General features: G+C 42.3%; 60 protein-coding genes and 1 riboswitch (2 of these 61 only partly in view). Of the genes, 17 read left to right on the forward strand and 43 right to left on the reverse strand.

From position 1 onward, the window contains the following. Nucleotides 1-651, reverse strand: the 5' portion of a protein-coding gene (locus tag ACQYAC_RS11675) for a PRD domain-containing protein (protein ID WP_429943335.1). 183 nt of this gene lie to the left of the window's left edge; the window shows 651 of its 834 coding nt (coding positions 1-651); it begins with the start codon at nt 649-651; its stop codon lies beyond the left edge, outside the window. A 52-nt stretch (nt 652-703) separates the two neighbouring features. Continuing rightward, nucleotides 704-982 carry a hypothetical protein gene (locus tag ACQYAC_RS11680; RefSeq protein ID WP_429943336.1) on the reverse strand — a complete coding sequence of 93 codons (279 nt, stop codon included), beginning with the start codon at nt 980-982 and terminating at the stop codon, nt 704-706. Between the two features lie 500 nt (nt 983-1482). Between ACQYAC_RS11680 and ACQYAC_RS11685 the strand changes: the two genes are divergently transcribed. Then, nucleotides 1483-3909, forward strand: coding sequence for a S8 family peptidase (locus ACQYAC_RS11685; RefSeq protein WP_429943337.1), 2427 nt, complete (start codon nt 1483-1485; stop codon nt 3907-3909). An 81-nt stretch (nt 3910-3990) separates the two neighbouring features. After that, complete coding sequence (locus ACQYAC_RS11690; RefSeq protein ID WP_429943338.1) at nt 3991-4218, forward strand: hypothetical protein; 228 nt, start codon at nt 3991-3993, stop codon at nt 4216-4218. Nucleotides 4219-4233: 15 nt separating this feature from the next. Here ACQYAC_RS11690 and ACQYAC_RS11695 read toward each other — a convergent pair whose 3' ends face one another. The 3 genes from ACQYAC_RS11695 to ACQYAC_RS11705 all read right to left on the reverse strand — a co-directional run bounded on the left by ACQYAC_RS11695 (nt 4234) and on the right by ACQYAC_RS11705 (nt 7363). Next, on the reverse strand, nt 4234-5235 hold the full coding sequence (locus ACQYAC_RS11695) for an LLM class flavin-dependent oxidoreductase (RefSeq protein ID WP_061409953.1): 1002 nt from the start codon (nt 5233-5235) through the stop codon (nt 4234-4236). Between the two features lie 56 nt (nt 5236-5291). Next, a complete protein-coding gene (gene nfsA / locus ACQYAC_RS11700) occupies nt 5292-6041 on the reverse strand; it encodes an oxygen-insensitive NADPH nitroreductase (protein WP_180309880.1) in 750 nt (249 codons plus the stop codon). 110 nt (nt 6042-6151) lie between these two features. Then, complete coding sequence (locus ACQYAC_RS11705) at nt 6152-7363, reverse strand: FtsW/RodA/SpoVE family cell cycle protein (RefSeq protein WP_058013388.1); 1212 nt, start codon at nt 7361-7363, stop codon at nt 6152-6154. 476 nt (nt 7364-7839) lie between these two features. Here ACQYAC_RS11705 and ACQYAC_RS11710 point away from each other — a divergent pair, with 476 nt between their 5' ends. Next, nucleotides 7840-8106, forward strand: coding sequence for a spore morphogenesis/germination protein YwcE (locus ACQYAC_RS11710; protein ID WP_058013387.1), 267 nt, complete (start codon nt 7840-7842; stop codon nt 8104-8106). Nucleotides 8107-8184: 78 nt separating this feature from the next. On the opposite strand, the gene qoxD is transcribed toward ACQYAC_RS11710, so the two are convergent. From qoxD to ACQYAC_RS11750, 8 genes are all read right to left on the reverse strand, one after another. Further along, nucleotides 8185-8565, reverse strand: a complete 381-nt coding sequence (gene qoxD, locus ACQYAC_RS11715; protein WP_007497818.1) for a cytochrome aa3 quinol oxidase subunit IV — start codon at nt 8563-8565, stop codon at nt 8185-8187. 1 nt (nt 8566) lies between these two features. Beyond that, nucleotides 8567-9184: a cytochrome aa3 quinol oxidase subunit III gene (gene qoxC / locus ACQYAC_RS11720; protein WP_007497820.1), complete on the reverse strand. Its 618-nt coding sequence runs from the start codon at nt 9182-9184 to the stop codon at nt 8567-8569. Beyond that, on the reverse strand, nt 9184-11142 hold the full coding sequence (qoxB, locus tag ACQYAC_RS11725; RefSeq protein ID WP_003215069.1) for a cytochrome aa3 quinol oxidase subunit I: 1959 nt from the start codon (nt 11140-11142) through the stop codon (nt 9184-9186). The genes qoxC and qoxB overlap by 1 nt, the downstream gene beginning before the upstream one ends. A 27-nt stretch (nt 11143-11169) precedes the next feature. Then, the gene (gene qoxA, locus ACQYAC_RS11730; protein WP_144461925.1) at nt 11170-12126 is read right to left on the reverse strand and encodes a cytochrome aa3 quinol oxidase subunit II; all 957 of its coding nucleotides are present in this window, start codon (nt 12124-12126) and stop codon (nt 11170-11172) included. Between the two features lie 516 nt (nt 12127-12642). After that, on the reverse strand, nt 12643-13725 hold the full coding sequence (locus ACQYAC_RS11735) for a M24 family metallopeptidase (RefSeq protein WP_429943339.1): 1083 nt from the start codon (nt 13723-13725) through the stop codon (nt 12643-12645). A gap of 4 nt (nt 13726-13729) precedes the next feature. After that, nucleotides 13730-15250: a UDP-glucose--hexose-1-phosphate uridylyltransferase gene (galT, locus tag ACQYAC_RS11740; protein WP_429943340.1), complete on the reverse strand. Its 1521-nt coding sequence runs from the start codon at nt 15248-15250 to the stop codon at nt 13730-13732. A gap of 34 nt (nt 15251-15284) precedes the next feature. After that, a complete protein-coding gene (gene galE / locus ACQYAC_RS11745; RefSeq protein ID WP_429943341.1) occupies nt 15285-16277 on the reverse strand; it encodes a UDP-glucose 4-epimerase GalE in 993 nt (330 codons plus the stop codon). Next, nucleotides 16277-17455, reverse strand: coding sequence for a galactokinase (locus ACQYAC_RS11750; RefSeq protein WP_429943342.1), 1179 nt, complete (start codon nt 17453-17455; stop codon nt 16277-16279). The genes galE and ACQYAC_RS11750 overlap by 1 nt, the downstream gene beginning before the upstream one ends. Nucleotides 17456-17636: 181 nt before the next feature. Between ACQYAC_RS11750 and ACQYAC_RS11755 the strand changes: the two genes are divergently transcribed. Next, nucleotides 17637-18482 (forward strand): AraC family transcriptional regulator, encoded by an 846-nt coding sequence (locus ACQYAC_RS11755; RefSeq protein WP_003214606.1) that lies wholly within the window; start codon nt 17637-17639, stop codon nt 18480-18482. 35 nt (nt 18483-18517) lie between these two features. Here ACQYAC_RS11755 and ACQYAC_RS11760 read toward each other — a convergent pair whose 3' ends face one another. Beyond that, a complete protein-coding gene (locus ACQYAC_RS11760; RefSeq protein ID WP_003215318.1) occupies nt 18518-18775 on the reverse strand; it encodes a hypothetical protein in 258 nt (85 codons plus the stop codon). A 27-nt stretch (nt 18776-18802) separates the two neighbouring features. Continuing rightward, nucleotides 18803-19186 carry a GtrA family protein gene (locus tag ACQYAC_RS11765; RefSeq protein ID WP_012011676.1) on the reverse strand — a complete coding sequence of 128 codons (384 nt, stop codon included), beginning with the start codon at nt 19184-19186 and terminating at the stop codon, nt 18803-18805. A gap of 456 nt (nt 19187-19642) precedes the next feature. Between ACQYAC_RS11765 and ACQYAC_RS11770 the strand changes: the two genes are divergently transcribed. The 6 genes from ACQYAC_RS11770 to ACQYAC_RS11795 all read left to right on the forward strand — a co-directional run bounded on the left by ACQYAC_RS11770 (nt 19643) and on the right by ACQYAC_RS11795 (nt 24238). Further along, nucleotides 19643-19783 (forward strand): anti-repressor SinI family protein, encoded by a 141-nt coding sequence (locus ACQYAC_RS11770; RefSeq protein ID WP_058013382.1) that lies wholly within the window; start codon nt 19643-19645, stop codon nt 19781-19783. A 298-nt stretch (nt 19784-20081) separates the two neighbouring features. After that, the gene (locus ACQYAC_RS11775) at nt 20082-20771 is read left to right on the forward strand and encodes a class I SAM-dependent methyltransferase (protein ID WP_058013381.1); all 690 of its coding nucleotides are present in this window, start codon (nt 20082-20084) and stop codon (nt 20769-20771) included. Continuing rightward, on the forward strand, nt 20764-21432 hold the full coding sequence (locus ACQYAC_RS11780) for a glycosyltransferase family protein (RefSeq protein WP_429943343.1): 669 nt from the start codon (nt 20764-20766) through the stop codon (nt 21430-21432). The genes ACQYAC_RS11775 and ACQYAC_RS11780 overlap by 8 nt, the downstream gene beginning before the upstream one ends. Nucleotides 21433-21539: 107 nt before the next feature. After that, nucleotides 21540-21854 (forward strand): DUF485 domain-containing protein, encoded by a 315-nt coding sequence (locus ACQYAC_RS11785; RefSeq protein WP_144461530.1) that lies wholly within the window; start codon nt 21540-21542, stop codon nt 21852-21854. Continuing rightward, nucleotides 21851-23392: a solute symporter family protein gene (locus ACQYAC_RS11790; RefSeq protein ID WP_058013379.1), complete on the forward strand. Its 1542-nt coding sequence runs from the start codon at nt 21851-21853 to the stop codon at nt 23390-23392. Before ACQYAC_RS11785 ends, ACQYAC_RS11790 begins: the two co-directional genes overlap by 4 nt. A gap of 507 nt (nt 23393-23899) precedes the next feature. Next, complete coding sequence (locus ACQYAC_RS11795; protein WP_058013378.1) at nt 23900-24238, forward strand: DUF4288 domain-containing protein; 339 nt, start codon at nt 23900-23902, stop codon at nt 24236-24238. A 26-nt stretch (nt 24239-24264) separates the two neighbouring features. Here ACQYAC_RS11795 and ACQYAC_RS11800 read toward each other — a convergent pair whose 3' ends face one another. From ACQYAC_RS11800 to cidR, 4 genes are all read right to left on the reverse strand, one after another. Further along, nucleotides 24265-24639, reverse strand: a complete 375-nt coding sequence (locus tag ACQYAC_RS11800) for a nuclear transport factor 2 family protein (protein ID WP_060597556.1) — start codon at nt 24637-24639, stop codon at nt 24265-24267. 134 nt (nt 24640-24773) lie between these two features. Next, nucleotides 24774-25442: a thiamine phosphate synthase gene (gene thiE / locus ACQYAC_RS11805; RefSeq protein WP_268497400.1), complete on the reverse strand. Its 669-nt coding sequence runs from the start codon at nt 25440-25442 to the stop codon at nt 24774-24776. Next, nucleotides 25429-26253: a hydroxyethylthiazole kinase gene (thiM, locus tag ACQYAC_RS11810; protein ID WP_429943344.1), complete on the reverse strand. Its 825-nt coding sequence runs from the start codon at nt 26251-26253 to the stop codon at nt 25429-25431. The genes thiE and thiM overlap by 14 nt, the downstream gene beginning before the upstream one ends. A 17-nt stretch (nt 26254-26270) precedes the next feature. Further along, nucleotides 26271-27158 (reverse strand): cidABC operon transcriptional activator CidR, encoded by an 888-nt coding sequence (cidR, locus tag ACQYAC_RS11815; protein WP_003214744.1) that lies wholly within the window; start codon nt 27156-27158, stop codon nt 26271-26273. Between the two features lie 165 nt (nt 27159-27323). Here cidR and ACQYAC_RS11820 point away from each other — a divergent pair, with 165 nt between their 5' ends. Both ACQYAC_RS11820 and ACQYAC_RS11825 read left to right on the forward strand, forming a co-directional pair. Continuing rightward, nucleotides 27324-27707, forward strand: coding sequence for a CidA/LrgA family holin-like protein (locus ACQYAC_RS11820; RefSeq protein ID WP_012011691.1), 384 nt, complete (start codon nt 27324-27326; stop codon nt 27705-27707). Beyond that, nucleotides 27701-28381 (forward strand): CidB/LrgB family autolysis modulator, encoded by a 681-nt coding sequence (locus ACQYAC_RS11825; RefSeq protein WP_169055951.1) that lies wholly within the window; start codon nt 27701-27703, stop codon nt 28379-28381. The genes ACQYAC_RS11820 and ACQYAC_RS11825 overlap by 7 nt, the downstream gene beginning before the upstream one ends. Before the next feature lie 37 nt (nt 28382-28418). Here the strand turns inward: ACQYAC_RS11825 and ACQYAC_RS11830 are convergent, their stop codons facing one another. After that, on the reverse strand, nt 28419-29600 hold the full coding sequence (locus tag ACQYAC_RS11830; protein WP_429943345.1) for a class I SAM-dependent rRNA methyltransferase: 1182 nt from the start codon (nt 29598-29600) through the stop codon (nt 28419-28421). Nucleotides 29601-29718: 118 nt separating this feature from the next. On the opposite strand from ACQYAC_RS11830, the gene ACQYAC_RS11835 reads away from it, so the two are divergent. Beyond that, the gene (locus ACQYAC_RS11835) at nt 29719-30102 is read left to right on the forward strand and encodes a VOC family protein (protein ID WP_012011694.1); all 384 of its coding nucleotides are present in this window, start codon (nt 29719-29721) and stop codon (nt 30100-30102) included. A 77-nt stretch (nt 30103-30179) separates the two neighbouring features. Here ACQYAC_RS11835 and ACQYAC_RS11840 read toward each other — a convergent pair whose 3' ends face one another. The 3 genes from ACQYAC_RS11840 to ACQYAC_RS11850 form a co-directional block, all read right to left on the reverse strand. Beyond that, entirely contained in the window at nt 30180-30908 is a 729-nt protein-coding gene (locus ACQYAC_RS11840) for an amino acid ABC transporter ATP-binding protein (protein ID WP_003215369.1), read from the reverse strand. Then, nucleotides 30905-31549, reverse strand: coding sequence for an amino acid ABC transporter permease (locus ACQYAC_RS11845; RefSeq protein ID WP_003215015.1), 645 nt, complete (start codon nt 31547-31549; stop codon nt 30905-30907). Before ACQYAC_RS11845 ends, ACQYAC_RS11840 begins: the two co-directional genes overlap by 4 nt. Nucleotides 31550-31618: 69 nt before the next feature. Continuing rightward, complete coding sequence (locus ACQYAC_RS11850; RefSeq protein WP_429943346.1) at nt 31619-32383, reverse strand: transporter substrate-binding domain-containing protein; 765 nt, start codon at nt 32381-32383, stop codon at nt 31619-31621. A 526-nt stretch (nt 32384-32909) separates the two neighbouring features. Here ACQYAC_RS11850 and ACQYAC_RS11855 point away from each other — a divergent pair. Both ACQYAC_RS11855 and ACQYAC_RS11860 read left to right on the forward strand, forming a co-directional pair. Further along, nucleotides 32910-34001 (forward strand): Rap family tetratricopeptide repeat protein, encoded by a 1092-nt coding sequence (locus ACQYAC_RS11855; protein ID WP_429943347.1) that lies wholly within the window; start codon nt 32910-32912, stop codon nt 33999-34001. Between the two features lie 6 nt (nt 34002-34007). Beyond that, nucleotides 34008-34148: a hypothetical protein gene (locus tag ACQYAC_RS11860; protein ID WP_429943348.1), complete on the forward strand. Its 141-nt coding sequence runs from the start codon at nt 34008-34010 to the stop codon at nt 34146-34148. A 48-nt stretch (nt 34149-34196) separates the two neighbouring features. On the opposite strand, the gene ACQYAC_RS11865 is transcribed toward ACQYAC_RS11860, so the two are convergent. From ACQYAC_RS11865 to ACQYAC_RS11885, 5 genes are all read right to left on the reverse strand, one after another. After that, the gene (locus ACQYAC_RS11865) at nt 34197-34829 is read right to left on the reverse strand and encodes a GTP pyrophosphokinase (protein ID WP_003215004.1); all 633 of its coding nucleotides are present in this window, start codon (nt 34827-34829) and stop codon (nt 34197-34199) included. Nucleotides 34830-34923: 94 nt separating this feature from the next. Next, entirely contained in the window at nt 34924-35937 is a 1014-nt protein-coding gene (locus ACQYAC_RS11870) for an ABC transporter permease (RefSeq protein ID WP_058013369.1), read from the reverse strand. Continuing rightward, nucleotides 35934-37430 carry a sugar ABC transporter ATP-binding protein gene (locus tag ACQYAC_RS11875; protein WP_429943349.1) on the reverse strand — a complete coding sequence of 499 codons (1497 nt, stop codon included), beginning with the start codon at nt 37428-37430 and terminating at the stop codon, nt 35934-35936. Before ACQYAC_RS11875 ends, ACQYAC_RS11870 begins: the two co-directional genes overlap by 4 nt. Before the next feature lie 69 nt (nt 37431-37499). Beyond that, nucleotides 37500-38615, reverse strand: a complete 1116-nt coding sequence (locus ACQYAC_RS11880; RefSeq protein ID WP_429943350.1) for a sugar ABC transporter substrate-binding protein — start codon at nt 38613-38615, stop codon at nt 37500-37502. Nucleotides 38616-38785: 170 nt separating this feature from the next. Beyond that, nucleotides 38786-38895, reverse strand: a riboswitch (SAM riboswitch). Nucleotides 38896-39011: 116 nt separating this feature from the next. Then, on the reverse strand, nt 39012-40439 hold the full coding sequence (locus ACQYAC_RS11885; RefSeq protein ID WP_429943351.1) for a DUF1565 domain-containing protein: 1428 nt from the start codon (nt 40437-40439) through the stop codon (nt 39012-39014). Nucleotides 40440-40806: 367 nt separating this feature from the next. On the opposite strand from ACQYAC_RS11885, the gene ACQYAC_RS11890 reads away from it, so the two are divergent. After that, nucleotides 40807-41898 (forward strand): branched-chain amino acid aminotransferase, encoded by a 1092-nt coding sequence (locus ACQYAC_RS11890; RefSeq protein ID WP_003215056.1) that lies wholly within the window; start codon nt 40807-40809, stop codon nt 41896-41898. Between the two features lie 314 nt (nt 41899-42212). Here the strand turns inward: ACQYAC_RS11890 and ACQYAC_RS11895 are convergent, their stop codons facing one another. The 13 genes from ACQYAC_RS11895 to sigY form a co-directional block, all read right to left on the reverse strand. After that, nucleotides 42213-42611: a hypothetical protein gene (locus tag ACQYAC_RS11895; protein WP_058013365.1), complete on the reverse strand. Its 399-nt coding sequence runs from the start codon at nt 42609-42611 to the stop codon at nt 42213-42215. Nucleotides 42612-42729: 118 nt separating this feature from the next. Next, nucleotides 42730-44058 (reverse strand): 6-phospho-beta-glucosidase, encoded by a 1329-nt coding sequence (locus ACQYAC_RS11900; protein WP_429943352.1) that lies wholly within the window; start codon nt 44056-44058, stop codon nt 42730-42732. After that, the gene (locus ACQYAC_RS11905) at nt 44055-44381 is read right to left on the reverse strand and encodes a PTS lactose/cellobiose transporter subunit IIA (RefSeq protein ID WP_058013363.1); all 327 of its coding nucleotides are present in this window, start codon (nt 44379-44381) and stop codon (nt 44055-44057) included. Before ACQYAC_RS11905 ends, ACQYAC_RS11900 begins: the two co-directional genes overlap by 4 nt. A 26-nt stretch (nt 44382-44407) precedes the next feature. Next, nucleotides 44408-45757 carry a PTS cellobiose transporter subunit IIC gene (celB, locus tag ACQYAC_RS11910; protein ID WP_169055962.1) on the reverse strand — a complete coding sequence of 450 codons (1350 nt, stop codon included), beginning with the start codon at nt 45755-45757 and terminating at the stop codon, nt 44408-44410. Nucleotides 45758-45771: 14 nt separating this feature from the next. Continuing rightward, complete coding sequence (locus tag ACQYAC_RS11915) at nt 45772-46077, reverse strand: PTS sugar transporter subunit IIB (protein WP_003214824.1); 306 nt, start codon at nt 46075-46077, stop codon at nt 45772-45774. A gap of 122 nt (nt 46078-46199) precedes the next feature. Further along, on the reverse strand, nt 46200-48143 hold the full coding sequence (locus ACQYAC_RS11920) for a BglG family transcription antiterminator (RefSeq protein ID WP_429943353.1): 1944 nt from the start codon (nt 48141-48143) through the stop codon (nt 46200-46202). Between the two features lie 237 nt (nt 48144-48380). Beyond that, entirely contained in the window at nt 48381-48995 is a 615-nt protein-coding gene (locus ACQYAC_RS11925) for a sortase domain-containing protein (RefSeq protein ID WP_429943354.1), read from the reverse strand. A gap of 68 nt (nt 48996-49063) precedes the next feature. Next, nucleotides 49064-50446: a copper amine oxidase gene (locus ACQYAC_RS11930; protein WP_429943355.1), complete on the reverse strand. Its 1383-nt coding sequence runs from the start codon at nt 50444-50446 to the stop codon at nt 49064-49066. 125 nt (nt 50447-50571) lie between these two features. Beyond that, on the reverse strand, nt 50572-50685 hold the full coding sequence (locus ACQYAC_RS11935) for a hypothetical protein (RefSeq protein ID WP_003214702.1): 114 nt from the start codon (nt 50683-50685) through the stop codon (nt 50572-50574). Between the two features lie 83 nt (nt 50686-50768). Next, nucleotides 50769-52139 (reverse strand): NADP-specific glutamate dehydrogenase, encoded by a 1371-nt coding sequence (gene gdhA / locus ACQYAC_RS11940; protein ID WP_169055966.1) that lies wholly within the window; start codon nt 52137-52139, stop codon nt 50769-50771. A gap of 314 nt (nt 52140-52453) precedes the next feature. Beyond that, nucleotides 52454-52666, reverse strand: coding sequence for a hypothetical protein (locus tag ACQYAC_RS11945; protein WP_058013357.1), 213 nt, complete (start codon nt 52664-52666; stop codon nt 52454-52456). Beyond that, complete coding sequence (locus ACQYAC_RS11950) at nt 52663-52974, reverse strand: YxlC family protein (protein ID WP_169055968.1); 312 nt, start codon at nt 52972-52974, stop codon at nt 52663-52665. Before ACQYAC_RS11950 ends, ACQYAC_RS11945 begins: the two co-directional genes overlap by 4 nt. Further along, nucleotides 52971-53504 (reverse strand): RNA polymerase sigma factor SigY, encoded by a 534-nt coding sequence (gene sigY / locus ACQYAC_RS11955; protein ID WP_429943356.1) that lies wholly within the window; start codon nt 53502-53504, stop codon nt 52971-52973. The genes ACQYAC_RS11950 and sigY overlap by 4 nt, the downstream gene beginning before the upstream one ends. Nucleotides 53505-53956: 452 nt before the next feature. Between sigY and ACQYAC_RS11960 the strand changes: the two genes are divergently transcribed. Next, the gene (locus ACQYAC_RS11960; protein WP_061410279.1) at nt 53957-54994 is read left to right on the forward strand and encodes a pectate lyase family protein; all 1038 of its coding nucleotides are present in this window, start codon (nt 53957-53959) and stop codon (nt 54992-54994) included. A gap of 57 nt (nt 54995-55051) precedes the next feature. Here ACQYAC_RS11960 and cydC read toward each other — a convergent pair whose 3' ends face one another. Together cydC and cydD are read right to left on the reverse strand one after the other, a co-directional pair. Further along, the gene (gene cydC, locus ACQYAC_RS11965) at nt 55052-56785 is read right to left on the reverse strand and encodes a thiol reductant ABC exporter subunit CydC (RefSeq protein WP_429943357.1); all 1734 of its coding nucleotides are present in this window, start codon (nt 56783-56785) and stop codon (nt 55052-55054) included. After that, nucleotides 56775-57671, reverse strand: partial view of a thiol reductant ABC exporter subunit CydD gene (gene cydD, locus ACQYAC_RS11970; RefSeq protein WP_429943358.1) — the 3' portion only. Its footprint extends 840 nt past the window's final position; the window shows 897 of its 1737 coding nt (coding positions 841-1737); its start codon lies beyond the right edge, outside the window; the stop codon is at nt 56775-56777. The genes cydC and cydD overlap by 11 nt, the downstream gene beginning before the upstream one ends.

Consider the following 57671-nt stretch of genomic DNA (forward strand, 5'->3'; position numbering starts at 1 on the left):
CTCATTTGATTCCAACCTGCTTAATGCATACCTCAAATGTGTCACAAGCCGCTGATAGGAAATACTATCCTCATCAATTGAATGCTGAAAATAGCTTTCTATATGCTCGATCATTTCTTTGATCATCGTTGTATATTTCACGGTCTTTTTCATAGACTCCGTATTCATTTTGGCCGTATGAATATGGAGTGCCACATACCCTGCCTCATCGTCCGGCAGTTCAACCCCAAGCCGATCCTTTACATAACGAATGGCATACTTTCCAATATCATATTCCTGCTTATATAAGACTTTGATCTCACCAAGCAATTTATTATATAGCACAATGCCCTTTTGAATGCGCTCTATAGCAAAGGATAAATGGTCAGTCAGTGATATATGGATATGATCACTAAGCGGCATCATCAGTTCACCCTCTGCATAACTGATGATATGCTCTGCCACCTCAATATGCGCTTCGGGCAATGTCGCAAGAATTTGTTTGAATTTCTCATTTTCTTCACGCACAACAAAGATTTTCTCTATTTTTTGAACGGGAACGACGTCATTTTTCCCCTTCTGAAAAGCAATTCCGGGCCCCATCACAATTTTCTCCTGATCACCTTCCTTTACAACCACTGCATTGTTATTCAATATTTTATATATCTTCAAGGGGTATCCTCTCCCACCAGATAACGTTTCTTATGTGGGATTTTACCCTGTTTCATCTCCCATGTAAAGGTAAGAGCGGACCAGCACGCGCCTCTCTCGTCGTCTTCTCATCAAGCATCATCAAACTTTGCTTAAACGGTTTCTCTGACCTGCGCTTCTTGTTCTTTTCTTCTGCCAGCTTCTCTAGCTCTCTCTCGTTCACAACTTGAAAGAAACGATCATCCACCGCAGCCGCCTGAAAACGTTGCTGCTTCATCATCACACTAGGATTCACAAGCACATTCATCATGAAACCAAACCATACACTCAACCAGTTTTTGAATTTCTTCACTGAACATCCCTCCGCTTTTCTTAGAATCTAGCAGTTCTAGCAAAACAACTGCTCCTATCATATCCCGAGAAAAAAGAGAGGTTTGTCACAATCTGGGTGAAAAAACAAACTAGTTTTCAGAAGTTTTGTTGAAAAGTGGAGAAGATGATCATGTATGAGGGTATTTGAATAAAAATTTTATACACACTATATCCAAAAGATAAGCACACCTTATCAACAGGGTTTATCCACATATCAACACCCTGCTACTAGATTTTGTGTATGGGATTTTTTTATTTTCCATATATATATCTAAATAATTGAGTTATCAACAGAAGTTTGTGCATAAGTGAGACTTTATAAACAAAATAGTCCTTTATGACTATGTAAAATAAGACCATTTTAGTAAAGGAATTGTTTTCATCGTATTGAATACTTAATAACGGGCAGTGAATCTTTCCTATTTATCCACAAAAAGAAAGGCTATCTCCCTAAAAACACAGCTAGAAAGGGGAAAATTAATGAAAAAGGTTATCTCTCGTTCTTCTATTCTATTGTTCTCCACTATTTTTATTTTATCCACATTCTTTACAGGTCAACAGGCTAGTGCCGCTCCATCGAACAAACAGGTGGAACTGGAAAAAGCAGAAATCTTCGGTGAAATCAATGTCAAATCTAGAAAACATACCACTGTCATTGTTGAATTAAAGGAAAAATCCTTAGTTGAAGCAAAGCAAGAAGGCAAAGCTCAAACAAAGGCCTCCCTCAAAAAATCTCGAACAAAAATAAAAAATGCAGCACTCAAAGAAGTTGATAAAGCGAGTGTGCGTCATGAATATGAAAAAGTCTTCTCTGGTTTCTCTATGAAACTTCCTGCAAACGAAATTCCGAAGCTACTCGCAGTTGACGGAGTAAAAGCCGTTTATCCGGATGTTACATATCAAACAGATGAAGTGAAAAAAGAAAGCATTCAGCTTCCAAATGAAGATGTCTCCCCTCTTATGGATAAAAGCGCTCCATTTATCGGTGCACCAAAAGCTTGGGATGCCGGCTACTCTGGAAAAGGGGTAAAAGTCGCTGTCATTGATACTGGAGTAGACTATACCCACCCTGATTTAAAAGGAAACTTTAGTTTATACAAAGGCTATGATTTTGTTGATAACGATTATTCTCCGCAAGAGACACCTAAAGGAGACCCTAGAGGTGAATCGACAGACCATGGCACACACGTCGCAGGAACAATCGCTGCCAATGGACAAATTAAAGGTGTCGCAAAGGATGCCACACTTCTTGCGTACCGTGTACTTGGACCAGGCGGTTCTGGGACAACTGAAAACGTCCTTGCAGGCATCGACCGTGCTGTTACTGATGGAGCAGATGTCATGAACCTCTCTCTCGGAAACAGTGTGAATAACCCTGATTATGCCACAAGTATCGCACTCGATTGGGCCATGTCTGAAGGCGTTGTCGCTGTCACATCGAATGGAAACAGCGGTCCAAACAGCTGGACAGTCGGATCTCCCGGCACGTCAAGAGATGCCATTTCAGTCGGAGCAACTCAGCTTCCGTATAGCCTTTACAATGTGAAATTCCCGAACTATTCTACTGCAAAAGTGATGGGCTACTACCAAGAGAGTGATTTAAAAGCACTTGACCAAAAACAAGTCACACTCGTCCATGCAGGTATCGGTGACGAAAAAGCATTTGAAGACATCGATGTGAAAGGAAAGGTTGCCGTGATCGAACGAGGAGCCATTGCCTTTGTTGATAAAGTCGACAATGCAAAAGCTGCTGGTGCAATCGGCGTTGTGATGTACAACAACACCGATGGAGAAATTCCAGTCGATGTACCAGGTCTCGCTCTTCCAACGATTAAGCTATCAAAAGCTGAAGGAACGGCGCTTGTCAAAGCCATTGAGGCTGGAAACAATACAACGACTTTCTCCATTCAATTTGTCAAAGAGCTTAGTGAGCAAGTCGCTGACTTCTCCTCTCGCGGACCAGTTGTGGATACGTGGATGATTAAGCCTGATTTATCAGCGCCAGGTGTCAGCATTGTAAGCACCATCCCAACGCATGATCCTTCTCAGCCTTACGGATATGGCTCAAAGCAAGGGACAAGCATGGCTTCACCGCATGTGGCTGGAGTTGCAGCGATCATGAAGCAAGCAAAACCATCTTACTCAACAGAACAAATTAAAGCATTGCTGATGAATACAGCAGAAAAACTATTCGACGCAAACGGCAGCCCATTCCCTCACAACACACAAGGGACAGGCAGTGTTCGAATCATCGAATCACTCCAAGCGTCATCTATCGTTTCTGATGCGAGTTATTCTTACGGCACTTTCTTGAAAGAAAAAGGCGTTCAAATCAAAACAAAGAAATTCAAGGTAGAAAACCTATCAAAAGCACCGAAAACGTATACCATTGATTACAAATTTGATGGCAGCGGCATCAGCACAAACGGAACGAAGAAAATCACTGTCAAAGGGAATTCCACGGGGTCCTTTACTTCCGCGGTACAAGTGAACTACGGTAAAACCAAAAAAGGAACGTACCAAGGCAGCATTACCCTTCGCGAAAATGGCAGAAAGGTCACAGAGATTCCGACTTTATTGATAGTAAAAGAACCTGATTATCCGCGTGTCACTTCGGTTTCTGTAGAGCCAGATAACCGTGCTGGAAGCTATGTCATTAGCAGCTATCTGCCTGGCGGAGCTGAAAACCTTGCATTCCTCGTCTACTCGACAGATGGAGAGTATTTAGGTGAAGCAGGTGTTTATCAACACGTTGATAAAGGAGAACACCGCGTAAAATGGAATGGCACAATCAATCAAGGGCAAAAACTCGAACCTGGTGAGTATACAATGCTTGCGTATGCAAGTCTGAAAGGAAAATCCGACACTGTTCAAACGAAGGAACCTTTCGATATTTACCCTGAATAAATGTGAATCACAAGAAAAGCCTTGTATGAGCGGATCAACTCATCAAGGCTTTTCGATCATATATGGAGGAAAGAGAGACTGATGTTGATATTGCTATGGATCGTTTCTTGTTTTACTGCTTTTTTTCTAACGATCACCTTGGTGTATTTTTTCACCCTTTTATGTGCGAAACATCCTCGTCCTTTTCATCAAGCATGCGAGCTGACGGTCTATGTGTCCTTCATTTACCCGCTTAGTTTGCTTGTGACAGCCTCGTTTATTTTCATCATGATGCTCCTCTTCCCTCTCTACTGGCTGCGTGGACGTTAAACAGACATACATACGTTATGCATCAAAGGCTTCTTTTAATAAACGATAAGATGTGAGCCGGTCTTGCATGCGGTGAGTGATGGTCACGGCGATCACTTCATTTGTACGATAAGCCTTCGTTAGTGCCGTCAGCTGCTTTTTCACAGAAGATGGCGTCCCCACCACCATCCTTTGACGATTGGCAGCCACTCGTTTTTGTTCATATGGACTATAGGAATAAGCTTGTGCACTTTCATATGAAGGAAAGCCTCCGAGGTTTTGCCCCTGTTCATTGGCGAGTAAAGATAAATCTAAGCTGACTGCCAGTTTTTCTGCCTGCTCCTCTGTTTCAGCACATAAAACGAAGACCGCGAGACTGACGCGCGGCTCATCACCGAATGCTGAAGGTTCGAACCGGTTGATATATTGCTCCACAGAATCTTCTCCGCCTTCACCATTGATAAATAGTGCAAACGTATAGCCTGCACCTGCTTTTGCCGCAAGTCTTGCACTTCCTCCAGAGGAACCAAGCATCCATACCTCTGGTGCAGTCTCTACTTTCGGAGAAGCGGTTAAATGGGGGAGCGGATAAAATTCATCCGCTAGGTCGTGTAAATAGACCTTCAACTCTTCTACCTGCTCAGGATATTGATCACCTAGACGTTTTCGTTCACCATGATGAAGAGCTATGGAGGAAATGGGCATACCACCAGGAGCACGTCCAATCCCAAGATCGATTCTGCCAGGAGCGAGGGCTTCGAGAACCCTGAAGTTCTCTGCTACTTTATAGGCGCTATAGTGAGGCAGCATCACACCGCCTGACCCAATACGTATATGTGACGTAACGGCTGATAAATGACCGAGGAGCACCTCTGGGCTCGATCCTGCAAGCCGGTTTGAAAAATGATGCTCTGATACCCAAAAACGGTGATAGCCCCACTTTTCTGCCTGCTTTGCCAATTCAACCGTTTGCTTCAAGGCTTCAGCAGGTGTTGCATCTCCAATCAAAGGAGATTGATCCAGTATACTTAATTTCATCTTACTGCACCTCTTACAGAAATCCCCCTCTCTCCATCGAAAGGGGGATGTCTTATTTATTTTCGATTAAAGCCCTTCTCTTTCACAAATTCTCCAAGGAAGGCACGCTTTGGCTGACTAAAGCCGCGAAGCATCTGCTTAGACCAAGTATCGGTTCTCTCTCCGTTTGTCCGTTCTTCATAATATGATGAAATACGGTCATCGTATTCTTTTAAATAACGATCCACATGCGTTTCATCTTGCTGATATGAATTTTCATGATAAATGAGTTCAACTGGCAGCCGTTCCTTTTGTGACGATTGACTCGCTGGATGTCCGACAACCAGACCAAATAACGGCAGCACATATGATGGTGTTTCAAGCAAATCAGAGACTTCTCTCAGTTGATTGCGCAGACCGCCAATATAGCAGATCCCAAGTCCCATTGATTCTGCGGCTATACTCATATTTTGCGCAGCGAGCGCCGTATCAATGACGCTAATGAGAAAGGCTTCTGTATTCTCAAGCGCCTCCTGATGATTCTTCCCTGCTTTTTTTGCAATATCATCATGGCGTTTCAAGTCTGCACAGAAGACAAAAAAATGCCCATTCTTCTCAACGTATGGCTGATTCCCAGCCAGTTCAGCAAGCTTGGCCTTCTTCTCTTGATCTGTCACACCAATAATACTGTACGCCTGTACATAGCTTGATGTCGAAGCAGCCTGTGCGCTTTTAATGAGTGTCAGCACCTCTTCTTCGGACAAACGCTCGTCTGTAAACGAACGGATGGACCGATGATTTAATATCGTTTCTATCGTTTTGTTCAATTCGAAGACCTCCTTCACTTCTACTATCATAAGACAAAGACATATGGCTTTTCAAAAATTAAAACTCGAATGAAAAAAGACAGTCTATGCTTAGACTGCCCTTACCCGTTTTATTTAAATAAATAACTTTGGTATTTCGTTAATTGAACACTTGCATTATAAGCAATCCCAAATCCAATGAGAACAGATAAGACAGAGCTTCCTCCGAAGCTGATAAATAGAAGCGGAATTCCTGTTACAGGCATCACACCTATGTTCATCCCAATGTTCTGGAACGTATGGATCACAATAAGTGCTGTATATCCTACACAGAAGAATGACGCAAATCGGCTATAAGGATGAATACGGTCAATCAGTACGACAAGCCGGTAGATCAAGAAGAAGAACATGATCACAACAAACGCACAGCCAATAAAGCCAAACGCTTCACCTATAATGGAGAAAATCATATCTGTTTGTGCTTCTGGGACATAGACTTTTAAGTTTTTAACTCCATTCCCAAAAATCTGTCCAGCACCAATAGCCATAATGGCCTGGTCTACTTGATATTTATCAGACCCAGACGCATCCTGAGTCTGCGCCTGATTGGCTGACGTAGAGCTATCAGGCAGCCAAGCGGTAATCCGGTTGATCTGATACTGCTGAATGCCAATTGTTTTTGCAACATCAGGGAAGAGAATGATCACGGCTAACACAGCGGCAACTAAAAGCACAACCACAGAACCGATGAGAGAAATCAGCTTCCAATTGACCCCTGATAAAAACACCATCACAACGACAATAAACATACAGACAGCTGCCGTACCTGCATCCTGTAAGAAAATCAGTCCAACTGGAACAGCCGCTACACCGGCAATTTTTAATAGTAGGAAGATATCGTCTTCTAATGTCCGTTTTCCTCTAGGGCTTGACTTGCCGATGACAGATGCAAGCATCATAATCAAACCAATTTTCATGAACTCTGAGGGCTGAAGTGTCCCAATCCCCGGTATCACAAACCAGCTTTTTGCACCGTTTTTAATTGGGGCAAAATCATGACCTCCGATTTGTGCAGGAGCGACTTTCAGAAATAGTAACAACAGGATGCCGCCTATAAAAATATAAAGACTTAGCTTCTCTAATTGCTCCAAATCAAAGTAATTTATGGCTACAATACATATAACGCCGACCATGTAGTAAATGATCTGCCTCGTCCATGCATTAGATCCATACTGCCCAAATTGACCCGCAGCATAAATTGCAATGACACTAATGGCAAAGAAGGCTAAAAATATAAAAATTAAATCCCCTTGATAGTACGGAGATGTATTCTGCTTGTTCATGAACTAACCACCCTTATTACAAAACATAAAAGCCCTTATTTATATTAGATTGAAATTTTCACAAAAGCAACTCACCTTAAATATGACGGAAGATACATCCGAAAGGTTCCAAGCATTTTTCAAAAAATGAAATACTTTTCATCCTAACAATAGGAAAAAATTCCTCTATACTCTTTCCATTCAACCGATCATGAGTCCTTTAAAAAGATTATTTTACAGATATTAAGGTTAAAATTCAATGACCTATGTGGTGATATAACAAGCTATGATCATGCCAGCATAAGCTGTACGGAGAGAAAAGGAAAAAGCCGCTCTCTACGGAATAAGGCCTATTTTCCAATAATTGCGTTTACTTCAAAGTCAATTGTGGTATAATACTTGTAACAAAATGTTCACAATATCTCCTAAAAACAGACACAATTGCATCCTGACCTCTCATTTGAATTGAACATCAACTTACAAAGGAGTTGGATACGATGGATATGTTCTTTGCGTACCTATGTATTGCAACGGCTACACCCCTGTTTTTATGGCTTGAAAACAGAAAAATTGCACTAGCTTCTATTCCACCTATTATGATTATGTGGATTTTCTTCGGTCTTTACATGACAAGCAGTTTATCTCCAGCAGGACATACCTTCATGATCGCATTCTTTGCCATTAACGTCATTTTGGCACACGTTGCAGCGTTCCTCATTTATGGACTTCCATTCATTCGCAAAAGATTCAGCAGCACCAGATAAACAACGCACCACTTATTGGAGGCGTTATCAACATCATGATAAAAACCACTCACCTTTAAGAGATGAGTGGTTTTTTTATTATTTCTCTGAATGCTCAGATTGCTTTGGCGCAGAAGGTGAATAACCGTCTTTGCTGTTCTCTCCGTGGCTGTAGTGAGCCGCAAAGATCCAAACAGATCCGATAACGAAAATAATCGCACAAAACAGACCAAACAATGTATTTCCGACTTGAACAGTTCCGTTCTCGCTTTCTGTCATATGCATAAACATGAATAGCTGCAAGAACGCTTGAATGAAAGCAAAACCAAAGATAATCCATAGTTTTGCAGAACTGCCAATTTCAGCTCCAATGGCAATCCAGAATGCTAAGATAGTTAGCACGATAGAAAGAATGAAGCCAACTACGTGTTTCCAAGGGAAGTGTTCGTGCTCTGCTGAGGAATGTGTTTTTCCAGCCATATCACAAAAGCCCCCCTAATCCGATCAAGTAAACAGCTGTGAAGATGAAAATCCAGACAACATCAAGGAAATGCCAGTATAGACTTGAGATAAAAATCTTCGCTGCTGTTTGTGGAGTTAATCCACGTTTTTTAATTTGGAACAAGACCCCGGTAATCCAGAAGATACCGATGGATACGTGTAGTCCGTGAGTTCCTAAGAGTACAAAGAATGCAGACCAATACGCACTTGTATGGATGCTCGCACCCTCATGTACATAATGGAAGAACTCGAAAATCTCAAAGCCAACAAAGCCTGCACCTAGAAGCAGTGTGAGAATCGTCCAAATGACAACCCCTTTTGTACTTCCACGGCGCATTTCATGGACAGCAATCCCGCATGTAAATGAACTAACCAATAGCAGGAATGTCATGATCAATACAAGCTTCATATCAAACAGCTCAGCTGGTAAAACGCCGCCAGCTGTTCTGCCATGAAGAACAAAGTAGGTCGCAAAAAGTGTTGAGAATAACACGATTTCCGCGCCAAGGAATATCCAGAAACCAAGGATGTTTAAACGTCCCGTTTCAGACTGATATTCAAGCGGTGCATTTGCATAGCTGCTATCATTATGTCCCATTACTTCTGCGCCTCCTTATTCTTTTTCTCTGTTTCAATCACTTCTTCAACAGGAATATAGTAGCCATCGTCATATTCAAATGAACGTAAAATCATTGTTGCGAATACACCGATTAAGCCAATAACGCCAATCCAGTACCATTCAAATACAAGACCGAATGCTCCAAGTCCGAAGAATGCAGACATGATAAGCGGTCTGCCTGAATTGTGCGGCATGTGAATTTTTTTGAATTCTTTCTCAGGATGAACGTCTACATTGTTTTGCTTCCAATGATGGAATGCATCTGGTGTTGTCACTTCTGGAAGTGCTGCAAAGTTATAATGCGGCGGAATTGCAGAAGATGTTGCCCAGTCAAGAGTACGTCCTTCTCCCCAGCTGTCTCCAGACACTTCACGCTTCGCGTGTCTCCAGCTGTAGTAAATGTTGTAGCAAAGGATGATGAATCCGACACCCATCATAAATGCACCAATTGTTGAAATAAAGTTTAGTGCAGTCCAGCCATCTTCTGGTCCATACGTATAAATACGTCTTGGCATTCCTTGCAGTCCTAAGAAGTACTGCGGGAAGAAACAGATGTTAAATCCGATCATGAATACCCAGAAGAACCATTTGCCGATTCTTTCGTTTAACTTGTAGCCAAACATTTTTGGATACCAGAAAACAAGACCAGCAAAACAAGCAAAGACAGTACCTGCGATTAATACATAGTGGAAGTGGGATACAAGGAAGTACGTATTATGGTACTGGTAATCCGCAGCTGCCATCGCAAGCATAACCCCAGTGACACCACCGATAACGAAGTTCGGGATGAAACCAAGTGCCCAAAGCATTGGTGAAGTAAAGCTGATACGGCCTCGATACATTGTAAAGAGCCAGTTAAAGATTTTCACACCTGTTGGTACAGAAATCGCCATTGTTGTAATCGAGAAGAATGAGTTAACCGCTGCACTGTTCCCCATTGTAAAGAAGTGGTGAACCCACACAAGGAAACTAAGAACAGAGATTGCCACAATCGATACAACCATCGCTTTGTAACCAAACAACTGTTTTCTTGAGAACGTCGCAAAGATTTCTGAGAAAATACCGAAAGCCGGTAGGATAACGATATATACCTCAGGATGTCCCCAAATCCAGAAAAGGTTCGCCCAAAGCATTGGCATACCGCCTGCTTCGAGTGTAAAGAATGCAGAACCGAATAAACGATCAAATGTCATAAGTGCTAAAGCAACTGTTAGTACAGGGAATGCGAATACGATGATGACAGACGTGATCAATGTTGTCCATGTAAACATTGGCATACGCATAAGCGTCATACCTTTTGTACGCATTTTTAAAATGGTCACCATGAAGTTAATACCAGTCATAAGTGTACCAATACCTGCAATTTGGAGCCCGAGCAAGTAATAGTTCTGTCCAGGTCCTGGTGAGAAATCATTTCCGGCGAGCGGCATGTAACTCGTCCAGCCTGCACTTGGTGATCCTCCAATTACGAAGGAAATGTTGAACAGCATCGCTCCGACCATAAATGTCCAGAAGCTCAGGTTGTTCAAATAAGGGAATGCAACGTCACGTGCACCAATTTGAAGAGGAACAACGACGTTGATTAAACCAATTAAAAATGGCATCGCCATGAATAGAATCATGATCGTACCATGCGTTGTGAATATTTCATTATAGTGGTTGGAATCTAAAAACGTATTATTAGGAAGCGCCAGCTGTGCGCGCATCATCAGTCCGTCTACCCCACCGCGGAAGAACATAATCACAGCAGCAAGGATATACATGATCCCAAGCTTTTTATGATCAACTGATGTTAGCCATTCTTTCCAGAGCCATTTCCACTTTTTAAAGTAGGTTAAAACAAACACGATAGCAATGGAAGTAAGAGCGATAGAAATTTGCGCACCAAGAATTAATGGGTCTCCAGTTACAAAAAACTCATCCCATTTCAAATGCATAACGGCCTCCTCCTTTCCTTAGTCAGTTTATTCATTATCTAGTTTTCTTTTATAGTTCTTCACATTCTCGAAAGGATCTGTTTTGGAATGCGGAGAAACTGATTGGTAACCTAAACGTTTGCGTGCTTGAAGTGCGTATTCAGAATCCTCTCCATGCTTCGCAAAGGATAAATGTGTTGATGAGAATGTCTGCACATCTGCAGCATCAGGAAGCATCAAGTAGTCATACGTTTTCTTCGTTAACTTCGGTGCTTCTTTTTTCGATTTGCTTACCCATTTATCATAGTCAGACTGCGTCATCGCATTGACTTTGAATTTTTGCTGAGCAAAGCCTTCGCCTGTGAAGTTGGCGTTTCTTCCTTCATATGTGCCAACTTGATCAGCTTGAAGATATTGTTCCATCTCCATTCCAGCCATCGCATACTTCTCCCCGCCTAGCTGAGGAATCCATAGTGATGCCATTGTATCAGCAGAAGTGATTTTGAATAAAACCGGCTGATCTTTTGGAATGTTTAAGTAGTTCACTGTCTCAATATTTTCCTCTGGATAGCTGAAGATCCATTTCCAATCAACAGCTGTAGCATAAACGACAAGAGGATCTTTATGGCTTGTTGCTTGAGGTGCCTCTTCCAAAGAGTAAATTGTTTTTACAGTTGGAACTGAAAGGGCAGCAACGATTAATATTGGGATCACTGTCCAGACAACTTCTAGAAGCGTATTCCCGTGTAGTTCTGGGTTATAAGAGGCGTTTCCAACGTCCTTACGCTCACGGTATTTAACCAAAATGATGGTAAACAGTACAAATACCGCACCAACGATAAAGAGCATGAATCCGATGGATAAAAGGATTAAGTCTTTTTGTTGTGCTGCGACAGGTCCTTTAGGATCTAAAACAGCGATATTGCTGCAACCTCCTAATAAAAAAACACTCACGAGCATCGCTAATAAAAGCATAGGTTTAATGGCTCTGAACAAGAAGATCACCATCCTTCCTTAGATAATGTATAAATTGCTGAATAATTGTGAAAAGCCATCTGCCTTCGAAAACTTTTCTTCCCTTTGTAATGCTATCAAAATCTGTTAGAGTTAGCTTCCCTTTTTTCAAAAGTTCATTTATTTTTCAACAGATTTCTATTAAAATGTCATAAATTCGACATAAATTTATATTATTGCACACACAATAAATTTCTAGGATTTTGAAAAGTCGAGAGTTGAAGGCAAAGGACAAACAATCAAGAACTTTGTCAAATTTAGGTTTACCACAATAAAAAAGTTTGGTCAAATTTCAATTTAACTTAATGAAATTTTATCTAGGTAAACAATTTCGAAATAGGCATCCCCACATTTAACAAAAACCTTACTCATTTTAACGCAAGTTCACAAGAAAAGAAAGTATCGATCCTCTGTGTATACGCTGTAAGAATTGGTAATGATGCTGAATTAGTGGAATCTCGCTAAAGACTTCCAGCAAAAAACCGGCTTAGCGCCGGCACTCTGCATTTATTCATCTCTCACTAATATGTCAGGTCGTCTATAGATCTTCCCTTCATGTTCAATGTCCATGTACGTCCACTTGCCTGTATACGTTAAAAAGCGATTGCCCTCTTTTTCTACAATAATCGTATCCTCTGATTTCAGTCCAGGCAATGAAGGATTCCATGTAAACACTTGATGCAGCTGAATTTCTTCCTTCGATGAGGGAACGGCAATGATTTCCCTAGATACAAATCCCGTCTTTCCCCCTTGATGAAGCTTTTTCCAGCTATCAGGGAAGCCCTCTTTTTCGTACTGAGCAATACCTGCTTTCAGAACATCACCTAATGTTTTCCCAGGACGTGTGGCGGCATTCATGACCGTGTCAATTCGTGCTAGCCGCTCTTTGTTCTCTTCAAGCTCCTTCGGAAGCTGACCAAAGTAAACAGACCTTGTGACATTTGCAACGAGCCCGTGCCGCTCCGCGCAGAGAACAACAAGCGCGTGCTTTTGAAGAGATTTATCTGTTGGAATCGGGTGACGGTATTGATGGATCCGGTCATCCGTTGCCACAAGCAGAACCTCTATCGTCATCCCTTGTGCAATAGCTCTTTGGGCAACAAGCGAAGCAATTTCGTGCTCGGTCTGTCCTGGAACGATTTCTTGACAGACACTTTCTACAATGACCGCTGTTTCATGACAAAGCGTTTCATATTGTCTGAGCTGTGAGGCAGTAAGGATCGAGCGGACATGCGACAAATTCGGTTCAATCCATTCGAATCCATCCATTTGAATATCCGTCCCAATTCGTTTACCTTTTGCGAGTTCTTGAATGTATGGGGCCTCATCCTCATACCAATCCATTGTGACCACTTGATACGGATGATCGACGTGCGCCATTTCTTCTTCAATGATCCGCTTTTCTTCCATTTGATTCACAATGAGAACGAGGTCGTCTTTTAAGACGAGCAGCTGGCACACGCCCTCTGGCGTATTTAACACAATGTGATTCCTTCTTCCGCCTGTGAGCCAGGAGAAGTTATTTCGCTTTTGAATCAAAACACCATCGAGCTGCTTTTCTTCCATTAGCTCTCTTACTTGTTCAATCATCTAATCACCTGCCTGTTTGAAGTGTTTGAATGAAACGGTTAAAAGCTGTTTTCCCTTGCTCAGTTCTTTTAAACACACCTGCTTGGGAGAGAATTCGAGAAAAAATAATGCCGATTTCTTTTTGTAAAATGGTTTCGGTATTCTCCTCTGTAAAGGCGTTCTCTTCAAGCAGCCGCTTTGCCCAAGTCTCGTGCTTCATGATCGCAGGCCGCGCTTTGATTTCTTCAAGTGGGCTTTCAGATAGCAAAGCCTCTTTTAATTGGCTTAATTCCTCTGCTAATCTACCAGGAAGCACAGCAAGGCCCATGACTTCAATTAATCCGATATTCTCTTTTTTAATATGGTGGACTTCTTCGTGCGGATGGAAAATGCCGTCCGGGTGCTGCTTGTCTGTACGGTTATTACGCAGCACTAAATCTAATTCATAGGCATCCCCGTGGCGCCGCGCAATAGGTGTGACGGTATTGTGAGGAGTCTCTCCTGTATGAGCGATGACCCCCACCTCTTCATCTGAATACAGTTTCCACTCGTGTAAGATAAAGTCTGCTGCATCTGCGAGCGACTGCCGCTCACTGCTTCGAAGGCGGATCACAGACATCGGCCATTTCACAATACCGGCTTGCACATCTGGAAAGGCGTTGAGAGAAAAGACCTCTTCCATCTCTGCTTTTGCCATCGGAAATTCATGTGCACCACCCTGAAAATGGTCATGACTTAATATACTGCCTCCGACAATCGGAAGGTCGGCGTTCGACCCGATGAAATAGTGCGGGTATATAGATATGAAGGAAAGCAGTCGTTCAAAGGTCTTTTTGGTGATGCTCATTGGCTCATGTTTGCCTTTGAACACTATGCAGTGCTCGTTGTAATACACATAAGGTGAAAATTGCAGAAACCACGATTCACCTGAGAGTGTCACAGGAATAATCCGGTGATTCTGTCTCGCTGGATGGTTAATCCGCCCCTCGAATCCTACGTTTTCTTTACAAAGGAGACAAAGAGGATATTGCTTTTGACTGAGCTTCTTCGCTTGAGCGATGGCTTTAGGGTCTTTTTCTGGCTTTGATAGATTAATGGTGATCTCCAGCACGCCATCGTCTGTTGGTGTAAACCACTGTACATTTTTGGCAATCCTGCCTGTATGAATGTAGTGGGCATGCTGCTGCATTTCATAGAACCAGCTCGTAGCTGCCTTCGGTCCTCCCTGCTGACGTTTATCCTCAAACTTCGCATAGATGACACTTGGAGGTGCCACCAAACAGCCCATGATTTTCGCATCTAGTAAATCACGATACGTATCCGCCCCCTCAGGGATAAGTCCTGTTTCTACTGCCCAATCGAGCATCGGCATTAAGATGTCTTCAAGGTCTTCTTCTACTGAGACTGTTCTTGCTTCCGCTTCATCGAGCCTGAGCACCTCAAGCAGTCGATTTCTCGTATATTCGATATCTAGTGATGTTATCAGCTCTTTATTAATCCCGAATTGAATCAGCTGTTCCAGCTTTTCAAAAATATCAATCGCCATTCCCTCAGTCCCCTCTCTTGCCTGCCTTTACGTTTTATTCACTTTGATAGCCATCCGGATGCTTCTGAAACCAATCCCACGCACTTTGAATGATCGTGTGAAGGTCAGCATATTGAGGTGTCCATCCCAATTCTTGCAGCACTTTTTCAGAAGAAGCAATCAGCTTTGCTGGATCTCCCGCACGCCTTTTTGCCATTTGTGCCGGGATAGCATGCCCCGTGACTTTTCTAACAGCTTCTACGACCTGCTTCACGGAGAACCCTGTTCCATTCCCTAAATTGTAGGTCGCACTGCCTTTTCCAGCACGCAGCCGGTCAACGGCTAAGATGTGTGCCTCTACTAAGTCCATCACATGAATGTAATCTCTAATACACGTGCCATCCTCTGTCTCATAATCATCACCGTAAATCATGATTTGATCTCTTTTTCCTAAAGCAACTTGCAGAATAATTGGAATGAGATGCGTCTCAGGCTGATGATCCTCTCCGACAAGTCCTTCTGTATGGGCACCAGCTACATTAAAGTAGCGAAGAACCACGTATTCTATTCCATACGCTTCTTCAGACCACTTCAGCATTTTTTCAATCGCTAGTTTCGTTTCTCCATAAGGATTCGTTGGGTTCGTTTCATCCGTTTCAACGATCGGCACCCGCTTCGGTTCACCGTATGCAGCAGCAGTTGAAGAAAAGACGATGTGTTTCACATCAAATTCATTCATGACTTGTAGTAAAGCAGTTGCTCCGCCGACGTTGTTGTCATAGTACTTAAGCGGGTCTGTTACACTCTCCCCAACAAGTGAATCTGCAGCAAAGTGCATGACCGCTTCTATTTGATGCCTTTTGAACACCTGTCTTAAAAAGGCGTGATCTCGTAAATCTCCCTCCTCTAAGACAGCTCCTTCCAAAACAGCTTCTTTGTGGCCTGTCTGCAAATTATCCACTACCACTACTCGTTCGCCTTTCGCTAAAAGAGCCGCTACCGCATGACTGCCTATGTAACCTGCTCCTCCACAAACTAAAATTGTCATCACACTTCCCCCTTTGTGAGTTCTCTTGCGCCGCCTCCAATTCCAGCTGTGTAAAAAGAGGCTTGAATACCTGTTTTCTCTTGATATATCGCACCAGTTTCTTCTATAAATGAATCTAGCAGCTCTTCTTTCACTATGCTGATCGTACATCCGCCAAAGCCTGCACCTGTCATACGGGAGCCAATCGTCCCCGGGTGCCGCCAAGCTGCTTCAGCCAGAGCATCTAGTTCAAATCCTGTTACTTCATAATCATTCTTTAAAGAAAGATGAGAAGCCTTCATAAGTGCACCTATTTCTTCCATTTTATCATCTTTCAGAAATTTGACTGCTTTTATGGTCCGATCGTTTTCTGTCACCACGTGTCTTGCACGTTTGCGGCATGTTTCATCCTGAATCAAGTGAGCGTGCTCGGCAAATTCATCTGCCGTTAGCTCACATAAGTGGGCAAGATCGATTTCTTTTCGTAAATCGTTTAAGGCCGATTGACATTCTGCCCGGCGCTCATTGTATTTAGAATCAGCCAGTGTCCGTTTTTTGTTTGTATTGGCGATGACAAGCGACAGTCCCTCTTGCCGAAACGGACTATATTCAAAGGCAAGTGTGTCACAATTGAGCAAAATGGCGTGATCTTCTTTTCCAAGGGCAATCGAAAACTGATCCATGATCCCGCAATTGACACCAATAAATTCATTCTCTGCACGCTGTGAAAGAAGAGCAAGATCGACATTTGAAACGCTGAATGAATGCCATTCATTGATGAGAACAGCGGTGACAAGCTCTATAGAGGCAGAGGAAGACAGACCTGCGCCATTTGGAATATTGCCGCTATACACAATGTCAAAGCCATCTTCTATCTTCATTCCTGCTTCTATAAACTGTTTGAACACACCCTTCGGATAATTTGCCCAGCCGTCCGACTCTACGTAAGCGATTTCAAAAAGATTGAATTCTTTCACACCATCGCGATCAAAGTTCAAGGAATACATTCTCACGCGGCCATCTGAACGCTTTGCACAGGCAGCATACGTTCCGAGAGTAAGCGCGCACGGAAACACATGTCCTCCATTGTAATCTGTATGTTCACCAATCAAGTTCACTCTTCCTGGGGCAAAAAAATAGCGAAGTTCTTCCCTATCTCCAAATTGCTGGTGAAATGCCGCGCGTAACGTATCGATCATATCCATTCCCCTTTTCTCTTCTGATACTTTTATTTTAGTTGTCCCAGGAGCATCAGTTCAATGGTAAAAAAATCGTTAAAAAATACCCTTTTTTTGCTGTGAATGGTACGATGTGATATGAGGTGTAACATGATTCTAAATAGAAAAAGGTTGTTTTTTGCTGTGAAGGAGGGTTTCCAATTTGAAGAAAGAAGCATTTGCATTTCGTTTTCACCATTCTGATGTGACATTGCCGGCACAAATCTGGTCTGTTGGCTGGGAAGTTCAATCTTCTTCGTTATATAGCTGGAATGGCGTGGAGCGGAAGGATCAAGGCAAGTGCATCTTTCAGCTCACACTGTCTGGACATGGCATGATTGAAATCGGAGAGAAACGTTTCAAAGTATTGCCCGGTCAGGCCTTTCTCGTGAAAAGCCCAAGTGCCTACCAATATTATTTTCCAGAAGACAGTGAGCATTGGGAATTTCTCTATTTAACGCTTTACGGGGAAGCCTGCGATCTTTGCTTTGACCAATTTATTGACCAAGGAAAGCAGGTCATGCGTTTTCATCCGAATTCCAGACCGATCCGCCTGCTCAAGACCATTTATGATGAAGCCAGTGAAAGACGGATTACCAATCCATTTGAGGGGTCTAGCCTTGCTTATCAATTTGTCATGGAACTGTATTCATATTTGCCAAAGCTTGAGGGACAAATGGAGAAATGGCCCGAGCCCATCGTTCAAGCTGCCTTGTTTGCCAGCCATCATTTTCACGAGGAAATTGGCCCAGACGATATGGCAGCTGCGGCACGTTTATCCAAAAGTCATTTTACAAGGGAATTCAAAAAGGCCACTGGCTTCACACCTATTCACTATCTAACCAATATTCGGTTAGAAAAGGCGGAAACGTTATTGAAAACAACAAAATACTCGATTGAAGAAATCGCCATACAGTGCGGCTACAGAAATGCGAATTACTTGAATAAAGTCTTTCGAAAGAAAATCGGCATGTCTCCAAAGCAACTGCGGGAAACAAGCGATGCATAATAAAAAGCAGCCGCTTTCACAATTGGCTGCTTCTTTTACGCTTTCGTCAGATCAACATGAATTCTCCCTTGTCTTAAAACAATGGTCATTTGCGTGTCAGGTGTCATTAAGTTTTCCAAAATGTCCGTTGCTGTTTGAAGCGCAATGTCCATTCGGTTGATCTTTTCCTTTTCTTGTTCCGAAAACGCTTCTGGATGTGCGGTCATTTCTTTGACTAGCCTCAGCACTTGTTCATGCTGCTTTTCTGTTTGCTGATATATGACATCATATAATTCGTCTGGCCTGCTGCTCATTTCACATCACCTATCTTTTTTCATGTGTTAAATCGCATCTTCTTTTGTTTTCTTGAAGACGAACCATTTGCTGGCGACATAATTCACGACCACAATCACAAAGTTGACAAGAATTTTTGCGACAGTTTCATTGAGCGCCATTTGGCTCACAAATAAAATCATCAGCCCTAGATCTACACCGAGAGACATGAGACGAACACTAAAAAATGAAGAAAGCTCACGCATAAGGCTTTTCGTATCACGAGCCTTTTGCTTGAAGACATACTTCTTATTGGTGATATAAGCAAAGAGAACAGCAAATACCCATGAAACAACTGTAGCTGTTTTATAATCCATGGAAAACATCTCAACGAATAAGTAGAAGCTGACTATGTTGACGATGGTTGTACACACACCCATCACAAGATACATGACAACTTCTTGATACTTTTGAAAAAGGCTATACATGTCTTTCTTCATTCCTTCTTGGTGGTTTCTGTTTCTTTTAGAATACCATCTTGAGAAGAACTTCCCAAACGAACAATATGTACGTCCTGCACAGATGAAATTTGTTCTACTCGATGGCAAATGTCAACCTAATTGGTTTATATAAGCCAAATGTTTTAGGTCTTTTTCATTATTTTAATTTATAATCTTTTAACTGACTTTACAATTGTTTATTATTAGAAGTAAGAAATCAATATTTATGGGTTTTTTAGTCATTTTTTTAGGAACGTGGTAGGTGATAGATTTTACAAAATAGGTTAAATGTCATCATTTTTCGACAAAATCTATTTTGCGCTGTTTTCATCCACACGTACAGTTACTAGACGGTTTGTTCAAGTCATTGGTTGCAGATGAATATGTCTTATTGAACTGGAGGATATTATGGATACGCAAGTGAAAAGAAGAGTTGACGAAGAGTGGGTTTATTTGATTCAGGAAGCGAAAAAAATGGGACTAGCCATCGAAGAAATACAAGCTTTTTTAACATCCAACGGTGATCAGAAGATGATAAACAAACCGTAAATCAACGCCGTTATCCTTTGTCTTTCAGACTGCTTTGGCTAAAAGTTCTGACTTGTCAATTGACCTTTTGAAAATCCTTTCATGACGATACGCTACAGTAGAACACCCCTTCATACCAATCCCTTCCACTCATGGGGTTCTGTCTTTCTATATTAGGAGGACAGTCCGTTTCCCGTTCTTTATATGATCCCTTTTTAGCCACTATTCATGAAAATTGTCCTTCTCTCGTTATAAAACCAAGCTCCCCACCCATATATTAAGCATGAAAGCATTGAGAAAGCAGAGAGGTGGGTAGAGCGTGAGTTCAGATTCCCTTTCCTATTATCACCAAAAAAAGGATCAGTATTATCATGGCGTGAACCCGGTCATTGTCAGCCGTATCCGCGCGGAATGGACGTCTTTATTAGATATCGGATGCGGCACAGGCAAGCTTGGAAAAGTCCTGAAACAAAAGGGCCGGACCATTTATGGAATTGAATCGTTTGAGGATGCAGCAAAAGAGGCTGAGCAGGAGCTAGATCATGTGCTATGCGGAAATATTGAACAGATGACGCTCCCTTACGAACAGGAACAATTTGACTGCATCATATTCGGAGATGTCCTTGAACATTTATTGGACCCGTGGGCCGTTTTAAAGAAGGTCAAACCCTTCCTTAAAAAAGAAGGAGCCATCTTGTCATCCATTCCGAATATCGGTCACATATCAACCGTTTTAGAATTATTAGCCGGCAGATTCACTTATACAGATGCAGGATTAATGGATCAAACTCATTTACGTTTCTTCACTCTTCATGAAATTCATGCACTCTTTCATTCAGCAGGCTTTCGTATTCGCGAACTCGAAACCATTCGCGTACAGCACCCTTCCTACGAGAGCGTGATGAATGATTTACATGAATTACTCATGAAGCATGGCATTCGTTCAGATTTTCATGAGGCCGCTACCGCCTATCAATATGTGGTTGAGGCGGTTCAGCTTCATGAGTAACCCCACCATCCTGTTTGTTTTATGTGTAAATGATGAGTCTATGTTTCAGGCTTGCTTTCGGCAGCTCGCTTCACTTCCCGCTCCCCATGGATATCATGTGGAGGTTTTGCCGATTAGACATGCATCCAGTATGACCTCTGCTTATAATGAAGCCATCACTCACCCAGCTCAGTTTAAAATTTATCTTCATCAAGATACATTGATTGTCAAACAGCATATGCTTCTTGAGTTGATCCCGCTTTTTTTACAGCATCCATCACTTGGGATGATTGGGGTCATAGGTGCAGAAAGCGTGCCTGACAATGGGATCTGGTGGGAAAGTTCTGATTGCAGGGGGAAAGTCATTGAATATCGTCACGACACCTATCAGCTGCTTTCATTTGAAAGTGGCCGTCAACAGGCAGAAGCGCAAGATTATATGAACGCTTCGGCGATTGATGGTCTTTTCATGGCGACGCAGTATGATGTGAAGTGGCGTGAGGATCTCTTTGGTGGCTTTCATTTTTATGATGTTTCGCAATCCTTTGAATTCATACAACAGGGCTATGAGGTTGGCATTGTGAGGCAAGAAGAGCCTTGGTGCATCCACAAATGCGGAGATCATTTTGATGCGGAAGCGTATGAAAAAGCGAGACAAACATTTCTTGCAAATTATCGATAGAAAGCACCCTTTTCGGGTGCCTTTTTTATGATATACTGTCATAAACAACCAGATCGTCTCATATGCATTGGAGTACCTTGTCCCTAATTCGTACAAAGGAGGAAACAATGGCAGACAAAAAAGTTCATTATAAGAAGGTTGCCGCTTCAGAGGATTTTCGAAAACTTCTTGAGGAAAAACGCAGATTTATCGTACCGATGACGATTTTCTTTTTTCTCTTTTACTTTTCACTTCCGGTTGCTACATCCTACTTCACCTTTTTGAACACGCCGGCAATTGGCGCGATTTCATGGGCGTGGTTATTCGCCCTCACACAATTTGTGATGACCTGGGTATTATGTGGACTTTATGCGAGGAAAGCAGCTCAGTTCGACAAATATGTAAGCGCTTTAAAAGTTGAATCGAGAGGTGATGACGAATGAGCATGACCGCTTTTATTTTATTCATTGCGATCGTAGGGCTCACATTGGTCATCACATATTTTGCTGCGAAAAAAACGAGCAATGCGAGCGATTTTTACACAGCAGGCGGAGGTCTGACTGGATTTCAGAACGGCCTTGCCATCGCCGGGGACTATATGTCTGCCGCTTCATTTTTAGGGATCGCTGGAATGATCGCTTTAAATGGATTTGACGGCTTTTTCTATAGCATTGGCTTTCTAGTGGCGTATCTTGTCGTTCTTTACGTTGTGGCCGAACCGCTTCGAAATCTAGGAAAATATACGATGGCCGATATGATTGCTGCACGATTTAAGCGTCCTGCCATTCGAGGGGTAGCCGCGTTTAACACAATCACAGTCTCTACTTTTTATATGATTGCACAGCTTGTTGGGGCAGGTGCATTAATCAAGCTGCTTCTTGGCATTGATTACTGGATTGCTGTGCTGATCGTAGGTGTCTTGATGACGATTTATGTCGTGTTTGGCGGTATGATTGCGACCAGCTGGGTACAGATCACAAAGGCTGTGCTTCTCATGCTTGGGACGTTAATTATTTCTCTGCTTGTGTTTGCAAAGTTTGATTTTAGTCTGCTGAAGATGTTTGAAGAGATGAAAACAGCGACCCCGCTCGGTGGGGCATTTCTTCACCCGGGAAATAAATATGATGTGCCTTTAGAGACCCTGTCTTTGAACCTTGCTCTAGTGCTTGGAACAGCAGGTTTGCCGCACATTTTGATCCGGTTTTATACGGTGAAGGATGCCATTTCTGCGCGTAAATCTGTTCTATCCGCTACGTGGATCATCGGTATTTTCTATTTAATGACAGTATTCCTTGGCTTCGGTGCTGCTGCCTTTGTTGGAACAGACGCGATCACCGCAGCAGATGCAGCAGGAAATATGGCTGCCCCACTACTCGCTCAAGCCCTTGGAGGAGATTTGTTATTTGCCTTTGTTTCCGCTATTGCCTTTGCGACCATTTTGGCGGTCGTTACTGGTCTCGTCCTATCTGCTGCGTCTGCCTTTGCGCATGACTTTTATAGTCAGATCATCCGCAAAGGGAAAGCGAGCGAACGGGAACAGGTGAAGGCGGCACGCTTTGCTTCCATCGGCGTGGCCATTCTTTCTATCATTCTCGCATTATTTGCCCAATCGTTAAACGTTGCTTTCCTTGTGTCACTTGCTTTCGCAGTGGCAGCAAGTGCAAATTTGCCATTGATTATCTTCACTGTCTTTTGGAAACGATTTAATTCTACGGGTGCCATTGCAGGGAGCTTAGTTGGACTTTTGAGCGCACTGATTATCGTCTCGCTCAGCCCAAGTGTCTGGGACCCATCGGGAGCAGCCATCTTTACAGGAGACCCGCTCATCCCGCTGTCGAACCCTGGAATTATCTCGATCCCGCTCGGATTCCTTGCCGCTTACTTAGGCACGATCTTCTCCTCTGAAAAAGCTGATGAAGACACCTTTACGGAAATTCAAGTAAAGGCACATACAGGAATGCATATGGACACTGATTCATAAGGAAATGCCGGCCTCAGATTGTTGACAAAGGGCTAAAAATGATCTTGATTTTAGCCCTTTGTCTTCTTTTCAGCGTGAAGAAAACCTTTGCAGCCCTAGGAAGGACGAGTACTGGCGCGGAGCGAATTTGACATTCGTGAGCACCAGCACGCAGGACTGACACCGAATGCGAGGGTTTGTCTACACGCTGGAGCCGGCTTTTTTGTGTTCTTCTTTTCCTTAGTAAGGTATAAATTGACCCTTCAACTTATTTTTATACTTTTCTAACCTGGCAAATTTTCTACACGTAATAAGAGAGCATAAGGTGACGATGATCAACAAAATTTCATGCGTTTCTCCTCTATTATCAATCACTTTCTTCCTGCCTATCCCCCCATTATTGATCTATTTCTCCTACACTACGTCATTCATATGTTATCATTTTATACACATACTGGAAATCATTTCACACGTTGAGACGCTCATATTTGTACAATGATAAACTGCAAGAAAGAAGTGACATTACTTATGCTTCAGATATATTCTGCCAAGTTATTATTTGAATCCATCTCATCACCAAGCAATATGCCCGATAAAATATTTGAAGAACGAATCATTTTGGTGCGAGCCAAAAACCATCGTAAAGTAAAAGATATCGTCCAAAAAAGCTTTCCAGAAGAAACCTTTGATAATGCTGAAGGTGGACAAACGACCATAAAATTAGCAGCCATATTAGATGTCTTTGAGCTTGTAGATCACTTAGAACAAGAATCGCTGCATTTAAGTGAGGTGTACAGCCGCCACCTTATTTTTGATAAAGAAACTTCGGCGAAAGAAGCCATCGAGGCTTATTCTTTAGACAAATAAAAGAAGCCGGCTGATGAGCCGGCTTTTTAATAGCGCTGAAATAACTCTGGATTTTTCGGAACGTTTTCTAAATATACGATCTTTCCTTTGTCGTCTAGTTCTGCAATATCAATTCCTTCTGCTGTATACACACGACCATCCGAAAGTTTTCCACAAACGGCCCAGTTGGTTTCATACTTGCCATCTTCTCTTTTTTTCCATCCATCCCACATATGCTTGATGTCTTCATGCACGTGGAAAAATGTGTTTAAAAACTGTGTAAACGCTTGGATACCAGGCTTCTCTGCACCATTTAAGACAATCATGACATCGTCAGAAAACAATGCGAGCAATTCATCCATTTGCTCCTGCCCTTTTCCAGCTTCATCGTAGCGGCGAAAATACGTATCGAGCACTTCCATTGTTCATTCTCCTTTATTTACCTATCATTTCGATAAAAATCGAACAATTTGATTGTACTCAATTGTTTCTCACCTGTCTATTTTCACCGAAATCAGAAAAGACATGAATTGAATCAATCCATGTCTCTTACAAATTAAAAAGATGCTTTTTCTGATGCAACAAGTGCTTCCAATTCTTCTGCTGCTTTTTTAGGATCAGCGCTCTGGCTAATGGCGCTGATGATGCTGATACCATCTGCCCCTGCTTGTATGACTGGTGCTGCATTGCCGTATGTGATACCCCCGATGCCAACAATCGGAATATGAAGACCATGATGACGTACTTCAGTGATCAGTGATACTCCTTGGACACTACGTGTATCCTTTTTCGTTTCTGTTGGATAAACTGGACCCATGCCGACATAATCTGCACCGTCCTTCATGGCTTGTTTCACTTCATCTAGGTTATGCGTAGACACACCTAATATTTTATTCCCGATTTTTTGTCTGACGTCTTCTGCATTTGTATCTTCCTGTCCAACATGAACGCCATCTGCATCAAGATCTATCGCTAGCTGCACATCATCATTTACAATAAAAGGAACATCCGCTTCTTGGCAGAGTACTTGAAGTTGGCGAGCCAATTGTTTCTTCTCTTCTCCTTGCAAGGCTCCCTCACCCTTTTCTCGAAATTGAAACATGGTGATTCCGCCTTGAATCGCCTCTTTCAACACATCAAGCGGCTGCCGGCTTGTATTCGCTGTTCCCATAATAAAATAAACCGATAATTGCTGTTTGATTTGCTGTTGATCAGCCTTTGTCATGTGACATTCCCCCTATTTTCCCCAGCGTTAACACATCATCGCCAGTTGTATGTGTGAGTGCATTGAGCAATTCCATTTGAAACGTACCTGGCCCTTTATTCTGGGTATACTGAGCTGCCTTTTCAGCTGCGACACCATAAAACAATAGAGCAGCTGCCGACGCGTGAAGCGGCCTTTCACCTGCTGCACAAAATGCCCCGATGACAGACGTCAGTAAACAGCCTGTTCCCGTCACCTTGGTGAGCCATTCATGTCCATTATAAATAGACAACACGTCCTCTCCATCTGACACCACATCGACTTTCCCAGTGAGCACCACAACGGTTTGAAGTGTCCTTGCTGCTTGTTTGACTAGTGCCGATACATCTCCGTTCGCTGCTTTCGCATCCACGCCTTTTGACTCCCAGCCATCTACTTCAAGTAAATGAGCAATTTCTGCAGCATTCCCTCTGACAACGGTCATGTTTACTTGCTCTAACAGCTGTTTTGCCGCTTTCATTCGGAACGCAGTCGCACCGACGCCGACAGGGTCTAATAGAACAGGTATCCCCTTTTTATTGGCAGATTGTCCAGCCAGAATCATGGCCTCCACCGTCTCCTTGGTCAGCGTACCAATATTCAGCACAAGCGCATCGGCTAATTGCGCCATTTCAGCCACTTCTTCTTTGGCATTTGCCATGACTGGCGAAGCGCCTAAAGCAAGCAGACCATTTGCTGTAAAGTTCGTCACGACTTGATTGGTGATATTATGAACAAGTGGATTTTCCTCTCGAACCTTCTCCAATAAATGAGATGCGCTGCTTGTTTTCATCCGTATCGTCCTCCCTTTTACTCTGCTCCCCATACATAGGATTTCGTATGCTTTAACCATTCTCTTGCCGCAAACGACAAATAGCGGTCTTTTCGCCAAATGACACCTAAATGCCATGGGATTGACGTATTTAAGGAAATGACTTTCACCTTTTCTGGATCAAGATCACGGCAGATCCGCTCAGGCAGAAGGCCAATTCCCAAGTTCTCGGCTACCATCTCACTAATGAAATCCCATTGAGACGTTTCATAAATGACATTGGGACGGAAGCCCGCATTCATACATTCATTCAATATCCGGCTATGCAGAACAAAGTCTTCTCGAAAGAAAATAAAAGACTCTTCCTTTAAATCAGCTAAATCAACCTTATCTCGACCTGCCATCGGATGTGATGGATGCGTCACGAGCTTCATGTCCTCTTTAATAATGGTGTATGTATGAAAGATTTTATCATTTGCAGGCAGAACAATGACACCAATATCTAATGAACCATCTTCGACCCCTTCCTCTACTTTAATAGAGCCGTGCTCCACTAATTGAAAGGTGACATCAGGATATTGCTGGCGAAATTCTCCCATAACGTTCGGGAAAAAACTCGATCCAATCATCGGTGGCAGCCCGATGCGAATATGCCCTTTTTTGACATTCATTAAATCATTTAGCTCGCTCGTTAAATTTTGAAATGATTGTGTGATTTCACTCGCCTGGGTATACATCGTTTGTCCAGCATCTGTCATTTCAACCTGCCGGCCATTCCGATAAAACAACTGCACCCCCAGCTCATCCTCGAGATTTTTGACCATCTTGGAAATGGTAGGCTGCGACACATAAAGAGATTGTGATGCTTTTGTGAAGCTTTTTAACCTCGCCACTTCTAAGAAATATGTTAAATGTCTAATGTCCACATGACTCACCCTTCCTATAGACAAAAGGAATACTAATTATTCGATATATGTATTTTACCTATAACTGAACGTGCTGTACACTTTAAAGTAAGCGAATCAATTGGAACGTTGTCCTGTTTTTGTGAAACAGTGAACAATTTATATAGAAAAAGGAGTGAACAGAAAGTGAAATTGCTCAAAACGCCGCTGATTGCTGTCCTTCAGATTATGGCTTTGTTTGTTTTTGCGAAATTGATGAATGTGCTCGCGGCCTTTTTGCATTTAAGAATTCCGGGCACGATTTTAGGCATTCTGGTCATTTTCTTATTACTTCATTTTAAAATTATTCAATTAAAATGGATTGAACTTGGTGCCGTATGGCTGCTCGGAGAACTGCTGCTATTCTTTATCCCGTCAGCCGTTGGTGTCATTGATTATGGAACATTGCTTTCTCAATCTGGTACAAGTATTGTCCTTGTCGTCTTACTGAGTACCTTTGTCGTCATGCTCTCGACTGGTATCATGACGCAAATGATTGCGAAAAGAAAGGAGCGAAAAAAGCTATGTTAGTTGGCGCACTATTTCTGATCTTAACGGTTCTTTTATATCTAGGATCAAAAGCGATATATAAACGACACCCGAAGGTTTATGTGTCCCCATTACTTGTGACACCGCTTGTCCTTGTCGTCTTTCTGTTAATCGTCAACATTCCTTACGACGCATACAATCAAGGCGGGAAATGGCTGACGAATATGCTTCAGCCTGCGACTGTTGCTTTTGCCATTCCCCTCTATAAGTATTTTCACATTCTGAAGAAGCATGCAGTGGAAATTATTTTGAATGTGGCTTGCGGTTCTGTCATTGCGATCCTATCTACGGCATTTATCGCGAAGTTGTTTCATTTGGATACAGGCCTAATTGAAAGTCTTGTGCCAAGGTCAGTCACAACACCAGTAGCGATGAGTGTGTCAGAAATGATTGGCGGGATGCCGTCCGTTACGGCAGTATTCGTCATTTTAACCGCACTGTTTGGGTCAATCATCGGTCCAATGATCATTCGTTATTTCCGTATTGATAATGACATTGCCATGGGCGTCCTGCTTGGTACAGGTGCACACGGGGCAGGAACATCGAAGGCATTTGAAATGAGCTCCGTCTCAGGGACGATCTCAAGTGTATCCATGATTATTTCAGCCATTATTACTTTATGTGCAGCGCCTATCCTCATGTCGTTTGCCTTATAAAAAAAGCCATTTCCTTTAACGGAAAATGGCTTTTTTCTTATGTTTGTATGAAGACAACCTTTAAATAATTTCCTTCTGGATAATTCTTCGTCGTACGGAAATCCTCAGGAAGGGTATATTCTTCAAGGATACGATAGCTTTGCCCTGATTCTTTAAAGGCCTGCGCAATAAATCCTTTGAATTTTTTCATACCAAATGCGCTGCTATTCGTTGATGCCACAATGACGCCGTTCTCAGCTGTGATTTGGATGGCTTCTTTTAATAGCTTCTTATAATCCTTCGCTGCACTGAATGTGTGCTTTTTTGTGCGTGCAAAGGAAGGCGGGTCTAAGATGACAAGGTCATAGGTCCATCCTTTTTTCGCAGCAAACGGAAAGTACTTAAAGACGTCCATGACTTTAATATCCTGCCCGTCCACATCTATATCGTTGACTTCAAACTGTTCAGATGTTTTTTTCAAACTGCGGTTTGCGACATCTACACTTGTCGTCCGGCTCGCTCCGCCAAGCGCTGCTGCCACGGAGAATGCACCTGTGTAAGAAAATGTATTGAGTACGGTCTTTCCTTTTGCATAACGATCTCGAATTGCTTTTCTCACATGACGTTGATCAAGAAAAATGCCTGTCATCGCACCATCATTTAAGTAAACCGCTACATTCATGCCATTTTCTTTCACGATGAGAGGGAATTCACCTTTCTCTCCCTTTACAAAATCATCATCTTCTATATACTGTCCCGACGTATCAAATCGTTTCTTTTCATAAATGCCTTTATATTCTGGATATACATGCTCAAGTGCAGCCAATACTTCCGCCTTGAATGTATACACTCCTTCGCTATACCACTGGATGAGATAGAAACCGTCATAATGATCAATCGTGAACCCGCCTATGCCATCTCCCTCTCCGTTGAACACACGGAAAGCAGTCGTCAGTGCATCACGAAATAAATGCGTTCTGCTTTTCGCTGCCTGCTCAAGCTTGGAGACAAAAAAGGCATGGTCTATTTTTTCATTGGCATCAAAGGTGAGTACCCAGCCGATCCCTTTATTTTGCACACCATAATATCCTTTTCCTAAAAAGGCGCCTCGCTCATCCATCCATTCAATCAGCTCGCCTTCTTTCACACTGCTTACATGCGATACAGCATCTTTAGAAATGAGTGGATATCCCTTTTTCACTTGTTCTGCAAATGTTTGTTTTAATGAGATTTTTTTCATTTGTGTCATCCTTATCCTAAATTGACTCTCTCTATCCTATCATATGAATGTATACGTTACTTCTATTATGATAAGATGAGGAGAAAAATATCAACACACCAAAGAGGAGGCTCTGTTTTTGACGACATTACGATTAGATCATACAGGTATTATGGTTTCAAATATTGATACGTCCATTGATTTTTATGAAAAGGTCGTGGGCATGAAATTAAAGGATCGCATCACTCATACAAACGGAGTGATCGAGCTTGCATTTCTCGGCTTTAAAGATGAGGCAGAAACGGAAATTGAGCTCATCCAAGGGTACAGCAGTGATCTGCCATCTGAAGGAAAAGTACACCATCTTGCCTTTACAACAGACAATATTCATGCTGAATTCAATCGTATTCAAAAGCTGCAAATTGAATTGATTGATGAAGAAATTACGACGCTGCCAAATGGGTACTGCTACTTCTTTTTCAGAGGGCCAGACCAAGAATGGATCGAATTCTTCCAGCGCTAATATTTCCTAGGAAATGAGGCTGGCTATGCCCCATAAAAGAAAAAGAGTAAGAGCATCCATATGCCCTTACTCTTTTTTTATAACACCTTACTAAGAAATGACTTTGTACGCTCATGCTGCGGGTTTCCAAAGAGAGCTTCCGGTTTGTCTTCTTCGACAATATATCCACCATCCATAAAGATCACGCGGTCTCCTACCTCTCTCGCAAAGCCCATTTCATGTGTGACCACAATCATTGTCATGCCTTCGACGGCTAATTGTTTCATGACTGCTAATACATCCCCAACGACTTCAGGATCAAGAGCAGATGTCGGTTCATCGAATAATAACACTTTCGGGTCCATTGCCAAGGCTCTTGCGATGGCGACACGCTGTTTTTGTCCACCAGATAATTGGTTCGGGTAGCTTTTGGCTTTGTCTTTTAAGCCGACCTTTTCAAGCAGGTCCATTGCTTTATCGACTGCCGCCTTCTTGTCAGTGCCTTTTACCTTCATCGGCGCGATCGTGATGTTTTCTAAAACGGTTTTATGAGGAAATAAATTAAAGTGCTGAAACACCATCCCCACTTCTTGTCGTACTTTATTGATATTCACCTTTGGATCTGTAATCGTATGTCCGTGGACAACGACTTCACCAGCTGTAATATCTTCTAATTTATTGAGACATCTTAGGAACGTGCTTTTGCCCGATCCAGAAGGACCAATCACACACACTACTTCCTTTTCTTCGATGACTGCATTAATATCCTTTAACACTTCGTGATCACCAAAGGATTTCTTTAAATTTTTCACCGTAATCATACTCATTTGATATCAAATCTCCTTTCTGCATAGCTAGCCAGTAGAGAAAGTAAATAAATGATCACGAAATAAATGATACCGACAATGAGCCAGACATTCAAAGGATCAAATGTTGCCGATGCCTGTACTTGTCCCCGCTGCATAATATCGGCAATTCCGATAATTGATAAGAGAGACGTGTCCTTCAAGCTGATGATGGCTTGGTTTGTAATTGCTGGAAGCATGCGGCGGAATGCCTGCGGAAGCACGATAAAGCGCATGTTTTGTCCCCCTGTAAAACCTAAGGAACGTGCAGCTTCTGTTTGTCCTTTATCAATGGACTGAATCCCAGCACGAATAATTTCTGAGAAATAAGCCCCTGCATTAATCGCTACTGTAATAATCCCTGCCGGCACTCGATCAAGCGATATGAATTCAAGTGTATTCAAACCAAAGTAAATGAAGAATAGCTGTACGATAAATGGTGTGCCTCGAATGGCATTGACAAAGACAAGTGCGATGAAATTTAAGATTTTAAAAGGTGATAGACGGAATAATGCCACTATTAAACCGATGATAAATCCTAAAATGATGGCAACAACAAAGATATATAAAGTGGTTTGCAAACCGTCCATTAAATACGGGAATGCATTAATAATCGTATCCATGTTTCTCCCTCCCTAATTCACATACGGTGCATCATAAAGAAAGCGCGCTCGGAACGCGCCTCGCTTGTATTATGACTTCAAATATTTATCAATAATTTTGTCATATTCACCGTTTTTCTTTAGGTTCTCTAGACCTTTATTGATCTTTTTCAATAGTTCTTGGTTTTTCCCCTTCATCACAGAGATACCATACTGGTCTCCATTCAATCGGTCTCCAACTGTTTTCAATTTTAAATCTTGCTGTGCAATTGCATACGTAATGACAGGATAATCCTCAATTAAGGCATCTGCATTTCCGTTTGAAACTTCTTGGAACATCGATGGGCTGTCATTAAATTGAACCACTTCATACCCATATTTATCTGCGTTATCTGATGCAAATTTTGCACCTGTCGTCCCATTTTTAACAGCTAGCTTTTTCCCCTTTAAATCATCAATTGATTTGATGCTGCTGTCCTTTTTCACAACAACTGTCAATCCAGCGTCGAAGTACGGATCTGAGAAATCTACCTTCTTCTTACGCTCATCTGTAATGCTCATTCCGCCCATCCCTACATCAAGCTGACCTGCCTGCATTGCCGGGATAATGCCTGAGAAGTCCATCGCTTCAAGTTTCACTTTGAAGTCTTGATCTTTCGCGATGGCGTTAATCAGATCAACGTCGATTCCTTCAGTTTTACCGCCCTTTTCAAATTCAAATGGCGGATATGTTACATCTATCCCAATTTTATATGTGCCTTTGCCTTCTCCCGAACCGCTGTCCGATTTTGATCCACAGGCTGCCATGACGAGCACAACTATGAGTCCCATGATCAGTAACATCGATTTTTTCATAAAACAAGTCCCCCTATTGTCAGTTTTATCTAAATATTCGCAATACAAATAATACTATACCACGCTAAATCTATAGTGTGTGATGTTTTTTATCAATACCAAAGATCCATACAATCATAGATCAATAGTCTCTTTAAATTTTACTTTTTTGCGAATAACTCATTTTATTCTAAAAGAAGAGCGATTCACAATTATAATGTGAGATAATCTTACATAAAACGAGATACCACCTTGATACCCACCGTTTTTTCTAATATACAAAAACAGACACTTGAATGATCTTCTTCTCTCTATTGATATCGTAATATATCTTCTCTAAAACCTCTTTTTACCTAAATTTATGTAAACGCATACAAATAGACACCTGATCCCTATTTCTTTCACAATTGGTTGAATTTACATCAAAAAACATGTTTTACAAATTGCGAGAGAGCGCTTAAAATATAAGAAGATACTGAATATGGAAAGTGAATTCAGATGAACGGAAATGAAACGAGATGGATAGATGAAGAAAGGAGGATATAAATTGGCAGAAACAGGTGTTTTGTCGTCCGTTGATGTAGCGAATATGTTAAATGACTGGTATGTCATGATGAAAAAAAGAGAAATACAAGATGCGATCAAGCTAAAAGAAGAAATCCTTCAAGCGTTTGATCGCATGGAAGAGAATCAAGACGTCTTACTTTACTATCAATTGCTAGAGTACCGTTTTAAGGATCTCATTGAAGATACAGCTTCGCTGGATCATAGTCTTTTTGTTGATGAAAATGCAATCCGTACAGATGACATGCTCAGCTACTATTTCTATTTCTTTAAAGGGATGTATGAAATGCGCAGAGGCAATCAGGATACAGCATTTCACCTTTTAAAATTGGCAGAGGATAAATTAGATCTCGTCCACGATGACATTGAAAAAGCAGAATTTCATTATAAAACAGGGTGTCTTTACTATAATATAAGATCCACGCTCCTCTCCATACACCACTTGAAAATGGCTTCATCTATTTATGACGCAGATCCATGTTATGTGAAAAAATCAATCAGCTGTCAAATGATGCTCGCTTTGAATTATGCTGATCAATCAAAATATGATGAGGCAGAGTCATTATTTGAAAAAGTGATTCATTCACTAGAACAAATGGAAGATCCAGATTTGCTTGGTCATGCGTATTGCAATGCAGCTTTTATTAAAAGTCTTAGAAATGAATACAATGAAGCTGTGCCGCTCCTAGAAAAAGCTTTATTAATTGAGACATTTGAAACGTCTTCTCCAGGCGGCTACTTACTGGCCATGTATGCCTACACAAAAGCACTATTCAAGCTGAAAAAGCCTGGTTTGTTCCACTATTATGTACAGCTTTCACTTCAAAAAGCAGAAAAGTTAAAACAACGAAACATTTCACTTAAATTATCTATTTTAGAAACACTTATGCTTCAGCAAGACAACATGATAGAGCAAATCAAGTCTTATTGTAATCAATTAGAATCCATGAATTTTCTTGTCGATCTTGAAGCCATCTGTCAGGATGCAGCTGCTTACTTAACAGATCTTGGACTTCATGAAGAATCCACTTATTTCTCGAACAAGGCGTTGTCCTTAAAAACAGATATGGAGTGATGTAAGATGAAAAAATGGCTTATCACAAGTGCGATTTTGACACTCTTGATAACAGGTATTTCCATTGGCGTTTCCATCCAAAAAGACAGCCAATCTGCACAATCTCAAGATATCATTCAAAAGAGAGATCGCGGCACCAATCCTTAAACATAAAAAAGAGCAGCTGTAAATATCGCAGCTGCTCTTTTTTATGCGTTAATCGATTTCTCGTTTAATATTTTGCATTTTTTCATCTAAGTAATGGGCTATATCAGCCGCTTCCTTCAGTTCATCGGTTAGCTGATGAGGGACATCGTTTTGCAGTTTATAATAGATTTTATGCTCAAGACTCGCCCAAAAATCCATCGCTATGGTCCGCACCTGAATCTCAACCTTTACATGCTCCACACGATTCGTTAAATACACAGGGATCTCCACAATTAAATGAAGACTTCTGTAGCCATTTGGTTTTGGATGTTGAATATAATCCTTCACTTCAAGGATTTTCAGATCCTCTCTTTGCCTCAATACATCCATAATATTATAGATATCTTGAATAAAGGAGCAGATGATGCGGACACCTGCGATATCATGAATATACTCCTTGGCACATTGTGTTGTGATGTCGCATCCTTTTCTTGCTAATTTATTTACAATGCTTTCAAAGGATTTGATCCGTGATTTTGTATGCTCTATTGGATTGTGCCCATGGATTAAATTATATTCCTGGCTGATGATTGAAAACTTCGTATCCATTTCATCTAATGCAAATTTATATACTAATAATTCATTTTTCCAGTCTTCCATGACGTTTTTCAAATCTTCTACATGAGTTGCTGACATATTCATTTCTATTTGTCATCTCCTTTTGGGAAACGGCGGCTGCACCGCTTTCCGTTTACTAGACGGAGATGAGACTCGAAAGGTTTTAAAAAATACGTCGTCAGCCTCGCTGTTTGTAATACGTCAACGCCAGCGCAAGCGCGAGTACAGAGCCTTTCACAATATCCATCGCGTAATAAGGGACAGACATCATCACAAGCCCATTTTGCAAAATTCCGATGAGTACAGCCCCAATAAAAGTACCAAATGCATTCGGTTTTCCTGCTCCCATGACGGAAAAACCGATAAAAGCTGCCGCTACGCCATCCATTAAATAAGGTGTGCCCGCATTTATTTCCGCTGTCATCACCCTTGATGCCAGCACAATACCACCGATTGCTGCAAATAAAGCCGAGAGCAGATATGCCGCGATTTTATATTTATTCACATGAATACCGGACAATCGAGCCGCTTCCTTATTTCCTCCAATGATGTACATAAATCGTCCGTGCTTTGTGTAGGTCATGAAAACATGTGCAAATAGCACAATCACTGCCATTAAAAGAATGATATATGGCACCTGTCCGATTTTGCTGAAAAAGGCGGGGATTGTACCCGTTGAGAATGTACCGTCAGGCAGCACCATGTTTTCAGAAATAGTCGCCCCTTTCGTATACGTTTGAGCCAAACCTTGAATGATAAACATCATGGCTAATGTCATGAGCATATCTGGAATTTTCATTTTGACAATCATCAAGGCATTGAGTAAACCAACAATAAGGGCAGCCGCTAGCGCAGAAAGGATCGCAATCAGCGGGTTTTGCGAAAACCACACAAACATAGAAATCACGATTGCATTCGATAACGTTGCGATTGATCCGACTGATAGATCAAAGCCGTTGACTGCCAATGAGATGGTAAGGCCCACCGCAATAATGGTCACAATGGAGATAGACCGTAAAATATTGATGATATTCCCTGTTTGTAAAAATGCTGGATTCGATGCCGCAAATACCACAATCAATAAAGCAATGGTTAAGATCGTGCCATATCGATAAAAAAAATCAAATAGATGAAAGGATGGCCGCTGTTTTTTCGTTTGCTGTACAGGGGCTGGAATTTGTTGTTCACTCATGATTGTCCTCCTGTTGAATGATATAAAAGCTCTTCCTCAGTCGTTGGGGCCGTCATTTCCCGGGCAATGCTGCCATCATACAGCACATAAACGCGGTCTGCGATACCTGCAATCTCCGATAGCTCACTTGACGCATAAATCACAGATTTCCCGCGGGCGGCAAGCTCTGCAATCAGCGTGAAAATATCTTTTTTCGCTCCAACGTCTACTCCTTTAGTTGGTTCATCAAAGAGATAGACATCCGCTTCAGCAAGCAACCATTTTCCGATGGCAATCTTCTGTTGATTTCCACCGGATAGATGCTTCACCTTCGCTTCAAGAGATGGGGTTTTGACACCAAGTCGTTTGACGATTTCGTCTGCTTTCCGCTGTTCCTTCGAACGATGTAAAAAGCTGAACACGCTTGAGAATGTACGAAGACTTGCGGCCGTTAAGTTCCAGCCCACGCTCTCTTCCGTTAGAATCCCTTCCTTTCTCCGTTCTTCTGGCACAAGGGCCATTCCAGCTCTCACGGCTTGATGAGGCGATGTGATGCGAACGATTTGACCATGAAGCTTCACAGTCCCCGTCTTTTTTTCTGAGGCGCCGAAAAGGGCTTTACACAATTCTGTTTTCCCAGCACCGACAAGGCCTGCAATTCCGAGAATTTCTCCCTTTTTCACATGAAGATGAATGTTGCATAATTTATGCTGGTCATTTAGCTGCTTCACTTCAAGGACAATAGGTGCATCCTTCAAAGGTGTACGGGGCGGAAATTGCTCCTCTAATGGCGCACCTAGCATTTCTTCAATGATCTGCTGCGGATTTGTATTTTGAACAAGATGAGCTGCGACATCGGTTCCATTTCGCATCACTGTTAGTTCATCACAGATGGTGAAAATTTCAGGCATACGATGAGAGATAAACACAATGCCCGTTCCATTCTGTTTCAGCCGATCAATCATTGAAAATAACTTGTTTGTTTCTGTATGACTTAGCGGAGCTGTTGGTTCATCTAAAATTAAAATGCTGCATTTGATTGAAACGGCTTTGGCGATGAGCACCATCTGTTTTTCCGCAAGGGTTAGATCACTCACAAGGCGTTTTGTGGAGATGTCGATGTCCAGTTCTTTTAATCGTTGCGCTGCCTTACGGTGCAGCTCTTTCCAGTCGACAAATGTTTTTTTCTCAATCTGATGCATCATCATATTCTCACCAACACTTAAGTAGGGAACGAGAGCTGTATCCACTTCTTGATGAACCGTCTGCACACCATATGAGGCCGCATCCTTTGGAGTTTGAATCGATGCCGAATGACCATTAATTTGGATGCTTCCTTCATAGTGCGAATGAGCGCCAGAAAGAACTTTCATTAACGTGGACTTCCCAGCACCATTTGCTCCAATCAGTGCATGAACTGTCCCTTTTTTTAATGTGAAATTCACTTGATCTAACGCTTTTACTCCTGGGAATTCAATCGAAATATGTTTCATACAAACTAGCGGCGAAGTCATAGATGTCCTCCTTCTCATGATCATCATCTGAAAAACGAAACACCCTCTATAGAAGAGAGTGCACGGTGTTTATTTTGTATAATGCTTCTTCAAGGTCTTCATCCAATCTTCTTCAAAGGCAGTCGATGAGCCGAACCCCTTCACTTCGTCCGCAAGATTGACCATATTGATGGCTTTTCCTGATTGTTGAAGCTGTTTTTGTGAGATGAGAGAGGCCTCAAGGTCATAGGAAGACGGGGTTTTCTCACCCGCTATTTTCTTCGCAAGAATTCTCACGTCAACTGCGCCAATAAGCTTCGGATCTACCGCTGCTGTGTACTTCCATGGACTGTCTTTTGCTGTCATTTCTTGAAGATCAGCATTTGATACATCAATCCCATAAATCTTCACTTCTGTTCTTCCTGCTTCCTTTAGCGCTCTTGCTGCGCCAATGGCAAAGGCATCCCACGTGGCAAAAATAGCGTCAAGTTTACCCTTTGGATATTTATTCAGCATCGCTGCCACTGCATTTTGTGTTTGAACAGACGTATCAGAGGAGGCAATACCAAAGCGGTCAAGTTCCTTGATCCCTGAATGTTGTTTGAGCGTTTCTTGATAGACCTTATTCCGTCTCACCATTGGCGGGAATCCATCTACCCAGAGGTACGCAATATTTGCTTTTTTAAAATCAGACACGAGTGCATCTAGTGATTTTTCCGCTAATTGTTCGTCATCTTGAGACGTCACTGTGACTCCTTTGATGTCCTTCAGCTTAGGATTTGAATCGAACGCTACGACTGGAATGCCCTTCGATGTGATCTTTTTCACATCAGCGACGGTCGCCTCGTCATCCCCATGAGAGATGATAAAGCCATCATAATTTTCTTCCAGCGCCTGAGAGATCGCGTCATGGAACTTCGCTGTATCTCCATTTGCGGTGTAGACATCTACCGTAAAGCCAAGCGCTTCACCTTCTGCCTTCGTCCCAGCTAAAAACTGTGCTGTATGATCATCTCCTCCGATTTTACGGATGACTTTAATTTTCGCTCCCTGTCCCTTTGCAAATCGCTTCGGTACATTGTCAAAGGAGACCTTTTCGTTCGCATTTGCCTTTGAGCCTGCACTTGATCCAGTGCCGCAGCCTGTTAATAGGACGGTCAATACCGTTAATAATATAAGACATGATGTAAAATACTTACGCTTCATTGCTGTTCCTCCTCAAGTTGTTTTTTATTTTTCACATCGGAAAACTAGGTAAAAATGTGAGAAAACGCCAGTAAACTGTTCTTCCATTTGAAAAAGAGACGAAAAAAAGCCTCTCTTGGAAAGAGAGGCGTGATCACCGTTGCATGAAACATGTATCGGGAATTCTTCCTCTCTTATCTGTCAAAGCTGTCACAGCTTTGCAGGAATTAGCACCAATTTCTATAGTAGAAACGGTTGCCGGGCGTCATAGGGCCAGTCCCTCTGCCTCTCTTGATAAGAGATCCGTTATGAAATTTTGTTTTAGTTGAAATGTCTTCTTTACTTTAATGTGATGTCACATCAATGTCAATGATTTTTTTGAAAATTTAAAACAATAAGCTTGTGGCTCAGACATGCTTAACTTCCGATGATTTTCTTAGCAGGTGATGATTTCTTCAGGCGAAAATCATATTTTTTCTCATTCACAAATTGTGGATTGAGGTGTGCTGATCCTTTATCTTGGCCGCTTTTAGAGAGATACGTTTTGTAGCCTTCCATCCATTTCCCGCGCCATACCCACTGTGATGCCTTCGCACCTTTGCGGTCATCATATACGTTCTTTTCGAAGGTATTCTTTTGGTTCACTCCATAAAGATTCACAACTAAGTAATGCGAGGCACTCGCTGTCATGATATTGCTCTTGATACGATTGTTCACGGCTTGATATTGCATCAACAATTGACCGCCTTCTAAGCCGGCTGTGTCATTTTTGTATAAAATATTATGTGAAATCGTCGTATTTATTGTTCCGCCTCGCTTTTTATCATAACCGCCAATTGAAATGCCTGTATAACGGTTCAAATACACTTGATTGTGTTCAATTCGAATACGATCTGCCATTTTTCCTTTATGTTCACTTGTGACTTCAATCCCAAGGTCATTGTGATGTGTGATGTTATGATCAATCACAATGTCCTTCCCGCCATCGACATAAATTCCACCAGCGGAGATGTCTTTGCCATAGGCTGGATTTCCTACACTCGTAATCTCATACACTTTGTTTCTTGATACAACACCATTTCTGACTTGATCGTACTTTTTAGAAGGTGCTACGTTTTCAAAACCAATTAAATCAATCCCTATATTATCAGTATGGCGGACGGTGTTATGTGTCACACGGAACTTATTGACGTTCCCATTGAGCACAAGCGCTTCACTGAAGCCAAGCTTTAATTTTTCAACAGTGTTTCCTTTGATTTCAATGTCTTCAATAGCCGCAGGAGCTTTTGTTCCATAGACCGCAATACCGTGCGCATTCCCATTTTTGTGTGTCGTCTGAATATCATACACCCGGTTGTTGAGCAGTTTGACGCCTTTCCCGCTTCCTTTGATAAAAATACCGACTGGAGTCAGATCTTCCTTATTTGTCTTGAGATGTCCCACCGTCAGCCCTTTGAGGGTAATGTAACTTTTTTGATCGATCGTGACAAGACCACCATCTGCTTGATTTCCTTTTAGTGAAGCCCCGCTAATGACAGGTTTTTCTTTTCCGTAAGCTTGAAAGATAACAGGTGCTTTCTTTGTACCTGAATGGCGGACAATCAATTTTTCTTTGTATGTACCGCCTCTCACGTATATAGTTGCCCCGGCTTTTGCCATACTTGATGCCTTTTTCAGCGTGCGAAGAGGTTTTTGCTTCGTTCCTGGGTTTTTATCGTTTCCGTTTGTCGCTACGTAATAGGCTGTGCTTTGCTTAGCACCCGCCTTCTCTGTCATCGCTTGACAGCCGAAGCTGATCACGGTCATGAATAAAATAAGGAAAATGCCTGGTATCGCTCGTTTCATCTTGTTGTTTGCTCCTTTCGCTTCTCTTCTTTCTTTATCGGTTAAAAAAAAGAGGATTAAAATATGAGAATGCCCCTTGCAATGTACTGGTCAAAAGGTGTATGGTTGAAAGAATATCTTACAGGAAATTTATCCGCTTTTAAATTGTCAGATTAATCAGTTAATAATGTATTTGGATTTTATTTCTTTATTAAAAAGGGGTGAATGAGGCAGACTGACGGCAGAGAGAAGGAAAGCGCTTTAACAGATTTTTCTTGTCTGAATTCCAGAAAACCTATTGCTAATATTTTGTGAAGGTATAGAATAGAATCATAATTATTTCATATTATTAGAATTTTCAAATAATCAAACAGCAAGGAGATTTACGATGCCAAAACAACCCATCCGCGTTGAACTTAGTTCAACAAAAAAACCAAAACCTCAATCTGATCAACTTGAATTCGGAAAAATCTTCACAGATCACATGTTTGTGATGGATTATTCCATTGATCAAGGCTGGTATGATCCAAGAATTATCCCTTATCAAGCCATTCCAATGGACCCAGCTTCGATGGTCTACCATTATGGGCAATCTGTTTTTGAAGGCTTGAAGGCTTATGTTTCTGAGGATCAGAAAATTCTCTTATTCCGTCCGGAAAAGAATATGGAACGCTTAAACAGATCCAATGACCGCCTGTGCATCCCACAAATTGATACAGAAACGGTTTTAGAGGGCTTAAATGAACTCATTCGCATTGATAAGGATTGGGTACCTGATGCAGAGGGCACTTCCTTGTATATCCGTCCATTCATTATTTCCACTGAACCATATTTAGGCGTTGCGCCGTCAAGCACATATAAGCTGCTTATTATCCTATCTCCAGTGGGATCTTACTATAAAGAAGGCATCCATCCGGTCAAAATTGCCGTTGAAAACGAATTTGTCCGTGCCGTTAAAGGCGGAACAGGTAATGCCAAAACAGCTGGCAACTACGCCTCAAGCCTCAAGGCACAGCAAGTTGCTGAAACCAAAGGTTTTTCACAAGTTCTTTGGCTTGATGGAGTTGAGAAAAAGTACATTGAAGAAGTCGGGAGTATGAATATCTTCTTTAAAATCAATGGCGAAATCGTGACGCCTGAATTGAACGGCAGCATTTTAGAAGGCATCACACGTAACTCTGTACTTGAGCTATTAAAACACTGGGGAATTCCAGTGACAGAGCGTAAAATTTCGATTGATGAGTTAATTGAAGCACATCAATCAGGCGAGCTTGAAGAAATCTTTGGAACTGGAACGGCGGCCGTCATCTCTCCTGTCGGGGAATTAATTTATCACGATCAGCCATATGTGATTCAAGATGGTCAAACAGGTGAAGTATCGAAGAAATTGTATGAGGCCATTACGGGTATTCAAAAAGGAACACAGCCAGATATCTTCGGCTGGACAGTAGAAGTCGACTCGGTCGTCAAACAAGCTTAAGCATGTAAAAGAACCTTTCATTCATGAAGGGTTCTTTTTTTGTTTATTTATCTCTCCAATATACCTTATAATGGTAATCACACATATAAGGAGTGATGGTATGTTTTTTACTTATCTACTAGCGTTTTTTGGGATTTGCATCGGATCGATGATCATCGCTACAGGTTTCGACGATTCACCGTTCCACACCCGTTTTCTATTTAAGTTTCTCGGAATTTCTATCCTCGTTCTTTCTATTACTTTTGTAAAGGTGAGACGAAAAAGGTTACGCAGTAAAAAGGCGAAATAGACTTAGATGTCCAGTCAGCCTCCCATCAAATCGTGCACCAAAATAAGACCGATACCCCCACAATCGCCCCTGCATATATCCACTGTTTCCCTTTGATGCTCCGCTTTCTTTCAATCAGTAAAAAGATCTCTGGTAAAAAGACGATGATGATTTCTATGAAAAAGACAAGATAATAAACAAACGGCATCGGCTGAAAATCAAAGTCTCTTTCATCTCCACCAATTGTTGCGAAATACATCAACAGGTTGGTTACTGGAATGGTAAAACAAACGAGCAGGCGAAGAACATACATCCACACATACTGTCTATGACGAATAAGACCAATAAATGAAGCGATGATGCCATACAAAAACAAGACCACTGTGCCATAACTCAACAGAGGTTGAACGACAAAACCGTAAAGCATTAAACCAATTGCAACCATACTCAAACCGTCCCTTCTTTGAAGCCATACATGTTGTTTTTTACTATCATACACTTCTTTCTTGAATTTCCATATGGGGCCATGATAAAAAAAGACCCCATAAAGGGGCCATTTTGTTTTATGCTTTGACTGATTTGAAGAATTGCGGTAAATATTCACGATGCGCTTCGAGCATTTCATCTAAAATTTGCTTTGCAATTTCGTCAGATGGGACAAGCGGATTGATCGTCATTGCTACAAGAGCCGTCTCGTAATCTCCTGTGACTGCCGCTTCTGCTGCCACACGCTCGAATGATTTGATTTGTTGAACGAGCCCTCTCACAGCTACAGGCAGATCACCCGTCGCAATTGGTTTTGGTCCGTCCTTCGTAATGATACAGTTCACTTCAACCGCTGAATCAGCCGGAATGCTGGCAATCGCCCCTCTGTTCACTGTATTGACTGGTTGGATGTCATGCTTATCATTATAGATGGAGCTGATTAAGTTACATGCCGCATCACTGTAATATGCCCCGCCTCTTTTTTCGAGCTGCGGTGGTTTAATCGATAAATCAGGATCTTTATAGAGCTCAAATAATTCGTGCTCAACCTGCTGGACTACCTCTGCTCTTGTTCCTTTTTCTTGGGCTGCCTTTTGCTCTTCTTCCAGCATATCTTTTGTTTTATAGTAATAGCGATGATATGGACATGGGATGACCCCTAAGCCTTTCACAAAAGAAGGTTCCCAGTTTTTCGCTTCAATGTTCTTCATAGACCACTGACTATTCGGATTTCCTAATTCTTCGAGCACTTGATCCATAATGCTGACCCCGTCTAAATACACATCTAATCCATAGACCATGTGATTGAGGCCTGCAAACTGTACTTCGATCCGTTCAACATTTACATCAAGCGCCTTGGCAATCCCCATTTTTATCCCAATTGGGACATTGCATAGTCCGACTACTTTTTTTAGATTCGTGTAGCGCAGCACAGCTTCTGTGACCATGCCGGCTGGATTTGTAAAGTTCACAAGCCATGCATCTGGACAAAGCTCTTCCATTTCCTTCACGATGTCTAAAATGACTGGGATGGTTCGAAGACCTTTAAATAAGCCGCCTGGTCCGTTCGTTTCCTGACCGATGACACCATATTTAAGCGGGATTCTCTCATCCTTTGCCCGTGCTTCCAGCAGTCCTACACGAAATTGTGTTGTCACAAAATCTGCGTCCTTCAGGGCTTCCCTGCGGTCGAGTGTCAGGTGTACCTCAATCGGCAGCCCGGCTTTTTCGACCATGCGTTTCGCGAGAGCACCCACGATGTTTAACTTTTCCTGACCCGCTTCAATATCCACGAGCCATAATTCCTTTACAGGCAATTCATGATATCGTTTGATAAATCCTTCGACAAGCTCAGGCGTATAGCTCGATCCTCCGCCTATTGTGACAATTTTGATTCCATCTTTCATGAATTGACACCTCCAAGTTGCTTCATTTTTTCATGGAGCTCGATGATTTCCGCCGCAAGCTCCTTGACAGTCATTGCGTTCATGAGATGATCCTGTGCATGGATCATTAAGAGACTGATGTCGGTCTTTTCTCCTCTAATTTCTCCTTGGATCAGCTCTGTCTGTGCGTGATGCGCCTCATTTAACGCGTCTTGTGCTTCCTGCAATTTTTGCTTCGCCTCATCAAAGTTTCCTTCCTTTGCACATGTAATGGCCTCCATCGCGGAGCTTCTGCCATTCCCGCCGTGTAAGATGAGTTGAAACACAATTTGTTCCATTTCCATCGGCCGCATCCCCCTTGTTCCCTCTATTACATGCTGACGACATTTTCATCAGTTGCTGCTTTTGTTTCTAGTTCACTTTCTTCTTTTAATTTCTGCTTATCCCACATTCTAAAGAATGGGTAGTATAAAGCGAATGACAACGCCAGGTTAATCAGCTGCATGACAGCGCCAGAGATTTTGCCTCCTGTGGCGAGATAGCCTGAAATGATAGGGGGCATCGTCCATGGAACTGCAATCCCCGCCGGTTTTGCCACAAGCCCTGTGCTCATTCCGATATATGTGGTAATGATCATCATGATTGGCGTAAGGATAAACGGAATCAAAAGCATTGGGTTCATGACAATCGGCATTCCAAAAATGATCGGTTCGTTGATGTTAAAGATGGCTGGCCCAATGGCAAGTCGGCCAAGCTGTTTCATTTGTTTACTTCTGGCACGTAAGATCATCGTCAGCACCAAGGCAAGCGTTGCACCGCTTCCGCCGACATTAATGAAGATTTCAAAGAACTGCGCTGTGAAGATATTTGGCAGCACTTCTCCTGCTTGGAATGCGAGACGGTTCTCATCCATCGCACCGAGCCAAATTGGTCCCATGACGCCGCCGACAATGGTTGCTCCGTGAATACCACAAGCCCAGAGGAGCATTTGCACGCCTATGGCGACAATACTTCCGCCTAAGCTTCCACCAAGAATGGAAAGCGGTGTGCCAATTAAGACCGTGATGATATTATGAATACTGTCAAATGGTGTCATCTCAATCAAAAGTCTAGCGACCCAGATCAGTGTGATGACCACAAAACCTGGAATAAGTGCGATAAACGATTTACTCACTGCTGGCGGTACACCATCAGGCATCTTAATGACGATATTCCGCTGGACAATGAATCGGTAAATTTCAGTTGAAAGCATGGCAATAATCATGGCAACGAATAACCCTTTACTGCCCATCAATGTGACTGGAATTCCTCCACCTACTAGGATGGCTTCTGTTGAGCCCTCAGGTGTAAAAGGAACTTGATATGGTGTCGCCAAAAGGAATGCTGCAACAGCGATTGCGCCAGATGATAGGGCATCCACTGCATACTTTTCAGCAAGCCTGTAGGCAATCCCGAAGGTTGCAACAAGTGCCATAATGTCAAAGGTTGCATTAACAGGGTAGGATAGTTTCGTGGCCCATTCTGCTCCGAAGATACTTGCCATAAAATCGCTGTATCCTGGGATCGGAAGGTTGGCTAAAATGAGAAACAGTGAACCGACAATAATGAGAGGCATGGTTAAAACAATTCCGTCACGCAATGCTTGTAAATGTCTTTGAGCGGCAATCTTCCCTGCAAACGGCATGACCTTCTCTTCTAGAAATCGGTTGAATCCATTCATCCCTTCCGCCCCCTTTATCCGTTCACTAACTGTTCAGCAGATTTTAAAACCTCAGCCCCATTACATACGCCATAATGCACGGTATTGATGACGTCGACTGGAATCCCTTTTTCTTCTCCGAGCTTTTTCATTTGTGGTAATAAATATCGAACCTGTGGTCCTAATAAAAGCACATCGGCTTGATCAATATGATTTTTTGCTGAATCTCCAGATACTGCCCAAATACGATAGTCTTTTCCTTGTTCTTGTGCGCTTTTCTCCATTTTTGTGACTAGTAAGCTTGTTGACATACCTGCTGCACAAACCAATAAGATGTTCATGTGTAAACGCCCCCTTTTGAAAGTGTGTAGCTTTTCTTTACACATTCATCATATTATGAAACCGCTTTCATAAACACCTATACTTTTTCCTTTAGGAAGCGGAAAAAGTTAAGATCACACAGTTAATTCTTGTACGAAGGGGTCTTTTTATACATGATATCGAGCATGTCTTCAAATGTATCACAGGCGATGAGGTGCTGAATGAATTTCACATTGTGCACAAGCTCGCCCAGCAGACGGTACATCCCTTTTAAATCTTTTGCATTCTCTTTTTCGACACAAAGCAAGCAGACAAATTGAACTTTTTTCTCTCCCCATATGATCGGTTTTTCTAATGTACATATCGCCCAAAACGTCTCTTCTGTCAGCGGCGTCATAGGGTGCGGAATGGCTGTATAATGCCCAAAGGATGTGGGAGCAGCCTCTTCTCTTTCCTTCACAGAAGATGTAAGCTCTGCTGATGCTAAGCCCATGTCGATGACTTTTTCCGTGAGAAAGGTGATGACCTCTTCCTTTGTTTGAAAGGCGCGTTTTGTAAAAACCAATTCCTTTTTCATATATTGAGAGGCCAATGTCACTCTTGTTTCACTCGTCAGGGCTTCTTCAATTTTCAAAAAGTCGCCGCCTCCCAAAATCGTATTCACTTGTATGACGGGAATCGGTATATCCATCTGAATCGGGACCGTTGTAATAATCAAATCAAGGGCATGTAAAGAGACATGCGGAAGCGAATAAAGCTCTGCTGTGCCTAAAATGGTCAGCTTCGACCCAAATTGTGACCGCAGACGATCTTGAAGCAGTCTTGCACTTCCTGCACCAGACGCACAGACGATGAGACATCGCTTCGGTGGAATCTCCATCTTTCTCCGTTCTAAAGCCGCACCAAAATGAAGCGCCATATATCCGATTTCATTCTCATGAATACATAAACCCGTTTCTTCTTCAATCACCCGGCTGGCGATAATTCCTGCTTCAAAGGCAAGTGGATACCCCGCCTTTATTTCATCCAGCATCGGATTTCTTAAGTTCATCCCATATTTACACCGGGTCATGGCTGGCTTTAAGTGCAGACTGAGCCCAATCAGCAATTCCGCATCTCCCGCTAAATTCAGCTGCAATTTTTGGTCAATGGCTTTCAGCATGAGCTGAACAAGACGGCTCGTATCATCATCCACAATTTGTTTTTGACCGCTCGATGAAAAGGACTGTACCATTTTGGCTGTTCCTAATAAATGAATGGCGATATAGACGATTTCCTCTTGTGGAAAAGAAACGTCCAGCAGTCCTTCAAGGCGTTCCACTATTTTTTTAGCGACCTTGTATTCCTTTGCCTGTGGAATCTCATTGATTTCCTCTGGCAAGACAGATACATAGTTCCCGTGCCTAATCCGTTTGCAGGCAATCGCAACATGAACGATTAAATTATTCATGCAAATGTCTGATAGATTCATTCTTTCTTCATTGATATAATCAATGATTGTTTTCTGAATCAATTCCAATTCATGTTTCGGCAAAATGGTCACTGCTGTGTTCAGCATCGTTTGGTAAGATCGCCGTTCACTGAATAGATATTCTGACATACAATAACGGATTTTCATCTCCGATCCTTTGATCCTGCAGCCTTTATTCGGCTTTGCTTCCAGCTTCAGATCAAAAGGCTCAAGCTTGAGTTTGACCCATTTCATATCGTTACTCATCGTCGATTTACTAATAAACAGCTGTTCCTGTAAGTCTTCCAGTTTCACATAAGACTCTGCGAGAAGGAGCTTTTTTAAAATAAATCGAACACGCTCCTCCGGCAGAACAGCCAGCGGCTCTTCCTGTTCGACCTCTTCTTTCATAAAACGGCGAAAGGCATTCTCATCGTTGATCAACAGCTCATAACCAGCTCCTCGAACAGCTATTACAGACGCTTGATAAGGAGCGAGACGGTCGTTCAGTTCCTTGATGTCTGTACGAATGGTGCGGCTTGTCACTTGTAAGCTGACAGAAAGCGCAGCGCTTGTGAGCGGGTTCTCCGCTGCCATTAACTGACTTAAAATGTGCGCCAGTCTTTTACTCAGCATCAGATCGGCCTCCTTATGTAAGGGTGGAGAATCTGCCTTGTCTGGACAGGTTGTATACGCTTGCAGTTCTCTTCATTACTCATATTCTACTGAAAAGAAATAAAAATTGCCAACTCATTTATATGACAAACGCCCCTATTTATACAACAAACCATTTCTAATGACCTATGAATCTTTTTGTAGGACCGTTTGGAAGAAATGAAAAAAAGGCGCTGCACCTTCGTGTCATCGCCTTTTTTATGAAGAGGTCAGCTGCGTAAAGACAACCAATCTTTTTTCGTGAGTTCCTGCTGCATGATCAAATGTCCCTGTACATGTGATTAAATTGAGATTCCGTGTAAAGGCATACCCGAAAAATGCATGTGGCTTTTCTTCACGTGGATAACTTTGCACTTTGATGACTTCAAAGGTTCGCTTTTTTCCTGATGAGGACGTCACGATCACCTTATTTCCCTTTTTTAGCTCCTTTAGTCGATAAAAAACAGAAGGTCCCCATTTATTATCAACATGACCATTCATGACGGCATTCCCTTTATCTCCTGGTTTTGGACCATCTTTAAACCAAGCTGTGTTGTCCGTATTTTTTGGAACGCCCATACTGCCATCCTTAGATAAAGTGGTTTTCTCTACTTTTGCTTTGACATCAATCGCTGGAATCGCAATTTCAGCTGGAACAATACCGGACGGTTCGTCTTTTAACATGTTTTGTGCATGAGACTGTTTTGCAGCTTGGTTTGTTGTCATTTTTTCAGGAGATGAGGTTGTTTTTGCAGATGACGAATCATCCATTGTTTGTGATGCGCAGCCCGTGATGGTGAGCAGCATCAGAAGACCAAACAGCCATCTTTTCAAATCAGTCTGCCTCCTTTTAAAGAAAGGAACGGCACAAATGTGCACGTTCCCCTTTAGTTTTTACGGGCTTAATTTGATGTCTTGCGGCGAATAAGGAAGAACGCACCCATTGCACCACCGGCTAGGATCAAGCTAGCGATTAATCCCGCAAAGGCTTCATATGACATACCTAGAGGACCGGCTGTACCTCCCATACCTGTTTTAGGCATTTCATTAGGCATCTTGGATTTGAACATTTCAGGATGCTGATCAACAATTGCTGATGCGACATCCTGTCCAACCATGAACATATGACCGTACGCCTCTCGCACTGTTGGATAAAGCTGATCATAATCGCCATTATGGTATGACGTATATGTTTTGATCAGTTCATCAATATGCATTTTTAAGCCAGCTTCTAAATCTGCTGCCTTCAAACGTCCATCTGTCGCTTGATCTAAAAATTTCGCTTGCTTCATTCGATACGCATCTAAGTTTTTCACAGCTTTTTCTTTCGCTTCTTTGTCTCCTGATGCATCCGCTTTGACATAATCAACTAAGTAACCGATATGGCTTGACCAAATGTCTTTAAATTGTTTTCCTGCATCCCTGCCATAAACAGAGGCAATCGCATCTGATAAATCATTTGTATTTTCGTTCAAAGCTGCCGCTGCTTGATCAAAGTCCTTGCTGCCATCATTTCCTTTTTGCATAGCAACGACCGCAAGCGCCAAATGCTCTGAGAACAAGTAGTTTAAATCTTCACGAAGGTCTGCGGCTGGTGTGTCGACTGATTTGTGATCAAATTTCCCAGGAAATTGATCTGTGATCGCCCACGATACGCCTTTGCCTACTTCAAACATATGATGAATAGATTTTCTAACCGTTTCATAGGTCGTATCAAAATCCTTTTCAGTGTAGCTATCAAACGCTTTTAACAGTTCATTGACGTGCATTTTTAAACCTTCTTCTAGTTCGCTAGCCTTCAATCTGCCGTTTGTTGCTTGATCGAGCATATCGGCTTGTTTCATGCGATATTGGTCAAGCTGCTTCATGGCTTTCTTTTTACCTGCTTCATCTTTCTTTGCCGTTGCTTGTACATAGTCAACAAAGTAGCCGATATGACTTGACCAAATGTCTTTAAATTGTTTCCCTGCTTTTTTTCCGTACACAGAGGCGATGGCATCCGATAAATCATTTGTGTTGTCGTTTAGCGCTGCCGCTGCTTGATCAAAATCTTTACTGCCATCAATTCCCTTTTGCATCGTGATGACTGCTAAATAAGCGTGCTCTGAAAACAGCTGGTCTAGAGCTGCTCGAAGATCGGTTGCTTTGTTTGACACCTCTTGTGACGAAGATGTCTTCTTTGCCTCTCCATGCATATGTCCTTCGTGTGCACTTGCGCTATGAGCTGCCGGAAATAGTAATGCTGCGCTAAGCGGGATGGTTAAAATCGCTTTTTTCATGTTCATCTGTTATTGCCTCCTCTTTCCGTTTGTTATGTACTTAACGGAGTGAGGCATGACTTGGATCATTCAAATCTATCTTTTTTTTCATTCATTGCGCAATTGGTATGTATGCATAAAAAAAAGCCGGATTATCCGGCTGATACGTTACGACGTTTAGATGCTTTCCGCTCTTTATATATTTTTCTCACCACTGGATAAATCACAGGTGCCCATTTAAAAATTTGTTTCAGCCATTTTTTCATTTCTCCCGCGCCTCCTTATTGTCATTCTTACAAGGAAGATTCCCCATCTTGTCATGAAATAAACAGGTGCGGGAGAGCAGGAGTTAAATCACGCCTTGTGCGATCATCGCATCTGCCACTTTGCGAAATCCTGCAATATTTGCTCCTACTATTAAGTTTCCAGAGTGTCCATATTCATCAGCTGTCTCTGTACACTGACGATAAATCGTCTGCATCATTTGTTTCAGCTGATCATCTACTTCCTCAAAAGTCCAAGACATTCTCGCACTATTTTGCGCCATTTCCAGTGCTGAGACACCTACCCCGCCAGCATTCGCTGCTTTTGCCGGCGCAAAAAGAATATCATTCTGTTCAAAAACTTTGACTGCCTTTAGAGTAGAGGGCATATTGGCTCCTTCTCCTACCGCAATGACACCATTTTCCACGAGCTGCTGTGCCTGCATCTCAGATATTTCATTTTGCGTTGCACATGGAAGCGCAATGTCACAAGGAACAGACCAAATTTGTTCGCAATCTTCAATCAATTCAGCATGCGGGTGAATGTCTATGTATGCCCCAATTCGTTGATTGCTTCCTTCCTTCAGCTGTTTCACTGTTTCTAATGAAATGCCTTGTGGATCATAAATCGCTCCGCTTGAATCACTGCACGCAACGACCTTACCGCCTAGCTCCATGACCTTCTCCATCGCATAAATAGACACATTTCCTGAACCAGACACAACAACTGAACGTCCTTCAAATTGAAGTCCATGCGCTTTTAACATTTCTTCCATAAAGTACACCAATCCATAGCCTGTCGCTTCTTTTCTCGCTAAGCTGCCTCCAAATCCAGGGCTTTTTCCTGTAAGCACACCTGCCTCATAAGCACCACGCATTTTCTTGTACTGCCCGAACATATAGCCAATTTCGCGTGCCCCTACGCCAATATCACCTGCTGGTACATCTTGATCAGGTCCAATATATCGGCTGAGTTCACTCATAAAGCTTTGGACGAAACGCATGATTTCTCCATCCGATTTTCCTTTAGGATCAAAATCTGATCCACCTTTTCCTCCACCGATCGGCATACCAGTCAGTGCGTTTTTAAAGATTTGTTCAAATCCTAAAAACTTAATAATGCTTGCATTGACAGATGGGTGGAAACGAATGCCTCCTTTATAAGGACCGATGGCACTATTGAATTGAACCCTAAATCCCCGATTGACTTGTACTTTCCCCTCATCGTCTACCCATGGTACGCGAAATACCACAAGCCGCTCAGGCTCGATGAGTCGTTCTAAAATGCCTTGTTTTTCATACTCTGGATGCTTTGCAAAAACAGGAACGAGTGATTCTAGAATTTCTCTTACGGCTTGCTGAAATTCCTCCTCACCAGGATTTCGTTTTTCCACCTCTTCTAACACACGGTCGATGTAGCTTTGTGCTGTTTGTGCTGCTCGATCTAAGGTCAACATGTCTCATCTGCCTCCTTTGTATATCTTCACACATTTATCCTGTTAGATTTTCTAACGCATATTGAGATTAATTTAACACCATTTGTAAAAACTGATCAATACTGATAACAGATGAAAATGATGCCGATTTGAGATGGATCAAGCCGCCGCCGCAATCGCTTTTAGAAAGTATCTCTTACAGAATGACTATTGAGCTAGAAATCATGATTTAGACGTTATATATCCCGCACTCTTTGACAATTAGATGAATCATGAATGATTTCTAGTTGATCTTCAACACGAAAAAAAGGCCTAAAGTTTTATAGGCCTTCTGCTCAATCTTTTCGGATCTTCTCCTCTTTTTTTCGATCAGGGTACACGACACAAAGCCAATATAAAATAGAAGACGATGGGAAGTTAATTAAACCGACAATGCCCCAAAACCACTTATAACGTCCTCTTTTCTTTGCATCCATAAATAAAAGAAAGCCCTGCGCAAATAGTAACGGCAATGCGCACAATAAGATGATCATCTCCGTCTGACTCATAAGGAAGACCCTCCTTTAATATGTTGATATTCCTTGATGCCGACAACGACGCAGAGCGGCACACTTACTACTTGAAGAAGAATGAAGATGATAGGCATATGGGTGATGGCAGCGACAAATAGTGCCAGAATGGTCAGACTGATGAGAACGTACGCCAGTACTTCTTGTTTAAAACGCCTTTTCTCTTGTTCCTTCGCCTGCTTCAGCATGATCATGACAGCCTGTTCACTTGGCTCTTTCACTTCAATTTGTTCATCTAGCTGCTGTAACTCTTCCTTGAAACGTTCTGTGAATTGATCTTCCTTCACTGAGACCACTCCTTTCGAATTTTCTTTAATCCATGATGAACCCTCGACTTCACAGTGCCTTCTCTCATCGCGAGCATTGAAGCAATCTCTGGATAAGTAAAGCCATAATAATAGTGCAAAATAATCGGTGCTCTCTCCTCAGCCTTCAATTCGTTTAGAGCATCCCACATCTCATGCCATGTATAGCCCTTTTGCTGAACCTCCCATTTAAAACGGCGTATCGTCTCTTGATTCGCCTTTCCTTCCCTCAATTGTTCACGTTTCCTTTTCTTCTGGTGATCCAAAAATTGTCTAGATGCAATGGATATGAGCCATGTTGAAAATAAGGACTCTCCTCTAAATGAAGAGAGTTTCATGTACGCTTTCAGCATCGTTTCTTGCATGATTTCTTCTGCAAGCTCTTGTTGAAGGGTGAGCTTCATTATATAACGGTAAAGAAAGGAATAATGATGACGATATAGGGCTGTAAATGCAGCATCATCTCCCTGTTTTGCCCGCTGAATCAATAATGTCTCTTCTGTCTGCTCCAAACACACCCCTCCTTCCTTTTTCTTCTCTTATTCATGAGACGACACGTATGACGATATCGTTCAAAATAGACTTTATTTTTTTAGCTTGTTGTAATTAAAGCATTGAATAACCAGTTTTTTCTTATGTAATGATTATGACATTCCTTCGTCTCTAACAAAATGATGCGTTCTGATTTTCTATCAAGCGGAGATGCTCTCCCCCATAATCACTAGGTCATCCCAATACCTATCGTCAATGATCCTTGTCTCATTTAGATGAAAATAAAATAATCATGGCCTTAGTTTTCTAGGAAATCATGGAATACACAGCGCCAATTCTTAGCCGATGATACCTTTTTGCATGCTATGCTCTTCCTACATTCCAAAAAAGGCGATACTGGCGAGGAAAGGAGGAGCAGATGAATTGCAGCTTATTTTTGGAAACGTTTACATTAAAACAAAAATGAATGGAGATGTTGACTTTGAAGAAAAAAGTTCCAATGTTAGCTGGTGTGTTAGCGGTTGGTCTCGTGACTTCATTATTTGCACCAAATGGGGAGGCAAAAGCGGCAGCAAAGTATCCCGAAAGCCCTTCTATTATGGCCAATTTTAATCAACAAGGATTCTCCACATTAAATGGCGGTACAACAGGCGGTGAAGGCGGTAAAACCGTCACAGTCAAAACTGGAAATGAACTATTGGCTGCCCTCAAAAGTAAAGGAACAAACGAAAAATTAAAAATTGTTGTCGACGGGACGATAACCCCTTCTAATACATCTGCCAATAAAATCGATGTGAAAGATACAAACAATGTCTCGATCGTCGGCAAAGGCACGAAAGGTGAATTTAATGGAATTGGCATTAAAGTATGGCGTGCCAATAACATCATCATCCGCAACCTGAAAATCCATCACAGCAACATCGGTGACAAGGATGCCATCGGAATCGAAGGCGCTTCTAAAAACGTATGGGTCGATCATAATGAATTGTACAATACATTAAACTCTGGTAAAGATGATTATGATGGATTATTTGATGTGAAAAATGACTCCGACTATATTACCTTCTCATGGAACTATGTTCATGACAGCTGGAAAACGATGCTCATGGGCAGCTCTGATAACGACAACTACAACCGAAAAATCACATTCCACAACAACCGTTTTGAAAACCTGAATTCTCGTGTACCATCTATGCGCTTTGGGGAAGGTCATGTGTATAACAACTACTATAAAGGTATTCATACGACAGCGATTAACTCTCGTATGGGCGCAAAAATGAGAATTGAGCACAACGTATTTGAAAATACAAAAAATGCGATCGGCAGCTGGGACAGCAGTCGAGTCGGTACATGGCATGTCATCAACAACTCATATATTAACAGCTCAGGCAGTCTGCCAACGTCTTCTACAGGTACGTACAACCCTCCTTATAACTACTCTTTGCTTAACGTGAACAATGTCAAATCAGAAGTAGTATCAAATGCTGGTGTCGGAAAAGTAAACCCTTAAAACCACAAAACGTTCGGGCAGAAATCTCTGTCCGAACGTTCTTGTCATTTCATCTATTTATATTGTAGAAAACGGGCGATCCATCTCATACAATTTTTGATAGCGTGGTTTTTCTTTCAGTAAATCCTGATGCTCCCCCTGCATTTCAATTTGTCCATCTTCAATAAACATAATGCGGTCACATGCCTCACAGCCAGTGAGATGGTGGGTAATCCAAATGACCGTTTTTCCTTTTAACACACGGAAAATGGTTTCAAGCAGCTCACGCTCTGTGCGTGGATCAAGTCCAACTGTGGGTTCATCTAATACAACAATCGGGGTGTTTTGCAGCAAAATTCGTGCTAACGCCATCCGTTGTCTTTCTCCGCCTGAGAAACGAATTCCTGTCTCCTGCACACCGGTGTGATACCCCTCTGGCAATGATTCGATTGTATCGTGAAGCTGTACTTGTCTCGCTGCTTCTTTTACTTGCTCCTCTGTCGCATTTGGAGAGCCTAAGCGAATATTGTTTAAAACAGAGGTATCGAATAAATACGGCTGTTGATTGAGTACTGACACATAGGTGGACACGTTCTCTCGAATGCTTTCGACCGGTTTCCCCTGGATACTGACAGCTCCTTGATTTGGCACGACAGCTCCTTCTAACAACTTCAAAATAGTCGATTTTCCTGCACCGCTTTTTCCTAAGAGAGCAAGTGATTCTCCTTGCTTCAATGAAAATGACAGGTGCTTTAGCACGTGTTGGTGCGAATCATACCCAAAGGACACTCGATCAAAAGAAACAGCTGCATTTTGAGAAACAGCTGACTGATCCGCTGTCTTGCGCTCAGATTCTCCTTCATACGAAAGCTTTTCATAATGATGTAATCTGCTGACAGCATGCTGATAGACTGGAATATCGCCTGCTGCATCTGAGAGTGGAAGAAAGGCTTCTGTTAACGGAAAAAGCACAAGCACGAAGGCTGCAATCAGGGTGTGTGACATCGAGCCTGATTGCACAACTGAACCGCTCCAATACACGACAAGCACGACAGCTCCTCCAATGATAAGCTGTGCCAAAAATTGGCGCAGACGGATAAATCGGTGCTTGGCTGCTTCAAGCGCTAACAGCTGCGCTTCTTTCTGTTCATATTCATCAACAAAATCTTTCTGCCTGCCGCTAAACAACCAGTCACTCACACCCATGACGGCATCTGTTAAATGGCTGTACAGTTCATTTCTGCCTTTTTTCATTTGAATTTGTCTCGCCCGGTTCACTAGCACTGTGACGTATGGAAAAACAAATACGAGAAGTGCCATATAAAGTAGCATCAAGCCAGCAAAAGGCCACGAGAATAGACCAAGTGCCCCAATGGATACGGCATATAAAAGCAGCGCACCGATGGATGGAAAGATGGTTTTTAAATAGGCGTCCTGCAGTCTCTCAACATCATCTGACAAGAGCCCAAGCATTTCACCTGTACCCAGCTTTGTCTGTTTCGCACTTCGTTCAGCCATGTCATACAGACGGACACGCATTTTTTCAATCATGGTCAAAATGAGCTGGTGGCTCGCCAGTCTTTCTGCGTAGCGGGCAGCTGAGCGCGAAATACCAAAGGTACGGACAGCTACAATTGGGACGTAGACCATAAGTATATTCTCAGGTCTTGTGGCAGCTTTTGAAATGAGAAATCCTGACGTATACATCAGCATAGAAGCAGAGAATACTGCAATTGCCCCTAGAAATAAAACCAGCGCAAACAGCTTTTGATTCTCCTTGATATAAGGTATAAACCAGCCTTTACTTACCATGTGTGACCGCCCCCATTTGCTCCTGTACCAATTGATAATACACGCCTTTTCTTTGCATTAATGATTCATGTGTACCCATTTCTGCAATCGTTCCTTGATCCATGACAATAATCTCATCCATGGCTGGCATCCAATGGAGCCTATGTGTCGCTAAGAACACAAGTTTATCTTCAAACAGCGGAAGCATTGTTTTCTTCAATTCATACTCTGTCTCAATATCGAGATGCGCCGTTGGTTCATCTAACAGCATAATGGACCGCTTGCCCAGCACCGTTCGCGCAAGCGCAATTCTTTGTGCCTGTCCGCCGCTTAGCCCTCTTCCCTGTTCTCCAATGACCTCATCGAGCCCATTTGGCAGCTGCGCTACGAGCTGAGATAAGCCAGCTTCACTGGCAGCTCTTTCCACTTCTTCATCTGTTGCATGCGGCTCATAAAAACGAATGTTTTCTCTTAATGTCATGTGAAATAAATAAGGGTGCTGCGGCATATAGACGACTTCCTTTTGCCATTCCTTCATCTGTAAATGAACAAGCGGCTGGCCGTTTAGCGTGATTTGACCTGAGGTCGGTTCAACAAAGCCGCCGAGCACATCGGTTAACGTCGATTTCCCTGAACCACTGGCACCAATGATCCCGATTTTTTTCTTCCCTTTGACAGTGAGGTCTACATCCTGAATCGAATAAGGGGCATGCTCGTCATGCTGGACACTCACATCTTGCAGGGTGAGCGCAGATTGTTCATTCCATTCGTTCAACTGCACTGATTGTGTCTCCTGCGTGCGGAAGCCCTTTTCTTCTAAAATGACCTGCATCGCCTCATTCGCTTCTTTTCCATTTAGTGTAGCATGATAATCATTCCCCACTTCACGTACTGGCAGGAAATATTC

Source organism: Bacillus sp. MM09(2025) (assembly GCF_050496725.1).
GTDB classification, from domain to species: Bacteria; Bacillota; Bacilli; order Bacillales; family Bacillaceae; genus Bacillus; species Bacillus pumilus.

What these genes read in the sequence shown, in the direction of transcription:
- ACQYAC_RS11685 (WP_429943337.1), top strand. Translation starts at nt 1,483, where the DNA reads ATGAAAAAGGTTATCTCTCGTTCTTCTATTCTATTGTTCTCCACTATT.
- ACQYAC_RS11690 (WP_429943338.1), top strand. Translation starts at nt 3,991, where the DNA reads ATGTTGATATTGCTATGGATCGTTTCTTGTTTTACTGCTTTTTTTCTA.
- ACQYAC_RS11695 (WP_061409953.1), bottom strand. Translation starts at nt 5,235, where the DNA reads ATGAAATTAAGTATACTGGATCAATCTCCTTTGATTGGAGATGCAACA.
- ACQYAC_RS11705 (WP_058013388.1), bottom strand. Translation starts at nt 7,363, where the DNA reads ATGAACAAGCAGAATACATCTCCGTACTATCAAGGGGATTTAATTTTT.
- ACQYAC_RS11710 (WP_058013387.1), top strand. Translation starts at nt 7,840, where the DNA reads ATGGATATGTTCTTTGCGTACCTATGTATTGCAACGGCTACACCCCTG.
- qoxD (WP_007497818.1), bottom strand. Translation starts at nt 8,565, where the DNA reads ATGGCTGGAAAAACACATTCCTCAGCAGAGCACGAACACTTCCCTTGG.
- qoxC (WP_007497820.1), bottom strand. Translation starts at nt 9,184, where the DNA reads ATGGGACATAATGATAGCAGCTATGCAAATGCACCGCTTGAATATCAG.
- qoxB (WP_003215069.1), bottom strand. Translation starts at nt 11,142, where the DNA reads ATGCATTTGAAATGGGATGAGTTTTTTGTAACTGGAGACCCATTAATT.
- ACQYAC_RS11735 (WP_429943339.1), bottom strand. Translation starts at nt 13,725, where the DNA reads ATGATTGAACAAGTAAGAGAGCTAATGGAAGAAAAGCAGCTCGATGGT.
- galT (WP_429943340.1), bottom strand. Translation starts at nt 15,250, where the DNA reads ATGGCGATTGATATTTTTGAAAAGCTGGAACAGCTGATTCAATTCGGG.
- galE (WP_429943341.1), bottom strand. Translation starts at nt 16,277, where the DNA reads ATGACAATTTTAGTTTGTGGAGGAGCAGGTTACATAGGCAGTCATGCG.
- ACQYAC_RS11750 (WP_429943342.1), bottom strand. Translation starts at nt 17,455, where the DNA reads ATGATCGATACGTTACGCGCGGCATTTCACCAGCAATTTGGAGATAGG.
- ACQYAC_RS11760 (WP_003215318.1), bottom strand. Translation starts at nt 18,775, where the DNA reads ATGAGCAGCAGGCCAGACGAATTATATGATGTCATATATCAGCAAACA.
- ACQYAC_RS11765 (WP_012011676.1), bottom strand. Translation starts at nt 19,186, where the DNA reads ATGTATCTTGTGATGGGTGTGTGTACAACCATCGTCAACATAGTCAGC.
- ACQYAC_RS11770 (WP_058013382.1), top strand. Translation starts at nt 19,643, where the DNA reads ATGGATACGCAAGTGAAAAGAAGAGTTGACGAAGAGTGGGTTTATTTG.
- ACQYAC_RS11780 (WP_429943343.1), top strand. Translation starts at nt 20,764, where the DNA reads ATGAGTAACCCCACCATCCTGTTTGTTTTATGTGTAAATGATGAGTCT.
- ACQYAC_RS11785 (WP_144461530.1), top strand. Translation starts at nt 21,540, where the DNA reads ATGGCAGACAAAAAAGTTCATTATAAGAAGGTTGCCGCTTCAGAGGAT.
- ACQYAC_RS11790 (WP_058013379.1), top strand. Translation starts at nt 21,851, where the DNA reads ATGAGCATGACCGCTTTTATTTTATTCATTGCGATCGTAGGGCTCACA.
- ACQYAC_RS11795 (WP_058013378.1), top strand. Translation starts at nt 23,900, where the DNA reads ATGCTTCAGATATATTCTGCCAAGTTATTATTTGAATCCATCTCATCA.
- ACQYAC_RS11800 (WP_060597556.1), bottom strand. Translation starts at nt 24,639, where the DNA reads ATGGAAGTGCTCGATACGTATTTTCGCCGCTACGATGAAGCTGGAAAA.
- thiE (WP_268497400.1), bottom strand. Translation starts at nt 25,442, where the DNA reads ATGACAAAGGCTGATCAACAGCAAATCAAACAGCAATTATCGGTTTAT.
- thiM (WP_429943344.1), bottom strand. Translation starts at nt 26,253, where the DNA reads ATGAAAACAAGCAGCGCATCTCATTTATTGGAGAAGGTTCGAGAGGAA.
- ACQYAC_RS11825 (WP_169055951.1), top strand. Translation starts at nt 27,701, where the DNA reads ATGTTAGTTGGCGCACTATTTCTGATCTTAACGGTTCTTTTATATCTA.
- ACQYAC_RS11830 (WP_429943345.1), bottom strand. Translation starts at nt 29,600, where the DNA reads ATGAAAAAAATCTCATTAAAACAAACATTTGCAGAACAAGTGAAAAAG.
- ACQYAC_RS11840 (WP_003215369.1), bottom strand. Translation starts at nt 30,908, where the DNA reads ATGAGTATGATTACGGTGAAAAATTTAAAGAAATCCTTTGGTGATCAC.
- ACQYAC_RS11845 (WP_003215015.1), bottom strand. Translation starts at nt 31,549, where the DNA reads ATGGATACGATTATTAATGCATTCCCGTATTTAATGGACGGTTTGCAA.
- ACQYAC_RS11850 (WP_429943346.1), bottom strand. Translation starts at nt 32,383, where the DNA reads ATGAAAAAATCGATGTTACTGATCATGGGACTCATAGTTGTGCTCGTC.
- ACQYAC_RS11860 (WP_429943348.1), top strand. Translation starts at nt 34,008, where the DNA reads ATGAAAAAATGGCTTATCACAAGTGCGATTTTGACACTCTTGATAACA.
- ACQYAC_RS11865 (WP_003215004.1), bottom strand. Translation starts at nt 34,829, where the DNA reads ATGAATATGTCAGCAACTCATGTAGAAGATTTGAAAAACGTCATGGAA.
- ACQYAC_RS11870 (WP_058013369.1), bottom strand. Translation starts at nt 35,937, where the DNA reads ATGAGTGAACAACAAATTCCAGCCCCTGTACAGCAAACGAAAAAACAG.
- ACQYAC_RS11875 (WP_429943349.1), bottom strand. Translation starts at nt 37,430, where the DNA reads ATGACTTCGCCGCTAGTTTGTATGAAACATATTTCGATTGAATTCCCA.
- ACQYAC_RS11880 (WP_429943350.1), bottom strand. Translation starts at nt 38,615, where the DNA reads ATGAAGCGTAAGTATTTTACATCATGTCTTATATTATTAACGGTATTG.
- ACQYAC_RS11885 (WP_429943351.1), bottom strand. Translation starts at nt 40,439, where the DNA reads ATGAAACGAGCGATACCAGGCATTTTCCTTATTTTATTCATGACCGTG.
- ACQYAC_RS11890 (WP_003215056.1), top strand. Translation starts at nt 40,807, where the DNA reads ATGCCAAAACAACCCATCCGCGTTGAACTTAGTTCAACAAAAAAACCA.
- ACQYAC_RS11895 (WP_058013365.1), bottom strand. Translation starts at nt 42,611, where the DNA reads ATGGTTGCAATTGGTTTAATGCTTTACGGTTTTGTCGTTCAACCTCTG.
- ACQYAC_RS11900 (WP_429943352.1), bottom strand. Translation starts at nt 44,058, where the DNA reads ATGAAAGATGGAATCAAAATTGTCACAATAGGCGGAGGATCGAGCTAT.
- ACQYAC_RS11905 (WP_058013363.1), bottom strand. Translation starts at nt 44,381, where the DNA reads ATGGAAATGGAACAAATTGTGTTTCAACTCATCTTACACGGCGGGAAT.
- celB (WP_169055962.1), bottom strand. Translation starts at nt 45,757, where the DNA reads ATGAATGGATTCAACCGATTTCTAGAAGAGAAGGTCATGCCGTTTGCA.
- ACQYAC_RS11915 (WP_003214824.1), bottom strand. Translation starts at nt 46,077, where the DNA reads ATGAACATCTTATTGGTTTGTGCAGCAGGTATGTCAACAAGCTTACTA.
- ACQYAC_RS11920 (WP_429943353.1), bottom strand. Translation starts at nt 48,143, where the DNA reads ATGCTGAGTAAAAGACTGGCGCACATTTTAAGTCAGTTAATGGCAGCG.
- ACQYAC_RS11930 (WP_429943355.1), bottom strand. Translation starts at nt 50,446, where the DNA reads ATGAACATGAAAAAAGCGATTTTAACCATCCCGCTTAGCGCAGCATTA.
- ACQYAC_RS11935 (WP_003214702.1), bottom strand. Translation starts at nt 50,685, where the DNA reads ATGAAAAAATGGCTGAAACAAATTTTTAAATGGGCACCTGTGATTTAT.
- gdhA (WP_169055966.1), bottom strand. Translation starts at nt 52,139, where the DNA reads ATGTTGACCTTAGATCGAGCAGCACAAACAGCACAAAGCTACATCGAC.
- ACQYAC_RS11945 (WP_058013357.1), bottom strand. Translation starts at nt 52,666, where the DNA reads ATGAGTCAGACGGAGATGATCATCTTATTGTGCGCATTGCCGTTACTA.
- ACQYAC_RS11960 (WP_061410279.1), top strand. Translation starts at nt 53,957, where the DNA reads ATGTTGACTTTGAAGAAAAAAGTTCCAATGTTAGCTGGTGTGTTAGCG.
- cydC (WP_429943357.1), bottom strand. Translation starts at nt 56,785, where the DNA reads ATGGTAAGTAAAGGCTGGTTTATACCTTATATCAAGGAGAATCAAAAG.